30 protein-coding genes and 2 pseudogenes (2 of these 32 only partly in view) are annotated in these 57,671 nt (G+C 59.8%); 11 read left to right on the top strand and 21 right to left on the bottom strand.

All coding sequences use genetic code 11. The features are described 5' to 3' along the window. The 4 genes from AB4N80_RS01290 to AB4N80_RS01305 all read right to left on the bottom strand — a co-directional run. Positions 1–521: the 5' portion of a hypothetical protein gene (locus tag AB4N80_RS01290; protein WP_460090331.1), read on the bottom strand. It extends 157 nt beyond the left edge of the window; 521 of the gene's 678 nt are visible here — the first part of the coding sequence; the start codon lies at positions 519–521; the stop codon falls past the left edge of the window. A 217-nt stretch (positions 522–738) separates the two neighbouring features. Beyond that, on the bottom strand, positions 739–1,164 hold the full coding sequence (locus AB4N80_RS01295; protein ID WP_163006892.1) for a hypothetical protein: 426 nt from the start codon (positions 1,162–1,164) through the stop codon (positions 739–741). Between the two features lie 855 nt (positions 1,165–2,019). Further along, entirely contained in the window at positions 2,020–11,418 is a 9,399-nt protein-coding gene (locus AB4N80_RS01300; protein WP_460083194.1) for a hemagglutinin repeat-containing protein, read from the bottom strand. A 432-nt stretch (positions 11,419–11,850) separates the two neighbouring features. Then, the gene (locus AB4N80_RS01305) at positions 11,851–12,192 is read right to left on the bottom strand and encodes a DUF6124 family protein (protein WP_354337122.1); all 342 of its coding nucleotides are present in this window, start codon (positions 12,190–12,192) and stop codon (positions 11,851–11,853) included. Between the two features lie 437 nt (positions 12,193–12,629). Here AB4N80_RS01305 and AB4N80_RS01310 point away from each other — a divergent pair, with 437 nt between their 5' ends. Continuing rightward, entirely contained in the window at positions 12,630–13,067 is a 438-nt protein-coding gene (locus AB4N80_RS01310) for a hypothetical protein (RefSeq protein WP_122569095.1), read from the top strand. A 264-nt stretch (positions 13,068–13,331) separates the two neighbouring features. Here the strand turns inward: AB4N80_RS01310 and AB4N80_RS01315 are convergent, their stop codons facing one another. The 5 genes and pseudogenes from AB4N80_RS01315 to AB4N80_RS01335 all read right to left on the bottom strand — a co-directional run bounded on the left by AB4N80_RS01315 (position 13,332) and on the right by AB4N80_RS01335 (position 24,495). Beyond that, positions 13,332–13,775 (bottom strand): hypothetical protein, encoded by a 444-nt coding sequence (locus tag AB4N80_RS01315; protein ID WP_122569094.1) that lies wholly within the window; start codon positions 13,773–13,775, stop codon positions 13,332–13,334. Between the two features lie 341 nt (positions 13,776–14,116). Beyond that, entirely contained in the window at positions 14,117–14,464 is a 348-nt protein-coding gene (locus AB4N80_RS01320) for a DUF3969 family protein (RefSeq protein WP_122569093.1), read from the bottom strand. Continuing rightward, positions 14,465–21,808 carry a two-partner secretion domain-containing protein gene (locus tag AB4N80_RS01325; protein ID WP_460080317.1) on the bottom strand — a complete coding sequence of 2,448 codons (7,344 nt, stop codon included), beginning with the start codon at positions 21,806–21,808 and terminating at the stop codon, positions 14,465–14,467. Between the two features lie 24 nt (positions 21,809–21,832). Beyond that, positions 21,833–23,538 (bottom strand): annotated as a pseudogene (locus AB4N80_RS01330) (ShlB/FhaC/HecB family hemolysin secretion/activation protein). Positions 23,539–23,856: 318 nt separating this feature from the next. Next, positions 23,857–24,495, bottom strand: coding sequence for a hypothetical protein (locus AB4N80_RS01335; RefSeq protein WP_354337120.1), 639 nt, complete (start codon positions 24,493–24,495; stop codon positions 23,857–23,859). 371 nt (positions 24,496–24,866) lie between these two features. On the opposite strand from AB4N80_RS01335, the gene katG reads away from it, so the two are divergent. Continuing rightward, positions 24,867–27,131, top strand: a complete 2,265-nt coding sequence (gene katG / locus AB4N80_RS01340) for a catalase/peroxidase HPI (RefSeq protein WP_305469620.1) — start codon at positions 24,867–24,869, stop codon at positions 27,129–27,131. Positions 27,132–27,228: 97 nt separating this feature from the next. On the opposite strand, the gene AB4N80_RS01345 is transcribed toward katG, so the two are convergent. Both AB4N80_RS01345 and pmrG read right to left on the bottom strand, forming a co-directional pair. Further along, complete coding sequence (locus AB4N80_RS01345; protein WP_305469618.1) at positions 27,229–28,089, bottom strand: phosphatase PAP2 family protein; 861 nt, start codon at positions 28,087–28,089, stop codon at positions 27,229–27,231. Between the two features lie 24 nt (positions 28,090–28,113). Further along, positions 28,114–28,785, bottom strand: a complete 672-nt coding sequence (gene pmrG / locus AB4N80_RS01350; RefSeq protein ID WP_436278755.1) for a lipopolysaccharide core heptose(II)-phosphate phosphatase PmrG — start codon at positions 28,783–28,785, stop codon at positions 28,114–28,116. Between the two features lie 347 nt (positions 28,786–29,132). On the opposite strand from pmrG, the pseudogene AB4N80_RS01355 reads away from it, so the two are divergent. The 6 genes and pseudogenes from AB4N80_RS01355 to AB4N80_RS01380 all read left to right on the top strand — a co-directional run. Then, a pseudogene (locus tag AB4N80_RS01355) lies at positions 29,133–30,011 on the top strand (methyl-accepting chemotaxis protein); the annotation flags it as partial. Positions 30,012–30,212: 201 nt separating this feature from the next. Then, entirely contained in the window at positions 30,213–30,917 is a 705-nt protein-coding gene (locus AB4N80_RS01360; protein ID WP_409556042.1) for a methyl-accepting chemotaxis protein, read from the top strand. A gap of 522 nt (positions 30,918–31,439) precedes the next feature. Then, on the top strand, positions 31,440–33,977 hold the full coding sequence (locus tag AB4N80_RS01365; RefSeq protein ID WP_460080322.1) for a Tc toxin subunit A: 2,538 nt from the start codon (positions 31,440–31,442) through the stop codon (positions 33,975–33,977). Between the two features lie 35 nt (positions 33,978–34,012). After that, entirely contained in the window at positions 34,013–38,548 is a 4,536-nt protein-coding gene (locus AB4N80_RS01370) for a Tc toxin subunit A-related protein (RefSeq protein ID WP_460080325.1), read from the top strand. After that, positions 38,545–43,032, top strand: a complete 4,488-nt coding sequence (locus AB4N80_RS01375) for a SpvB/TcaC N-terminal domain-containing protein (protein ID WP_354337113.1) — start codon at positions 38,545–38,547, stop codon at positions 43,030–43,032. Before AB4N80_RS01370 ends, AB4N80_RS01375 begins: the two co-directional genes overlap by 4 nt. Then, a complete protein-coding gene (locus AB4N80_RS01380; protein WP_354337112.1) occupies positions 43,029–45,839 on the top strand; it encodes an RHS repeat-associated core domain-containing protein in 2,811 nt (936 codons plus the stop codon). Before AB4N80_RS01375 ends, AB4N80_RS01380 begins: the two co-directional genes overlap by 4 nt. A 119-nt stretch (positions 45,840–45,958) precedes the next feature. Here AB4N80_RS01380 and AB4N80_RS01385 read toward each other — a convergent pair whose 3' ends face one another. The 6 genes from AB4N80_RS01385 to AB4N80_RS01410 form a co-directional block, all read right to left on the bottom strand. Next, a complete protein-coding gene (locus AB4N80_RS01385; protein WP_354337111.1) occupies positions 45,959–46,381 on the bottom strand; it encodes a type II toxin-antitoxin system VapC family toxin in 423 nt (140 codons plus the stop codon). Continuing rightward, positions 46,378–46,623: a FitA-like ribbon-helix-helix domain-containing protein gene (locus AB4N80_RS01390; RefSeq protein ID WP_305469608.1), complete on the bottom strand. Its 246-nt coding sequence runs from the start codon at positions 46,621–46,623 to the stop codon at positions 46,378–46,380. The genes AB4N80_RS01385 and AB4N80_RS01390 overlap by 4 nt, the downstream gene beginning before the upstream one ends. An 81-nt stretch (positions 46,624–46,704) precedes the next feature. Continuing rightward, entirely contained in the window at positions 46,705–47,073 is a 369-nt protein-coding gene (locus AB4N80_RS01395) for a glyoxalase superfamily protein (protein ID WP_003197565.1), read from the bottom strand. Between the two features lie 134 nt (positions 47,074–47,207). Next, positions 47,208–48,680, bottom strand: coding sequence for an N-acyl-D-amino-acid deacylase family protein (locus tag AB4N80_RS01400; RefSeq protein ID WP_305491651.1), 1,473 nt, complete (start codon positions 48,678–48,680; stop codon positions 47,208–47,210). A 1-nt stretch (position 48,681) separates the two neighbouring features. Next, positions 48,682–49,542, bottom strand: a complete 861-nt coding sequence (locus tag AB4N80_RS01405) for a MurR/RpiR family transcriptional regulator (RefSeq protein ID WP_122569079.1) — start codon at positions 49,540–49,542, stop codon at positions 48,682–48,684. A gap of 27 nt (positions 49,543–49,569) precedes the next feature. Continuing rightward, positions 49,570–50,919 carry a GntT/GntP/DsdX family permease gene (locus tag AB4N80_RS01410; protein ID WP_460080332.1) on the bottom strand — a complete coding sequence of 450 codons (1,350 nt, stop codon included), beginning with the start codon at positions 50,917–50,919 and terminating at the stop codon, positions 49,570–49,572. Between the two features lie 312 nt (positions 50,920–51,231). On the opposite strand from AB4N80_RS01410, the gene AB4N80_RS01415 reads away from it, so the two are divergent. Next, the gene (locus AB4N80_RS01415) at positions 51,232–52,677 is read left to right on the top strand and encodes a SulP family inorganic anion transporter (protein WP_122569078.1); all 1,446 of its coding nucleotides are present in this window, start codon (positions 51,232–51,234) and stop codon (positions 52,675–52,677) included. Between the two features lie 154 nt (positions 52,678–52,831). On the opposite strand, the gene AB4N80_RS01420 is transcribed toward AB4N80_RS01415, so the two are convergent. The 3 genes from AB4N80_RS01420 to AB4N80_RS01430 all read right to left on the bottom strand — a co-directional run bounded on the left by AB4N80_RS01420 (position 52,832) and on the right by AB4N80_RS01430 (position 55,526). After that, positions 52,832–53,725: an NAD-dependent epimerase/dehydratase family protein gene (locus tag AB4N80_RS01420; RefSeq protein ID WP_122564856.1), complete on the bottom strand. Its 894-nt coding sequence runs from the start codon at positions 53,723–53,725 to the stop codon at positions 52,832–52,834. A gap of 102 nt (positions 53,726–53,827) precedes the next feature. Further along, on the bottom strand, positions 53,828–54,739 hold the full coding sequence (locus AB4N80_RS01425; protein WP_122564857.1) for a LysR family transcriptional regulator: 912 nt from the start codon (positions 54,737–54,739) through the stop codon (positions 53,828–53,830). Between the two features lie 196 nt (positions 54,740–54,935). Beyond that, complete coding sequence (locus AB4N80_RS01430) at positions 54,936–55,526, bottom strand: NADPH:quinone oxidoreductase MdaB (protein ID WP_122564858.1); 591 nt, start codon at positions 55,524–55,526, stop codon at positions 54,936–54,938. Positions 55,527–55,726: 200 nt separating this feature from the next. On the opposite strand from AB4N80_RS01430, the gene AB4N80_RS01435 reads away from it, so the two are divergent. After that, a complete protein-coding gene (locus AB4N80_RS01435; RefSeq protein ID WP_122564859.1) occupies positions 55,727–56,041 on the top strand; it encodes a putative quinol monooxygenase in 315 nt (104 codons plus the stop codon). Here the strand turns inward: AB4N80_RS01435 and AB4N80_RS01440 are convergent. Further along, entirely contained in the window at positions 56,031–56,795 is a 765-nt protein-coding gene (locus AB4N80_RS01440; protein ID WP_460080338.1) for a sulfite exporter TauE/SafE family protein, read from the bottom strand. The genes AB4N80_RS01435 and AB4N80_RS01440 overlap by 11 nt on opposite strands. Before the next feature lie 216 nt (positions 56,796–57,011). Between AB4N80_RS01440 and AB4N80_RS01445 the strand changes: the two genes are divergently transcribed. Beyond that, positions 57,012–57,671 carry the 5' portion of a LysR substrate-binding domain-containing protein gene (locus tag AB4N80_RS01445; protein WP_122564861.1) on the top strand. The gene runs 222 nt beyond the window's last position, so the window shows 660 of its 882 coding nt (coding positions 1–660); the start codon lies at positions 57,012–57,014; the stop codon falls past the right edge of the window.

Raw genomic sequence — 57,671 nt, forward strand, 5'->3', positions numbered from 1 at the left:
CCTGTATCTGTTGTATCGTCACGATAGACAAGTAGATGGCCTCTGGGCCAGTCACCCGCCCACCCACACGGCCATCCACCTTTTAGATAGGTAGAAAATATTCCCTCAAAAAAATCATTCGTCTTACCTTGAACAGCTCGACTATATAGACAGCACTTTAGATCCGAGACAATATCATCCAATAGTTCTCTATGCTTCGGGGAGAGCTGCTTTTGAACTGAGTTACTCAACTCATCCAAAAGTTCGGATAATTTAATATCCATCTCAGAATATTTTTCGCCCCCCCCGTAAACCATATCCCAAACCTCACTCATCTTCTCAGATCTTAAGTCAGACCAGGTGAAAGATTCTTCCCCATAAACCTGAACCCACGCATATTTTTTTGCCGTATCAAGATCAGCAATTTGGGCATCCTCCAAAACAACTTGCTTGACAGAACTCAAGAGCAGCCCACTATTTACAAAGTCAATAACTTCATTTACCAGATTGCTATTTTCAGCCAACTCTACTTCCCTAACCATTTCAACCAAACCTCCGTCTTAGCGCCGTCTACGTTGCGGACCGGCATGCCCGACGCAGTAATGCAAGAAAGGGGACAGATTTATTTACTAGGAAGCAGAACATCAGCCCGCTTACGCTTAAAAATAAATCTGTCCCCTTTTTCCGCTTAAAAATAAATCTGTCCCCTTTTTGCTCCTTTTTGCTCTTTCTGCTTACACCTTCCCCATTAACAACTTTTTAACTAGCTTCCTTTACATGAACATATGTAACAAGACGAGTATTAGCGTCATAATGCACGGCCACCACTCGTCCATCTGTTAAGAACTGATACCCTGGACTGGTAGGAGCCACACCAGGAATACGGATAGACGGTATATCACGCACGGGTTGGCCAAAGAAAGCAATTGCGTCCTCAACGGTCTCAACCCCAAAACATGCTTTCTTTGTTTCAGCAGCAGCGGGATGAAACTCTCCAACTGCTTGGTAATAGACTCTGTAGGCTACGACCACCCCCTCGTTACCTGCCTGAAAGTAAACGCCACACTCTGGCAGCTTTAAAAACTCATCACACTCAACTTTAGTGTACTCAACCAAAGGGAGCACATCTTTTAATTCCGCCAACAAATCAATTACCGGGCGACCTACATAATCATTTGGATTCATATCTAACACCCGCCCCATCAAATAATCTCTTATTCAAATCATGAGTTTCTTTGCGTGCCATCTCTATTTACTCGCTGACCAGCCTTTGCTCTTCCAGACAGGGACCCAAGTATTGATATCTGCCTCAGCCGCCTTATAAATATCAGAGCCATCCTTTTTTATTTCTTCTTAAAAAAGGCGACAGATTTATTACTTAGAAGCAGAACATCAGCCCCCGCTTACGCTTAAAAAATAAACCTGTCCCCTTTTTGTTTTGAGCAAAACCAACAAATCTGCCCCTCTGCGTTTCACAAAATAAATCTGTCCCCTTTTTGCACTTACCTGAACCGCACGCTCCAGAGGACCGCCCGATAGGTCATTTGCATTACGAGGGGGGGGGGACTGAGCTTGCACCGTTCGCACCAACTAAACTTTCATTTTACACAGCGAAATCCTACTATCTGAAAATTGAACAACATCATCTGTGATTGATAGACAATTATCGGACTCAATCACACTAAGCCCGCAGCTTCCAAAATCCAAATACACTCCTACGCAACCTTCGTCGATATCAATAATTCTGTACTCATATACCGACAAAACTTTTAACCCAAGATACTTATCCAACCCACTTAACGGCTTAACCGGGTACGCAAAATCATCATTTATTTCAGACAACCCCAGCAATTCCGGCTCTGAATCTAGTCTTATGAATTTTGACACACCCTCGCTAATTGTTAGTGATACCCATCCAGAATTAGACAGCTTGAAAAACAATACCAAAAATTCACAAATCAAATTTCCGCTCATAAAAAACGAACGAAATCTGACATCACATAACACCTCATTGATCAGCACAGCTTTTCGCCCTCCACATTAAAATTTAGATGATTTCTCTGGAATCAACGTATCGAACTCGTACTTTCCACCTGGCAATACTCGCAGGCTCACGGTGCTATTAGTTTTGGAGCTATACACATGAATGAGGTCGTAATTTCCTCGCACAGTTGAGCTGGGAATCAATGGGCTCACAGACGTAACGCTCTCTAAGGTTTCTTTAACCGTCGCTTTAGCCTGCTCTACACCGGCCCTGCTTCTTTCATAAGGTAGGCGCCCCTCACCAATTTTTGTTCCCAGCTTTTTGTTGAGGTTAGCCGACTGTGATGCAAAGAAGTCATCTACCTCTCCAAAACCAAGAACCTTTTGAATACCTTTTACACCATCAACTCCCTTCTCCGGCAAATCACAAGGCCCAGTGTTATGCACCCAAGTCTTGAGCGCCCCCACATAGAACGTGTGGCCGATATCAACCGTCAGGTTATACGTTTTGCCGACTGGGGCGTAAAGCTCCAGGGACTCGACTTCCGATGAGGTATTTTCCGTCTCGCCATCAGCCAGGGATTGCAGCAGATCGCCACGCTTCAGGTCGATAACGGGAATGAAGTCACGTTTGGCCGGTACGTAAAATGGATGGCTTGGCGTAACCAGCAGTGTTTCGCCTTGTGCAGTTCCATCGTTACGCACGTTTTTGAGCTTGAGACGGTAGATTGGCTGGTCGCTGCGCTGGTGAGTAGCGAGGATCGCCGCAGCAAAAGGCTTGCCGCCTTTTTCCGGTTTGCTCCATACCACGTCGCCGACTTTCAGCGTTTCGATGGCTCGGTCGCCCTGTGGCGTCGAGACCATCGTCCCGGCAGCAAAGCAGCAGGGCCCTTTATTCCCTGTAGCGGGGTTACTAACCAGAGGATCTTTTGACCCTTTCCCATCCACTATCGAAACAGACTTAGGCTCTTTCGCACCTCTGCCTTTCGAAAGAACCCCCGTCAACACCGAAGCCATGAACTGGCCACCGCCGATCAGGTATTCATCCGTTTCGAAGCCCGGATCATTTTCTATTTCATCTGCGATTTCTTTCCCGACGGCTTCGCTGAATTGTTGGGTTTTTTCAAGCAGGGCTTTGCCCGACTTGGTTTCAGAGGCGGCGTTGATGACAACCAGTTGCACCAGCCCTTTGGGGCCTTGTGCCATGGCGATGACCATCGAGATTGCTTGCTTCTCGTCCTCATGCTGGGCAACGTAATCATTAATCGCAGAGGATTTACGTAGAATGACTTGGGCTAGGCTGAGGTTCTGATCATTGGCCACGACGTCAGTGGGGGGGAGAACTAAGCCTGAGTTATTCTTGGCCTCTGTATCAGACGAAGACGCCTGAATTTTATTGCTGATGTCCTGGACCTGCTTCACATCCACACCGGCAAGCAGCCCCACCTCAGCCAACACCCGGTTCTGAAACTCCGGATCGCTCATGGTCTTCATGGCTTGGGCACGCGTAAGGCCGCCGATGATCAGCGCCTCCATGGTCTCCTCGGCGAAATCAACGCCTACCATCGCCGAGGCACTTGCATCCATTTTTCGCCCCAACCCCGCCTCGATCTTGTTGACCGCCGCGTTGAAGTCATAACCGGCTTGCTGGAAGTTCTGCTTGGCCGTTTCGTCGTAATTGCGAAGTTGTTTGGTCCACTCTTTGGCGGTCTCATACGGACTAAGGGCCGCCGTCACGGAAGACTTGGTCACGTACAAGTCTGTACGGTGTTCATCGTCCCGGGTGATTTCGTAGGCCTTGTCGACATCGCGGTTCAAGCCTTTCACCGAGTCGGCGCCAGTCCCGGCGTCATTCCGTACCACAACGTCGCCAGCACCCACGGTGGCCCGTACGATCTGCTGGCGGTCCTTCTCGTAGTTCCAGCCTTCGACACTCCAGCCGTTCTTGTCCTTTTCGCCCTTGCCGACCTGACTGCTGTCCTGGGCGCCACCACCGCCTTTGTAGTAGCTGCCACCGACATTCAGGTAATAGCCATGCTCCTTGTCCTTGCCGGCGATGTCGCTGAAGCCCAGCGTGCCGGTGTCAAGTTTTAGCTTGCCGGTGTCCGAGGCGATCAAGGCGCCGTCCAGCTGGGTATGGTTTTCGGTACGAATGTCGACCTTGTCTTGCCCGGTGATACGGGTCTGTTGCCCGACCCATTCTGTCGAGCCGGTGGTCTGACCGTAACCGACCGAACCACTCACCCCGGCACCCGGCCCCACGGTCACCGTCACACTGAGGTCGAACTCCTTGCCTTCAACCTTGCCCGTATCAGGCACCGACGAAACATTGAGGTCGCGGCCTACCCGGCCGATGACTTCATTACCGCGCAGGTCCGCACCGGCAATATTCGTGTCCTTGCCGCTGGTGAAGCCCAGGCGATTGCCCGCGTACAGATAGGCCTGTTGTTGCCGCTGGGCCTCACGCTCCAGATTGCCTCTGCCCAGGTTGACGCTGGCGTAGATACCGACGCCTTCAGAGCCGACGCTGAGGCCGACTTCCCCGCCGCCACTCTTGCGGGTGTTGTCGCTGGCGCTGTCGTTCTGAGCGGCACGGATGTTCAGGTTGTTTGCAGCGCGTAAGTCGATGTCACGCTGAGCCTTGACCTGAGTTCCAATCAGGTTCAGGTCATTGCTTGCACGCAGATTGACGTCTCGCCCCGCATCAAGGGATGTGACGGTCGAGGTTTGCTGTTCGCTGTCGCCGCTGGCAATGCCATTGCTGCCGCCGACACCCAGTTTAAAACCGCCACTGGTACCACCGTGGATTCCACCCCAACTTTGCCGTTCACGCGTTTCTTCGGCATAGCTGCCTTTAGCGGCATCGAGGGTGACATCGCGGCCTTTGATATTGATATCGCGCCCAGCGATCAACTGGCTGCCAGTCGCCCGAACATCATTGTTGGCAATCATGTTCAGATCGTTGCCCGCGTCCAGCGTCGACGCACGGCGAGTCTGTTCAACGATCTGTTCGCTGGTGCTCTGTTTGCTGTTGCCGATCTTCGCGTCGAAGGTGGGGCCTGAAACGAATTGGGAAACGCTGTCCACTGCCCTTAGCGTGCTGGAAGCCTTGCTGACATTGTCTTCACCTTGACCGGCCCCCTTGACGGCATCACGAGTCCGACCGTAGTTGTGGTTCATGCTCAGGCTGGCGCCGTTTCGCTCGCTCTCGCGCTCATGCTCGACCAGCAGCCTTTCACGGGCGGCGTCGATCTTGATGTCCCGACCTGCCGTCAAGTCGATATCGTTGAATGCCTCAAGGTCCGAGCCAGTCTGGCTGATATCTCGCTTGGCATTGACGGCCAGGTTTTGACCGGCACTGATATGACTGGCGGCGGCGGTTTGCTGTTCAAGCCGGTTTTTCTCTTTGGTGCGATCCACGCCAGCAAAGAAATTAATCCCATTAGCATCCGAAGAAACACCGATCCCAGCTTGCTTGTTTTTCTCCCAATCCCGCTCGGAACGACTGTTCTGCGCAGCCAGAACATTCACATCACGCCCGGCATTCAAACTGACATTGCGCCCGGCATCGATGCCACTACCCACCAGGTTGATATCGCGCTCAGCCTGTAGAGTCGCATCACGATCAGCCGTCACCTGGCTACCAACGCTGGTACTGCTTTGCGCAATCCGGCCCGACTCTTTGGCTGAGGAGAACGACAAGAAACCACCCGAGACCGAGAGCCCGGTTTTTTTCTTGTATTGCTCGCTATGGCTGTAAGCGGTGTCGTTGGCCGCGACGAGGTTGATGTCGCCGCTGTCCTTGACCAGGCCCGCACGCAGTTCCACGTCATTACCGGCAGTGGTCTCGCTGGCGCGCAAACGCAAGTCATTGCCCGCGACCAGCACCACATCGTTGCCCGCCTCCAGCTCGCTGGCCACTTGGGAGGCCGTGGTTTTCAACTCGCTTTTGCCGCTCTTGGACAAGCCGAGGAAACCCGATTTGGTTTTCTTGCTGTAGGAGCCGTGCTCTTCGATACCCGAGAGCACCGCCACATCACCGGTGGCCCCAACCACCAGATCATTGCCGGCGCTCAACTGACTGCCGATCACCGTGACGTTGCGGCCGCCGTCCAGCGTGACACCGCCACTGGCGGCTTGGCTGGTATTGACGGTCAGGTCTTGCCCGGCCTCCACCACCGACGCAACGTTGGTGCTGTCATAGCTTTCCCGTTGTTCGCTTTTACTGCGGCCAAAAGAACCTTTGCTTTTCTTCGAGTAGAACTCTGCGGCTTCGTCCTTCGCGGACAACAGACTGATGTCGCGATTGGCGTCGAGGGCAACGTCCTTGGCCCCTTTCAGCTGACTGGCCACAAGGCTCAGGTCTTGCCCGGCCTTGGCGCTTAGATCCCCACCTGACTGGATAACCGAAGACTGCTGGCGAACAAGGTCGCTGCTGCTTTTGACTTTTTTACTTTGGGAGAAACGATGGCTTTCGTTGGCCGCAGACGTGATAGCGATATCGCGCCCGGCGGTCAGTGCCAGGGCGCTCTGGGCGATAACGTTGCTGGCGACGACCCTCAGGTCCTGCCCGGCGGTCACCTTCAACTCGCGGCCCGCGGTAGCGCTGGAACCATTTTGGGTGATGGTTTGATCCCGGTGCCTGCTACCCATCGTGTTGCTGTCCACCTGCTCGGCAGAGGCGATGTTTACATCACGCACCGCCTGCAAGCGTAGGTCGTTACCGCTCTTGAGCACGCCCCCGTTATTGGCAACATCCCGCCCAGCCCCCAACGTCAGATCATTACCCGCCTCAATCCGAGCCGCGTTGTCAGCAAAGTCGCGTTGCTCAGTCTTGTAGCCAGTGCTGCTGGCATGCCGGGTAATGGTTCGCTCATTGGTCACATCACCGGCCACGGCAACAACACTGACATCCCGCCCAGCAATAACCCCGCCGGCCCGGTTAGTAAGATCATTCCCCGCCAACGCCTCAAGACGATTCCCCGTCTCCAACAACCCGCTGTTCACCAAACTATCGCCAGCCGTCGCCCGCAGGTTGCTGGCCGCCCGCAAGGTCCCCGCATTGCTCAGGTTCTTACCCGCGATCAGGCTGACATCCGCACCCTGGATCAACGCCCCATTGGCCGCCAGACGATGGTTGGCCTGGGCCAGATAAAGCACCGGCACCAATACCTGTTCGTTGTTCACCGTCCGGTTTTCCATCCAGACGATGTCGTGGGTCAGGGCCGCGACTTGTTCGGCGCTGAGGCTGACGCCCAGGGACAGGTTGAGGGCGTCCTTGCTGGCGATGGCGTTGTTCATCAGGTACTTGAACATGCCGTCGTCGGAGGTCTGGCCGTCGAGGAAGCGTTGGCCGGTGCGGGCGATCACTGCCTGTTGGATCAGGCGTTGTTCGTAGAAGCCGTCGCCCAAGCGCTTGGCCGCGACGTCGGGGTCGTAGCCCAGATTCGTCAGCAGGTAGTCCGAGCTCATGAACTGGCGCATGTCGGTCAGCGCCGGGTTGGTCTCGATCAGGTATTTTTGCGGGTTGGCCTGGAACGAGCGGTCCGGCAGGCCACGCACTTGCGTCAGCCCCGTGCTCTGGGTCGGCGTGGTGGAGCCGTCACCGCTCATGCGGAACAGCCCGTTTTGCCCGGTCGGCAGATCAAAACCCGGCAACGCCAGCAGATCGACCTGTTGCTGAGTCAGGTTCGGCGGTAGCTGCCGATTGACGTTGATACGGGTCGAGAAGGCGTTGTCAGCCTGGGTATCGGTGCGCGGGCCGGCGCCGACGTAGTTGTAGCCGCCACGCACGACGCTGTTGTAGGCGTTGCCCGAGGTGCGGACATCGACTGCGCCGCCGGCCTGGATAATCGCGGCGTAGGTCTGGTTATCGGTAGTACTTGTCTGGGTGCGGAACTGTGGGAGCTCACGTTCGGTCATGCCGATGAAGCGGCTCATCGCTGCCTCAAGGCCACCCAGGTCATTGGCGTTGTAGCCTGGGCTCTGCAGCCAGTATTTGTTGGTGAAGTCATTCGCGGCGGCGCGCCAGCCACCTGGGCTGCGCGTGCGCTCGGACATGAAGGTGCGCGAGGTTTCGATCTCGCCGGTCTCGATGCCGATGTTGTTCAGGCTGACGAGGTTGGCGGTCAATGCGCCGCCGACGCCGATGCTGCTGCTCCGGTTGGTCAGGGTGTCGCCCTGGATATTCAGGTTGCCGCCGGTGGTGATGCTGGAGGCGGCGCTGGCGGCGGTGACTTCGAACTTGTCGCGCTGGATGATCTGCCAGACGTGGTTTTCCTTGCCGCCGCTGCAATCACCGGCATTGACCCCTTCGATGCAGGCCACTTCCCTGATCGAGGCGGTGTAGATGCCGGCGTCGTGGGTGGTCAAGACCTCGCGGACGTTGTCGATAGTGCTGGCCGCCAGGCGCATGTTGCCGTCGCTCTGCAGCGTGCCGGAGCTGTTGAGGATGCGGCTGGCACGGGTGCCGAGGCCGTCGCGATCGATGCTCAGATCACCTAGGCTGTAGATATCGGCGTAGCGGTTGGTCAGGCTATTGACGCGCAGGCTGGTATTGGCGCCGCTGAAGATCAAACCGTGCTCGTTGAGCAGGTCGCCGGTCGATACGCCGAGCGCCCCGGCACTGCCCAGCGTGCCGTAGTTGTTGATCGTGGCGGCAGTGATGCTCAGGTCTGCCGCCGAGGTCAGGCGACCGTAGCTGTTAAGGACACCATCGACCACGACGGTTGTGTTGCCGCCGCCCGCGATGCTGCCGTTTTGCTCCAGATTGATCAGCGCGGCCTTGAGGCCCAAGGTGCCGAGACTGCTCAAGCGGCCGTTGCCTGTATAGGCGCCGGTCAGTTGCAGGTCGATCGCCCCATCGCTGCCGATCAGGCCGTCAACCCGCCAGTGGCTGCCACGGCCCACCAGGCTGTCGGTACTGAGCAACTGGCCGGTGGCGGTCTGGGTCAACTGGTCGACATTCACGACCAGGTGCCCGGCCTGGATCGCCGTGTTGTTGGTCCAGCGATCAGCCGTCACCGTCAGGTTGCCGTAGGTCACCAGCTGACCGCCGGCCTGCCCCAGGTTGGCCTGGCTGATGCCGAACACGCCCAGGCCGGTGTGCAACAGCTTGCCACCCACGTTCTGGAGGCTGTTGGTGTCCAGGCCCACATTTTGGCTGGCGGTTTCCAGGGTGCCGTCGTTGTTATCGAACAGGCCGCCGATGTCGAACACCGTGGTGCTGTTCTGGCCCAGGGTGCGCAGTTGGCCTTTCTGGTTGCTCAGGCTGGCGGCCAGAATATCCAGGCTGTCCTGGCTTTCGATGATGCCCGCGTTGTTGTTCAGCGCACCCGAAAGGTCGAAGTCGATGCGATTGGCACTGACCTGCCCGCCGCCGCTGTTGTCCATGTCCCGGCCAATGACCTGGACCTTGCCTGTGGCGTATATCCCGCCGTTGCGATTGTTGATATCCGCAGCCGCGTTAGTGATCACCACATCTCCGGCTTGTGCAGCGATGCGACCGCCGTCGTTGAACAGCCCAGCCAAGGCTTGGATGCTGAGTCCTTGGGCCTGGATCGTGCCGCCCTGACGGTTCACGTCATAGCCGTTTTTCAGCACACCCGTAGCCCGCGCCTCCAACGCGGCCTTGACGCTGGACAGCACGCCGCCACGGTTGTCCAGGTTGGTGGCAAAGACACTCAACTTGGCGTCCTGGGCGATGATGCTGCCGCCCTGGTTATCGATATCGCCCGCTACATCTACGGTCACCAGGCCCTTGCCTTGCAGCGTGCCCTTGGCGTTCTCCAGGCTGGCGGCCTTGAGCTCGACGCCGGCACTGCGGCTGGCGATCAGGCCTTGGTCGGTGTTGTTGACCTTGCCGGTCGCCGTGACCAGCAGCTTGCCATTGGCGGCAACGGTGCCTTTGTTGCCGTTGTCCAGGCTGGCGGTGCGCACGGTCACGCTGCCTTGGCTGGACAACTCGCCGCCCTGGTTGTTGATCGCGCCCGCGTTGGTGATGTCGAGGTTTTTGCCGGCCATGACCAGGCCGGTCAGGTTGTCCAGGCTGCCGAGGACCAGGGTCGCGCTGTTCAGGCTCGAGAGTTCACCTGCGTTGTTGTCCAGATGGCCCAGGTTGGCCGTCAGAAGGCCCTGGCTATTGATCAGGCCGCCCTGGCTGTTGAGGACCTGATCGGCGCTCAGGTGCAGTTCGGTGTTACCCAGGATCCGGCCTTTATTGCGGTTATCCACAACGTTGCCAGTGACGGTGGTCTTACGCTGTCCACTGAGCGTACCGCCCTGGTTGTTCAGCGCTGCGGTGGTCGTGACAGTCAGGTCACGACTAGCGATGACGGTTTTGCCGCCGTTGTTCAGTTGCTTGGCGGTGAGGGTGACATCGCCCGTGGTATTGCGGCTGTTATCGGCGTTGACCCCGGCTTCGATAATGCCGTTGTTGCTCAGCGTGCCACCGCTGTCGAGGTGAATGCTGTCACGCGCCACCAGGTTGTTCTGGCTAGTCAGGTCGCCCTGGGTCTTCACGTCCAGGCGGCTACCGGCGTACACCTGGCCGCGGGTTTCCAGGCTTTTGGCTTCGATGTCGATGGCGCCGGCAGCAGCCGTCTGTGCCAGGCTCAAATGACCGTTGGCGTCGAGTTGGATGTCGCCACCACTGGCAACCATCTTGCCGTCCAGCTTCACGCCAACCCCGGCCTCGGTGCCCACCAGCTTGATCGCGCCGGCGTACATGCCGCCCAGGGCCGAGGAGTCGATGGCCAGCTCGGGTTTGGCGCTGCCGTCATCGGCACGGGCGGTGGCGTTGAGGGTATTGGCGTTGACGTCATTGCGCCCGGCCACGATGGTCAAGTTCTTGGCCTGGATCTCGGCGTTGATCTTGGCGCTGCGGGTGATGATTTCGAAGCGGTCGACGTTGTTCGCATTCAGGCCCGCACCTTCAATGGCGACGCTGCCCTGGTCCACCTGATAGCGACCCACCTGGCCGTTTTCAATGATCGGCTTGCCCGTGGTCAGGGTCGCCTTGGGCGTGTTGATGAACCCGCAGCCATTACAGCTGATGCCATAGGGGTTGGCGACGATGACGTGGGCCGACTGCCCCGCCACTTCGGTGTAACCACGTAACTGGCTGGGGTTGCCGCCGTTGACCTCGTTGAGGATGGTCGTGGCGGCCTTGCCTTGGAGGTTCGGGTTGCCGAGGATGATCCCGCCCAATTGCGTGGTCTGGGCCGTGTTGGTGGCGTTGTTGAGGATCACGCCGTTGCTGCCGACGTTGTAGTCCTTGAACTGGTTATGGGACAGGCCGCTGCTGTTGGGCTTGGCGATGTTGACCACCGGCACGCCGTTGCCGGCCTGGCCGAGGCTGGTGCCCGGGGCACTGACCACGATGCCGCCCGCCTGGGCCCACATCGGCTGCCAGAACATGACGTTGGCCAGCAGGAACGCGAGGCCACGCTTGGGCATGCCCCAGAAGGCGTCGCGGTTTTGCAGGGCAGCAGAGGGCTGGCGGGCCAGGAAGGCGTAAGCGAGTGTTAGCGGAGAACGGCACAGCAGCGCCAGGCATAACCTCGCCCAATGGGCGGGTAAGAACATGTTCGATCCCTCGATATGCAAATGACAGCAAGCTCGTGGGCGGACGAACAACCAAAAACCGGCTTCCCTCCTAAAACACTCACGTTGCTGATGCGCAAACCACGCGCACACAAGACTCTGCATATCGCTTTCGGTTCAAGAGAGCGGGGATTTTCCATGCAAAAAAGAGATGCGTCTCACAGGACGTGTCGAAAAACACAACAAAAACGACGTCTCAGATCCCTCAGGAACAGACCACGGCTCGAAGGAGCGCTGTCACCTCCTCTCGGACAAACGTGGCCTATCCCTGTCAGTTTCAAGCGCTTATCTAGGGTCGATGACATCCAGTGCACGGTTTGCCAATAGCTGACTCAGCTCGATCAACTGTTGCAGCCCTAATGCAAAATTCCGTCGAGAATCCTCCAGGTCGAACGCCAGATCGCCGGCCATAGCATTGGCGGAGGCCAAGGTTTCGCTGAGATTGGCCAACAGGCTTTCAGCATCGACGCCCTCCACGACGGCGAACAACTGGTCCGGAGGCGGCTTCTTGTCAGGCTGGGTGGGTTTGGGGTTCAGATAGGAATCGATGACACGTTCGGCATTGGCGTCGGCAGCGATGTCCAGATGCAGCGGTGGAACGGGCGGGTCGGGGATGAGTTTGTCCATATGGACCTCCTAACGTCAGTCGGATCCGCCACTATTCGCGACTAAACGAAGTGGGGTGGCGGCTGTGCGCAGGTTAGTCGACCGGGACGTTAGGAAACCGGCGCACCCGAAAGTGCCCTGCGCACAGCCACCATAAAATCGGCGAGAAAACGCAGCCTGACTTCAAGGAGACCTTGCGCCTAACGAGATACCGAGCGACTAAACCCGACCGCTGAATTGGCAGCGGTGGACAAAGACTAGGCACCGAAATCAGCAGGCGCAAGAGGCTGGAATTTTCTAGGAAATGTCCTGCAAGTCAATGGGGAATATTCGTTCCGTCGATTCCTACGACAAGCCTGTTTAACGATTCCATAACGGAACAAATTGCGTATAGTCCCGCCCGCCGCCCTTGCGGCAATCAGTTTTGGCAGCCCACAACCTCTGATGGAGCATGAGTTTTGTACAAGAAATTTACAGGGATCGTTTTTCTGCTATTGAGCGGCTGCTCACTGCATCCGTATACCAAGGACGAGCTGCTGAACACTGGCGTAACCAGCCCCGAGTACTGCCTGACGCAAGAGCGGGCAGTGGTCGAAGAGCGGGTGCAAGGCTACCTGAACCACTGCTTTCACCCGCAAGTGACCGAGCTCACGACGGGTGGGAGACTCGTCAATACCATCCAATTGAAAGTCGACAGCAATGCCGACAGAAGCGACATGGTGCTATGGGCGCCGACAATCTACGGCAGCCAGTTCTATATGAACGTGATCGTCTCGGAAAAGAACCCCGCCTGCAAAACCACCATGACTGCCGTGGCCTCAGGCTGGGCCTTTGAGCGAAACTTTCCGAAGATCCTGGAAAGCGCGAAGGGGGAAGACCCGTGGTGCCCGCTGTAAACTCGTTGTGGCTTTTGTGGCGAGGGGATTTATCCCCGTTGGGCTGCGCAGCAGCCCCAAGCCAGGCAACTCGGTGTGCCAGGAAGATTGAGTTCACTGCTTTAAGGCTGCTGCGCAGCCCAGCGGGGATAAATCCCCTCGCCACAAAGGGAGGCGTTCGACTAACTCAGACACATCACCGAACTGTTTTTAGTAGTTCTTATTTTTAAAAATCAGCAGCCTGTAATTTGTTTGATGAGCGCTTGCTCCCTCGCCACAATGAAATTATTGGACCGCCTGCCCGGCTGATTCAGAAGGCGTCGTTGTGACCGCCGGCTCTATAACTTTCGCGGAACGCCCTGTATCGACATCACGAACTTCGTAATACCACCATTTCATTGAAGAAATGCCATACAGCCCATAGGTACGGCCACCGACCAAATCCACGGTCATTTCAATTGGACGTGAGTATCCGGTTCCAATAGCGTACTTAACGGAAAGTTTATGCCTTCCTGCGCCGAGTCGATACTCGGTTTGGCGGGCTAGCCAATATAGCGACGTATTGTCATCGATTTTGTCTATCGACAAATGCTTGTCGAACTGCCGAATTGTCGCGACCTCGTCCCAGGGTTTTCCTTCTGCGCTTTTATGTTCGTAATGAATGCACCCGGTCAGCGTGAAGCAGAATAAAGTCATCACTACAAAGCGTAAAACAACATCGTGTCGCATCAATGGCCCTCCAAGGCACGCTTTTATCTCGACTCAGAGAAAAGAAGGAGAGAGAAGGAAAGGGGACAGATCTATTTATAAACCAAGAAAAGCAATGAGCCGACGCCCTGCGCCTCACAAAATAAATCTGTCCCCTTTTCACTCCGGACTTTGACGAGAGCATTTAGAAAAACTCGAGCAGGCCCTGCGCGACGAGGTGCATTATCAGGCGCAGAGCCTCGAGTAGATTTGGGGATCCCTCAGGGACAGACCACGTTTTTAGCTAAAATCATGACCGATTTGAAGAAGCCTCCGTCGGTCTCATAGAAAACATAGCCTGCCCCCGCGGCCCCCTCTTCAGTCTACTTTAGCTCAACAAAATTCAAGTCAGTGTCGCGACATTTGGACGCTTTCAAAAAGCCTACAAACTTATCCAAAAGAATTTGCACATTGATATCGAATTTGGACGGCACCAGATCGAGCACATCCTCCAACTCACAACAATCCATTATCAAATCACCAACCTCGGGAGGAATACCTTTCTCTTTCAAAATTCTCGAACTTCTTGGCGAAAAAAGAAGCCGCTCAGCCTCCTCTAATGTCATTGCACCGCGCTGAACAGACACTAACAAGCCTATCGATAAAGCAGACAAAAACCTAGCAGACTCTTCGCCTTCAAAAACCTCTAACACCAAAGACATATCTTTCATTTAGTTATTGCTCCAGCCCGACTTGGTTTTTACGTTGAAAACCTTACCACTTTCACTTTGAAAATAATGTACAGACACTCTAGATCCATTTGCGTCGTAGCCATCCTTGTAAATCTTTGTCCATTTTCCAGGTTCAACTTGCCGCAGGTCAGCTAGCGCGTCGGTGTTCTTCACGGCGTTCTTTGTCGTTCCACCGTTTTTTTCCCTAAAACCTTCCGGGTACAGAGGAGCCTTCTTTATCGATTCATAGACATTTTTTATTCCAGAACCATTACCACTTCCTGAGACAACCCCAACCTTAACCCCGGTTGTACCACCCTTCCCCCCAGCCGTCGACGAGAACAGCCCCCGGTCCTGACTCAATCCATCCGCCGCAAGCTCCACCAGTAATGCCGCACCATCGCCTTTATCGGTACGCGTCTTCTCGATGATGCCGGTATTGATGGCCCGCTCGTTACTTCGAGTAATTTCCCAAAGCGCTGCCGAACGATCGAGCCCGGCGCTCCTGCCGTCATGCAGCATCTTCTCATTAGCCGGAATCTCATCCACCAACTGCTTTGTCACTTGCAAACAGCTCGCCGGGTTATTCCGGCAGTACTGTCCGAACTCTTTATTCCGAGTCGTATCAAGGTTGTTGTAATAGTCCCTGACGGATTGGCAATCCGCCGGGGAGACGCACGTATTGAGCTTCTGTTCTCTTTCGACCAGTTCGGCATGGAACAGATAGTTGAATTCCGTCGCTTTCTTGGCGATCGTCGAACCTGTATTCAGGTCGCCATCGACCGCAGCCGCTGCCAGAAGCCCCGTCAGTTGCGACAGCATCAGTTGCAGATCTTTGTTTTCACCCGCCACCTTGGCCATGCCGGGAATCAGCGCTTCATTCAAACCGGCGGCAACCGCACCGGTCTTGAAGTCGCTGCCCGTCAGCTCAGCCAGCAGGCCACCCATGATCGCGTGGGCAACAATTTTCTGTGGGCCTCCATCCGGGAACTTGATGGTATCGCCCACCCAGTTGAAGCCGGTCGCCATCGCCACATTTCCGGCCTCTCCCAGCAGGGCAGCATTGAAATTGCTGCCAAAGCTGCCACCACCGATCGCGGTGGAGATACTGCTGGAGATCACTGCTTGCCCGGTTGTGCGGATTGCAGTGTCAGTCGCGGTGTTCCAACGGAAGATATCCTTGGAGGAATTACTCGCGCTCGATGCCGAACCTGCCGACCCCGCCGAACCCGTCGACGGCTCGACGCCTTGAGTGGTCGTGCTGGAGCTCTCCGCACTGCTAAACCATTCTTTGTCCGCGTATGCGGATGCATAGGCGGTAAAACCGGCAATCGCCGCACTCTTCAGGCTATCGGCGCTGACTGTTTCCTTCAGCGCACGCCCCAGATTGCCTTTGTTCTCAATGGTGCTGGTGACCGCCGTGGTGCTCAGGCTGGTGGCGACCGCAAGATTGGTGCCCGACAGTCCGAAACCTGCCGGCCCCATGATGAACGACATCAAAATCGCGATGGCGATCTTGGCCCCGGCCCCCAGACCGGAGTTGTCATACTTGAAGCTGTCGTGGATTTCCTTCACCTGGCGCCAGTCAATGTCGCCACGCGCCTGGGCCTCTTTCATCCAGGCCAGGTCCGGTTCAGCCTTCACCATCGCATCGATGGTTTGGTTGACGCTCTGCTGATCCACTTGCTTGACATCGATGCGCAGCCCATCGACGGCCTTGATCACCAACTTTCCTTGGGCAACCAGAGCGCTCTGGCGCAAGGTTTCGTCGGTTCGCCCCTCGCCTTTCATCTTGTACCAGGCCAGGTCGCTTTTACTCTTGGTATGGCTCTCGTCGTGGAAGTCCTTGACCCCTTCGAAGGTGATGCGCCCGCCGCTGTCGATGATCAGGTCGTTGCCGCTTTGCAGCTTCGCCACTTGATAGGTCTGATCGCCACCGCTGACCAACATCAGGTCGCCCCCGGTGTTGATCTCGCTTCCGATATGGGTGAGTTGCGTCACCTCATCCCGTCGTGCGGCTTTACTGCCCCAGCTGCCCTTTTTCTTCATGTCATACAGCGAGTAATCACGATTCTGCTCAGCCAGCAGACTCAGCTGCTTACCCGCCACCAGATACGCCTCGTTACCCGCCGCAATCTTGCTCGCGACCATCAACAGATCATTGCGCGCCGCAACCCTTACATCCCCTCCGGCATCGAGGGTGGTCGCCTGTTGCGAGACATGGTCTTCTTCCTTGTTGATCTTCTTGCCGCTGCGCTTGTAGCGGTATTCGCTGGAGTCCTCGTTCGCCGCCGAGATCAGCGCGACATCGTTACCGCTCAGGTTGATATCGCCTTTGGCTTGGAGATGGCTGGCGACTACGGTCAGGTTGTTGCCGGCGGTGACGTTCAGGTTGCCGCCCGCCTTGACTTCACTGGCGTGCTGAACGGTCTGGCTCTGCTCCCAGAAGTGGCGTTTGTCCTGACGCATCGAGCCGCTTTCTTCGCGAGCCGCGGAGATGACAACGTCTTTGCCCGCACTCAAGTCTGCGTTGTTGCCCGCAGTGATCGCGCCGCCCACGTTGAGCAAATCGCCCGCTGCACGCATGGTGAGGTTGTTACCGGCCTCGATGCGCGCGGCGTTGTCGACAACGGAGGTTTTCGAACTGAAGCCCTTGCCGCTGCTCTCGAGGGTGGTGATGGTCCGGTCGTTGCGGATGTCGCCGGTCAAGGTCGAGAGTTCGACGTCCTTGCCCTTGAGGATGCCGCCTTGCATGTTGACCAGGTCTTTGCCCGCGACCAACTTGAGCCGCTCGCCAGCCTCGGCCAGGCGCGTGTTTATCAGGTTGTTCCCCGCTGCCGCCGAGAGGTTCTCGCTGGCACGCAGCGTCCCGGCGTTCTTCAGGTCGGTGCCCGCGATCAGGGTGAGGTTCTTGCCCTGGATCAACGCACCATGGGCCATCAGCCGGTTGTTGGCCTGTGCCAGGTAAAGCACCGGCACCAGGACATGTTGGCCATTGACGACCTGGTCTTCCATCCAGACGATGTCGTGGGTCAGCGCGGCGACTTGTTGCGAAGTCAGGGTCACGCCAACGGCCAGGTTCAGTTGTTCCTTGCTGGCGATGGCATTGTTCATCAGGTACTTGAACATGCCCTCGTCGGAGGTCTGGCCATCGAGGAAGCGTTGGCCGGTGCGGGCGATCACGGCTTGTTGAATCAGGCGTTGTTCATACAAACCATCGCCCAGACGCTTCCAACTGGTATCGGGGTCATAACCCAGGTTGCCCAACAGGTAGTCCGAGCTCATGAACTTCCTGAGGTCGGTCAGCGCGGGGTTGGTTTCAATCAGGTATTTGGGCCCCGTGATGACCCGGCTGGCGTTCGAGCCCAGGACAGTCGCCCGGCTCTGGTCGCGACTGTCTTGCGCTGCGGCCGCGCTGTCGACGACACGGAACAAACCATTCTCGCCAGTCGGCAAGGTGAACCCGGGCATGGTGGTCGGGTTGACTTGTTGTTGGGCCAGATCCGGCGGCAACTGCGGGTTGAGCACCACGACCGCCGGCTGTGCGGCGTTGGCCACATCGGTGGCCGCTGACTTCGCGGCACCCGCCAGCGGTGCCTGGAACTTCACGACACTGTTGTTCTCCAGGCGCTGCGTAGCTTGGATGCTGATGTTGCCGCCCGATTGGACGACCGACGGCGCCAGCGACTCCCCTGGTGTCACAGTGGTGATGTCACTCACTTGACGGAAGTTGTTGAGCGCATCGACGGGCACTTGTTTCGGATTGGCCTGGGCGTTGTAAGGGACGATGATCCTGGCGCGGAAACGCTCGTCGGTCCCATCGGTGACCCGGCCGGTGTTCCAGGTCCGCGTTCTGACGCTAGTGCCGGAAGCAGCGCCAACGTTGGCGAAGTTGTCTGCGGTAATCAGCAGGTCGGCGGCCGAGGCCATCACGCTGTATTGGTTGGTCACCGCAGAGCCATCAACGGTCAGCTTCGCCCCACTCATCAGGGTGGCACTGGCTGAGTCTTCAAGCACTGCGCTTTGGTAGGTCTCCCTGGCCACATAGTCGACGTTGTGGTGGTCACCACTGCAGTCATAGCATTTGACACTGATGGAGCCCGACACCAGCTCATCGGTGGTGGAAAAAACGTCCTTGCGATTGATCAGGGTGTCGCTGCGCAGCGACATGTCCTTGGCCGACTCAAGGGTGCCGGAGATGTTCTCCAGCAGCGTGCTGCGAGCGACGCCATCTCGTGCCGCGACATTCAGTGCCCCCAGGCTGTAGACGTCTGCGCGATAGTTGGTGAAGCGGTTGAAACGCAGGGCCATGTCCGCGCCGCTGAAGATCAGGCCGCGATCGTTGCGGGCCTCGTTGGCAACCAGTTCGACAGTGTCGGCGCCACCCAGCGTGCCCGTATTGACCAGGCTCTTGGCGACCAGGGAGAACTTGCCACCGCCGGTGATCCGTCCGGCATTATATAGCGCGCCAAGACTGGTGACGCTGGTCAGGCCACCGCCAGCCAGGCGCGAGCCGCTGGAAAGGTCGAGGCTGGCGGCGCTCAGATCGAATTGATCGACACTGCTGAGGCGGCTGTTTTCGGTGCCGACATAAGCGCCGGTCAGCTTCAGATCCAAATCAACGTCGCTGCTGATGGTGCCCGCGTTGTTCCAGATGCCGCCCGTGGCCAGCAGGCTTTGCACCGCGATCAACTTGCCGCTGCTGGTCTGATTGAGCTGGCCCACCTTCAAGTTCAGGACATTGGCTTGGATATCCGAGCTGTTGTCCCAACGCGCCGCGTCGACGGTCAGGGTGCCTGAGGTCATCAGGCTGCCGCCGATGTTGCTGAACCTGGCGAGGTCCACGCCTAACGTGCCGGTGCCCACATGACGAACATTGCCGTCAGCGTTCTTGAAGTCTGCCATCTGCAAGGACAGGTCCTGGGTGGCCGCTTCAATGACGCCGCCCTGGTTGTCCAGCAGTTGATCAACCGTTAGCGTCGCGGTCCCCAGCTTGCCCACCGAGCGCAACTTGCCGCCCTGGTTATCAACTGACGCAGCACGGATCAGCAGGCCGTTGGAACCCTCCACCAGACCGCGCTGGTTGTTAAGTGCCCCGGTCAAACCAAAATCTATGGTGTTTGCCGCTGCGCGTCCGTCGCGGTTGTCCAAGTCCTGTGCGCGTACTGTCAGTGTCTGTTTGGCGAGCACTGCACCGTCGCGGTTTTCCAGCGTGGCGGTGGTGAGCTCAACGACCCCGGCCAAGGCCGAGACCTGTCCACCATTGTTGAGCAGCGCCTGTTTCGCATCGAGATCGACGGACTGCGCCTGGATCAACCCAGCTGCGTCGGCCGAGGTGAGTGACTCGCCATTATCCAACACCGTGTCCAGCGTGGCTTTCAGCCAACCGCCGACACTGGCCAGGACACCGCCACGGTTATCGAGACTGCTCGCCTCGACATCCACGTTCCCAGCCTGGGTGATGGCGCTGCCATCCTGGTTGAGAAAATCCCCGGTGATATCGACCTTCAGGTCACCCTGGCTGAGCAGGCTGCCTTTGGTGTTATCGAGACCACCGCCGCTGATCGTCAGCCCCTGCTCAGTGCTGATGATCGCCTCACCGTTATTGAGCAGTTGCTGGTGAGCGGTCAGGCTCATCGCCTTGACCGAGGCGATATAGCCGTTGTCGCTGTTGTTGATGCGGTCTGCGGTCAGGGTCAATTTTCCCTGGCTGACCAATTTGCCGTCCTGCTGGTTGAAGCTTTTCAATGTGGCAACGAGATCACCCTGGCTGGTGATTTGTCCTGCGCTATTTTCAACGCTGCCGCTCCCGAGGGTCAGTGCGGCGTCGGACGCAATCTTGCCGCCGCGGTTATCCAGGGTTTTCGCTTGGAGCTTCAGGAGGTCGTTGCTGCTGATGACGCCTGCGCTGTTCTTCAGCGTCCCGGCGACCAGGGTCTGCGCGCCGTCGCTGACGATGATCCCTTTATCACGGTTATCCAACGCCCCTGTGGCCAGTGCTTGAATGTTGCCTTGGCTGACGAGCGTGCCGACGCGATTGTCGATGTCCTTGCTGTCGAGCGTCAGGGTCTTGCCAGCGGATAAAGTGCCGCCGCGATTGTCTAGGGTCTGCGTGGTCGTGGCTTTCAGGTCGCGACTGGCGATGACGCTCTGCCCGCGGTTGTCGATATTCGCCGCGGTCAGCACGACATCGCCAATCTGGTTGCGGGTGTTATCGACGTTGACGCCCGCTTCGATGATGCCGAGGTTGTTGAGCTGGCCGTCGGTGGTCAGCGTGACCTTCTCGCGCGCCGCGATGGCGCGCTGGTTGTTGAGAGCGCCCTTGGTCGTCGCCTGAACATGGCTGCCGGCATAGATCGTCCCTTGGGCGTCCAGGCTTTGAGCCTTGATATCGACGGCGCCTGCTGCCGTGGTCTGTGCCAGGCTCAAATGACCGTTGGCGTCGAGTTGGATGTCGCCACCACTGGCAACCATCTTGCCGTCCAGCTTCACCCCAACCCCGGCCTCGGTGCCTACCAGTTTGATCGCGCCTGCGTACATGCCGCCCAGGGCCGAGGAGTCGATGGCCAGCTCGGGTTTGGCGCTGCCGTCATCGGCACGGGCGGTGGCGTTGAGGGTATTGGCGTTGACGTCATTGCGCCCGGCCACAATGGTCAAGTTCTTGGCCTGGATCTCGGCGTTGATCTTGGCGCTGCGGGTGATGATTTCGAAGCGGTCGACGTTGTTCGCATTCAGGCCCGCACCTTCAATGGCGACGCTGCCCTGGTCCACCTGATAGCGACCCACCTGGCCGTTTTCGATGATCGGCTTGCCCGTGGTCAGGGTCGCCTTGGGCGTGTTGATGAACCCGCAGCCATTACAGCTGATGCCATAGGGGTTGGCGACGATGACGTGGGCCGACTGCCCCGCCACTTCGGTGTAACCACGTAACTGGCTGGGGTTGTCGCCGTTGACCTCGTTGAGGATGGTCGTGGCGGCCTTGCCTTGGAGGTTCGGGTTGCCGAGGATGATCCCGCCCAATTGCGTGGTCTGGGCCGTGTTGGTGGCGTTGTTGAGGATCACGCCGTTGCTGCCGACGTTGTAGTCCTTGAACTGGTTATGGGACAGGCCGCTGCTGTTGGGCTTGGCGATGTTGACCACCGGCACGCCGTTGCCGGCCTGGCCGAGGCTGGTGCCCGGGGCACTGACCACGATGCCGCCCGCCTGGGCCCACATCGGCTGCCAGAACATGACGTTGGCCAGCAGGAACGCGAGGCCACGCTTGGGCATGCCCCAGAACTGCTCGCGGGGTTGCAGGGCAGCAGAAGGCTGGCGGGCCAGGAAGGCGTATTGGCGGTCGTCCATGATCAGGTCTCGTTGCAGCAAAAATTAGATAGATACATCCACGCGGAAGTAGATCGGCGCTTCGCGCTCGGTCAGGGCATCCGGACGTTCCAGGGAATGGGCGAAGGTGACGCTGGCGTTCAGGTGTTCACCACGAGCAAACAACTCCAGCGAGTTGCTCGACATGCGCCCGTGCTGGTCGCCGTTGTAGCGATCGCCGCGAATCACGCCCTGGTCATAACCGAGGCTGGTGCCGTATTCGGCGAACACCGGGCGCAGCCATTCCAGTGTCACCGGGCGGCTCCAGCGCAGGTCGTTGCGCCAGTAGCCGCCGCTGTCGCCGGACAATGTCTGGTCCTTGTAGCCACGAATCGACGACAGGCCGCCCAGGCTCATGCGCTGCGGGCTGAACAGCACGTCCTCGCTGCGCTGACCGGTCATCAGGCTGCTGAAGCTGAAAGATTCGCCACCCAGCTCAAAGGGTTGCAGGTAGCTGAGGGTGGCGGTGTACTTGCGATAGCGCGCATCCGGCAGCCCAGGTCCCGGCTCATGATCGCCCTGGGCGTCAAGGGCACCGATACCCTGTTGCAGGCCCAGGTCGAGGTTGACGAAGGCATTGCCGACCCGTCGTCCATGGTTGACGCCGAACTGCGCCTCGCTGATGCGATTGCTGCTTTCGGCGAGCTTGCTGTCTTCGATGAAGTTGTTCGTGCGCAGGTACGCCAGGCCCGTATTGAGGGAGGTCTTGCTCACCGCATCGCGATGGACCACCCGCTCCAGGCGCACCTGATGGTTCTGGCTGTCGCCGCTCTGCTTGAAATTGAAGCCGTTGGCCTGTCCCAGCGCGCGGTACTCGCTTTCGCTGTAGGTGTAGCTCAGGTTCCACCAGCCAAATGGCAGGTTGTAATAGAGCATGCCATTGCGCGAGGTTTTCTGATGGTCGCTGACGGCATCGTGGCCGCCGCGCAAGGCCAATTGGTCAGCCAGGCCCAAGGGGCTGTCCCAATCCAGGGAGGCGCCCCATTGCTGCTCGCCGGTGCTTTTCTGCCCATCGTTATGCCGTGACAGGCCGCGCGCCAGGGTTTCTGCGGGGTGTTATTGACCCGCACTTCGCTGCCGCCGATGTTCTGTCCCGGCGTCAGCTCCATTTGCGCGCGGTTGGACGGCAAGCGGTTCAGTTGATCGACCATCTGCTCCATCTCACGCAGGTTGAGCAGTTCGCCGGTTTTGCCGGGAAACGCCATCGCCAACTCGCGATCCGACAGCTTACTGTTCTCGGCACCTTTCAAGCCTTCCAGGCGGCCCTCGACGACCAGCACTTGCAGGTGACCGCTGGACAGGTCCTGTTGCGGCAAATAGGCGCGACTGGTGACCAGGCCTTTTTCCAGGTAGTGGTCGGTGATGACCTTGAGCAACTGATTAAGCTGCGGCACGCCCAGGCATTGGTTGAGGAAGGGCTTGAGCAGGCGCTGGCGCTCGCTTTCGGACAGGGCGTCGGCGCCCTTGAGCTCGATGGTCTTGATCGGGAAACAACGGGTATCGACAGGTGCAGTGGGCTGGGCCGGCTTCGCTTCTTTGCCGGGCAGGTCCTTGAGTTCTTCAAGGCGCCGACGCTGCTCTTCGAGCAGACGGTCCTGGCGCTCACGGATCAGGTCCGTATCGCCTGGGGTTGGCGCAGCGACGGCAATGTTCATCGCTAGAAAACACAGCGACGCGACGACTAGCCTCGTCCCTAAGGCAAATACGGACATGTTCGATCCCTCGATACAGAAATGACAGCAGGCATACACAGCAATGCGCGGATACCAGACCCGGCAGATCGCCTTCGGTTCAAGGGAGCGGAGATTTTCTACGTAAAAAAGAGACATGTCTCACAGACAGCGTCGACAAACACAATGAAAAGGCATCGCTGGAAGGTCCGAGCAGGTCAGCAACGCAGCTCACTTAGGCAGTCGGAAATCCGTGGCGAGGGAGCTTGCTCCCGCTCGGTTGCGCAGCGACCGCAAAATCGTAGGGCCGCTTCGCAGCCCAGCGGGAGCAAGCTCCCTCGCCACGGGTTCATCGTTTTCTTAGATAAGTGGCCCTGCGAGCAGGCCGGCGCCTTCGCGGCTTCCCGCTCGCGAATCAAGGCTTCCAACTCTATTGCCAAGCCAAGTGGGCGACTCCCCGGTGATCTCGCACAACAGCGCCGTCACGAGGTTGCCTTCGACCTTGCCGTGCGCTTGCAGAAGGTCCGCCACCGCGCACACAGCAGGCCAGTAACGATGCATCAACCGGCTGCAACGCGCGATGGCCTGGGATTGGGCGTCGAGCAGCTTGCGCGGTGGCAGCAAGCTGATCAATTCGTACCCCCGATCCAGGTCTCCCCGGCCGCTGCCCCTGATCAGCCGGTCGGACCTGCGGTGCCGGTAGACCGCTTCGGCCACTGGCCCCGCGAAGCAATGGAGCAAGTCACGCTCAATGGCATCGATCATCGAAGGCAGGTATTCAGCGATTCCCGGGGCGTCGAAGGCCGGGCGCGAGACAAGGTAGTCCGCTTCGACCAACCCTTCTGCGTATTGCGGGTTACCGCGCAGGTCGAACAGAGGCCCCGCGCAGGCTTCGACCTTGGTACGCACGGTGATGCGTTTTATCGGTTGGCCGTTCCACCAGAACGCCAGGGCATGCCCCGCTTCGTGGAAGGCCGTGCTGCGCGGGCATTTGTTCATGATGGGGTCCGTCACGGCAGGCGCCGTTCATATCATCTGCCTCGCCGCTTGGCCTCGATAAAAGATTATCCCTATCGAGCGTTAATACTGCGCCTATTAGCTATCTGGCAAAGGGGGACTAGCCTGAATTCAGGCTGGTGCAATCCGGCCCGTGAAACCTGACAAGAGATAGGAAGCGTTCAGAACCGTACTGGGCTTGCCGTGGGCCACCGTACTGGCAACCAGACCGCCGTCGCGCGTTGCCGTGTGACCATACACGATCAGTTGAGCGAACTGTGAGCCCTGCGCCCTGTGTCATTTATTTCGCCTGTCGCTATTCGAAGCCCCGCCGGGCTGGATAGCTGGATGAATACGACCGAAGGTAGCTTCTCATGGCAAACGAATCGAAATGCCCGTTCAATCACGCCGCGGGTGGTGGCACGACGAACCGCGACTGGTGGCCGAACCAGCTGAATCTGAAGATCCTGCACCAGCACTCCTCGCTGTCCGACCCCATGGGCGAGGATTTCAACTATGCGCAAGCGTTCAAGCGCCTGGACTTCCAGGCCTTGAAACAAGACCTGAACGCGCTGATGACCGACTCGCAAGACTGGTGGCCGGCGGATTTCGGCCACTACGGGCCGCTCTTTGTCCGCATGGCCTGGCACAGTGCAGGCACCTACCGCACCGGTGACGGACGCGGTGGCGCGGGTTCCGGCCAGCAGCGGTTTGCACCGCTCAACAGCTGGCCCGACAACGTCAGCCTCGACAAGGCGCGTCGGCTGCTGTGGCCGATCAAGCAGAAGTATGGCCGCAACATTTCCTGGGCCGACCTGATCGTCCTCACCGGTAACGTTGCGCTGGAGTCCATGGGCTTCAAGACCTTCGGTTTTTCCGGTGGTCGCGCCGACGTCTGGGAGCCGGATGAAGACGTCTACTGGGGTTCCGAAAACAAATGGCTGGGGGGCGATGTTCGCTACGGCAAGCCCGACAAAGCCGCCATGCAGGAGCCCGGCGAAGGCCAATTGGTGGCCGAACCTGGCAACGAAGAAAGCCGCACTGACGAGGGACGCAACCTGGAGAACCCGCTGGCCGCCGTGCAGATGGGGCTGATCTACGTCAACCCGGAAGGCCCCGAGGGCCAGCCGGACCCGGTCGCCGCCGGGCTGGACATCCGCGAAACCTTCGCCCGCATGGCGATGAACGACGAAGAAACCGTGGCACTGATTGCCGGTGGCCACGCCTTCGGCAAAACCCACGGCGCCGGGCCTGCGGACAATGTCGGTGCCGAGCCCGAAGCCGCTGGCCTGGAGCTGCAAGGCCTGGGCTGGAAGAGCACCTTCGGCACCGGCAAGGGCGCCGACACCATCACCAGTGGCCTGGAGGTCACCTGGACCACCACGCCCACCCGCTGGAGCAACAACTACCTGGAGAACCTGTTCGGCTTCGAGTGGGAACTGACCAAGAGCCCGGCCGGCGCGCACCAATGGACGCCGAAAAACGGCGCAGGCGCGGGCATCATCCCCGATGCCCATGACCCGGCCAAACGGCGCAATCCAACGATGCTGACCACCGACCTGGCGCTGCGCTTCGACCCGATCTACGAGAAAATCTCGCGGCGTTTCCTGGAGAACCCGGAGCAATTGTCCGACGCCTTTGCCCGCGCCTGGTTCAAGCTGATCCATCGCGACATGGGCCCGCTCTCACGCTACCTCGGCCCGGAGCTGCCCAACGAAGAACTGCTGTGGCAAGACCCTATCCCGGCGGTCGACCATCCGCTGGTCAACGACAGCGACGTCGCCGCCCTCAAAGGCAAGTTGCAGGCCTCGGGCCTTACGGTTTCACAGCTGGTGTCGACGGCGTGGGCCGCGGCTTCCACTTTCCGTGGTTCCGACAAACGCGGCGGAGCCAACGGCGGCCGCCTGCGCCTGGCCCCGCAGAAGGATTGGCCGGCCAACCAGCCCGAGCAACTGGCCCAGGTGCTGGCGACCCTCGACAAGGTTCGGAACGAGTTCAACGCCGCCCAAGCCGATGGCAAGAAAATCTCCCTGGCGGACCTGATCGTGCTGGCCGGCAGCGCCGGCATTGAACAGGCCGCGAAAAATGCCGGGCTCAGCGTGACGGTACCCTTCGCACCAGGACGCATGGACGCCAGCCAGGAGCAGACGGACGTCGAGTCGTTCGGTTTCCTCGAGCCCATCGCCGATGGTTTTCGCAACTACCTCAAGGGCCGATACCGCGTGTCCGCCGAGGCGCTGCTGATCGACAAGGCCCAACTGCTGACCCTCAGCGCCCCGCAAATGACGGCACTGCTCGGTGGTCTGCGGGTACTGGACATCAACGTCGGCCACACTGCGCACGGTGTCTTTACCCAACGGCCCGGGACATTGAGTAACGACTTTTTCGTCAACCTGCTCGACATGGGCGTGGAATGGAAAGCCCTTTCCGACACCCAGGAAACCTTCGAAGCCCGCGACCGCAAGACCGGCCAGGTCAAATGGACCGGCACTCGCGTTGACCTGGTCTTCGGCTCCAACGCGCAACTACGGGCCCTGGCCGAAGTCTATGCCAGCCCGGATGCGCAGGAGCAGTTCGTCAAGGACTTCATCGCGGCCTGGGTCAAGGTGATGAACCTGGATCGGTTTGATCTCAGGTGAGAAGAACCCGCGAGCATGAGGTCGTGCAAGGAGCCGGCCTCATGAACTTTTCTTCACCCCACGCCCCCGCGTGATTGGGTAAAGTCCCCTCGCTCATTCAAGAAACTAAGGTTTTAGCCCGCGCTCCCAGCGGGCTTTTTTTTGCCTGGCGTTCAGACTGACGAAGTGCGCTGCCCAACACAGGCTGTTCCAAATCCGCTCGCCCATAAAACAGCAACGCCATCAGCCAACAGCTCAACCAGACGAAAATCCCCGCCCAGAACGTGTGGGACATGTAGTGCCAGCCCTGCAGGACCCGCGTCGTCCCGTAGACAAACCCCAAGGCCAGCGCCCCATACATCAACGCTTTCGAATGACGCCAGCGGTAGCGGCGGGCGACGAAATACAGCGCCAGCATGGTGAAGCCGCCGGACGCATGACCGCCGGGCCAGCAGCGACCGTCACCGGCAACCTTCAGTAGATCGAAATTCTGGAACCATTCCTTGTGCTCGATCTTGCCGGCGTATTGGGTGGTTTCCACCGGGCAATACACGCTGGTGTGGCCCTTGAGGTAATGGATCACCCCGGTACTGAGGGAAAAGGCGAAGACCACGTAGAGGAAATCACGACGGTGCTTGTGGGCAAACCGTAGCGGCTTGCTCAGTCGGGCTTTATCCAGCAGGCGAAGCAGTCCAGGGCGTTTTTCCGGTTTGAAGATCGGCCAGAAAAACGACAACAGCGCCCCGATAATGGCCGCCTCGCCGGTCCAGTTCGGGATGATCCTCGCCCATTTGTGGGTGATTTGCTCGAACAGCCGAACGTGCTCCAACGGAAAGACCTGGTGCAACGGGTCGTAAAAAAGATTGCTGATGGCGATGTCGATGCGGGTCATGTCGAACAGCAAGAACACCACGGCAGCACAGACCAGCGGAATTCCGAGGTTGAGCCCGTAGAAACGGGCGCGAGCAGACGTCAGCATGAGCGGTCCTAATCGTGAGGAAAATTACTGAAACATCACCGAGCGCCAGTCAGAGGCTTCGATAAAACCGAGCAACCGTGGCGCTTGTGGTTGGGCGGTGGAAACGAACAACGAAGCGCCATAGCCAAACGCCGAGGTCGGACGCTGGAGCGCGGTTTCCATGGCCTGCATACATTCGCTATGGGTGACCAGAATCAAGTTGCGCCCCGCCACCTTGTGGGCCAGGGCATTGCGCAGCAGGTCATGTCGGCAATTGAACAGCCAATCGTCACCAGTGCTCACCTTGCTGAACATGTACCCCGCCGTCTGGGTCGCACGCACCAGCGGGCTGTTGTAGAGGTCGACGTTGTCCAGGCCCAGTTGTTCGAAACGGGCACCGAGGCCCACCGCAACGGCACGGGCGCGGTCGGTGATGCCTTCGCGATCATTCAAGCACGCGGCCTTGGAGTGATCGCAGCGCTCGACATGGCGCACCAGCACGATCATCTCGCCCTTGGCCCAGCCAGCGGCCAAGGCACGGGCGCCGGCGACGTTGCCATGGGCCAGGTCCGGCACCGCCGTCGGGCTGAGCAGCCAGAGGGTCAACGGGATCACCAGCAGCGCTGAAGCCAGCACGACCACGGCGTTTTGATAACGGGCAAATCGGCGCGTATCGATCGAGCGCGTCAGGCCGAAAAGGCTCAGTCTCAGTTCCACATCAAGCCGCCCCGACGGCATCCACCCAGTCATTCGATGGCGCGACAGTAGAGAGGCCGACGTAGGTAGGCAGTGAAACCGATGTGAAAAAAAGCTTCAGATCCATGGCTCACCGCCGATACCCCCCTGTTACATGCTCTTGCTGGCTCTTAACAACAACAATCTTCCAGCGTACCGACGATTAAGCAGCACAACGTTCCTGGAGGAATTTGATGAACAGCTGGTTTGGCAACATTAGCGTCAACATGAAATTGGGCCTGGGCTTCGGCCTGGTGCTGGTACTGACCTGCCTGCTGGCCCTGACCAGTTGGACCAGCCTGGGTGGGCTGATCGACCGCAGCAACTGGATGAGCGACATTACCCAGCTCAACGCCAGCCTGACCAAACTGCGCGTCACGCGCCTGCAATACATGCTGACCAACGGTGACGAGACCGCCGCACAAAACGTGCAGACCACCCTCGATGGTTTCGTGGCGCAACAGAACGCCCTGCTCAGCAGCTTCAAGAGCCCGGCCAACGTCAAGCTGCTCAAGGAGCAGAGCGCGGTCATCAGTGCCTATCAAGTGTCCTTGAACAAAATGCGCAGCGCCTACCGCACGGGCAACAGCGCCCGCGATGTCATGGGCACGAACGCCGAGATCGCCTACAAACTGATCGAGGCCCTCGACGCCGATGTGCGGCAAATGGCCCTCAGCGATGAGCGTTTCGCCCAGTTCCAGGTCATCACCCAGGCCAAGCAGGCCTTTATGCTGGCCCGCTATGAAGTGCGCGGCTACACCGCCAACAGCAACGCCGACACCGAGCGCAAGGCCATCGACCAACTGGACGCCGCCATCGCTGCGCTCAAACCGCTGAATGAACATTTCTCCAGCACCCGCCAGGATGAACTGCGCCAGCTGGAAAATGCCCTGGCCCAATACCGCAGCGCCGTGCAGGCCTTCAAAGTGGCCACCGCCGATGTGGTCCAGGCCCGCAAGGAAATGACCGACCAGGGCGCAACCATCGTGGCCTTGAGCGAACAGCTGTACCAGATCCAACTCGACCGCCGCGACGCTGAAAGCGCCCAGGCACGCACCCTGCAACTGGTCAGCACCCTGTTGGCGCTGCTGGTCGGCGTCATCGCGGCCGTGATCATCACTCGCCAGATCACCGGCCCGCTGCGCGAAACCCTGGCCGTGGTCGAACGCATTGCCGGTGGCGACCTGTCGCAGAACGTCATCGTCACCCGCCGTGACGAACTGGGCGTGCTGCAACAAGGCATCGCCCGCATGGGCGTGACCCTGCGTGACCTGATCAGCGGCATCCGCGATGGCGTGACTCAGATCGCCAGCGCCGCCGAAGAACTGTCCGCCGTGACCGAGCAAACCAGCGCCGGGGTCAACAGCCAGAAAGTCGAGACCGATCAGGTCGCGACCGCCATGCACGAGATGACCGCCACCGTTCAGGAGGTCGCGCGCAACGCCGAAGAAGCCTCCCAGGCCGCGGCCGCCGCCGACGGCGAAGCCCGTGCCGGCGACAAGGTAGTCAGCGAAGCCATTGCCCAGATCGAGCGCCTGGCCAGCGAAGTGGTGCGCTCCACCGACGCCATGACCGTGCTGCAACAGGAAAGCGACAAGATCGGCAGCGTCATGGACGTGATCAAAGCCGTGGCCGAGCAGACCAACCTGCTGGCGCTCAACGCCGCGATCGAGGCGGCACGGGCCGGTGAAGCCGGGCGTGGTTTCGCCGTGGTGGCCGACGAAGTCCGTGGCCTGGCCCAGCGCACGCAGAAATCCACCGAAGAAATCGAAGGCCTGGTGGCTGGCCTGCAGAATGGTACCCAGCAAGTGGCCGCCGTGATGAACAACAGCCGCAACCTTACCGACAGCAGCGTGGCCCTGACCCGCAAGGCCGGCGCGTCACTGGAAAACATCACCCGCACGGTGTCGAACATCCAGTCGATGAACCAGCAGATCGCGGCCGCCGCCGAGCAGCAAAGCGCCGTGGCCGAGGAGATCAGCCGCAGCATCATCAACGTGCGCGACGTGTCCGAACAGACCGCCGCTGCCAGCGAAGAAACCGCCGCCTCCAGCGTCGAACTGGCGCGGCTGGGGAATCAGTTGCAGATGATGGTCAGCCACTTCCGCGTCTAACACCCGACCCGATGTTGCACAACCCACTGTGGGAGCGAGCTTGCTCGCGATGACGGCGGCACATCCAACATCGATGCCAGCAGACCCACCGCTATCGCGAGCAAGCTCGCTCCCACCCTGGGTCTGCTGTGTCCTGCAACTCCGCGCCAGGCACAAACCACTGTGGGAGCGGGCTTGCTCGCGAAGGCGGCAGCCCATCCAACATCGATGCCAGCAGACCCACCGCTATCGCGAGCAAGCTCGCTCCCACCCCGGGTCTGCTGTGTCCCGCAACTCCGCGCCAGGCACAAACCACTGTGGGAGCGGGCTTGCTCGCGAAGGCGGTGGGTCAGTCAACTTCAATGCTGGCTGATCCGACGCCTTCGCGAGCAAGCCCGCTCCCACAGGATTTGCATCGACGCCACCCACGAATCGCTCTTTCGTACAAATCCCCCTCCCCCTGTCCTACCGCCTTTCTTTGCCCGCTCCTGTACGGTTTTCGCTTGAACAAGCACATTCCGTTCGCACAGGAGATGGCAACACATGGACGTAAACAACGACTCGCTGCTGCACAGGCTCGTTGGCTCCTCAGACGGTAAGGACGCCACAAAAGCCGATCTGAAAACCGCCCTGCAACGCATGGGCGTGACGTCGGTATTCGACATCGCGCGCATGAGCAAGGCGCAGTTCACCCAGGCACTCGCCAGGCATACCGACGCGGACGGTGAGCAGGCCTACGACAACGCTTTGAGCCATGCCCGGCAAATCAGCCGCCTGTATCAGGAGCATCGAGTATCGTCCGGCGCCAACAAGCCACGCAGCAAGCGCAGCCTGGCGATAGGCTCAACGCCAGAGCCCACCGGCTATCAGGCGCTGTTCGAAGAAAATTGGGAGCAGTTCTGCAACGAGGGTGATATCGCGGCAATCGACTCGCCCGTGGCGTATCTGCGGGCGTTGTATCTGTTTGCCGGGGAGCTGGAAAACCGGTCGTCCCACGCCGGTAGAATCACCTTGGCGCAACGGCGCCCGGACCTCAAGGCACTGATGCTCGATCGACAGAGTACCTTCCTGACCCGTCCGATGCTCGACATCATCAACGACACCCTGCGCAATAATATCGAGTCGCACCTGGCCGAAACCGGCGATAACAGGAGCGTTCACCAGATACTCGCCAGCGCACACTACCCTTTCTCGCTGCCCTACGACCTGCACCATCACCAATGTGTCCTCGGGCTGGGCACGGGCAAGCCGACGCTGGGCGAACTGAATTATCGGGTTAGCCTGAACCTGCCTTTTTCAAAGGACCGGGATCTTTACGGGGGAGTAGTCGTCAATTCTGCAGAAGCGCAAAAACTGCTGTCCGGGTTGAGCCCCGCACAACAGGCGCTGCTCATCGCACCGACCGCCTCGCAGGCCAACCTCAGCACACTGAAAACAAACTACGGCACTGAGAACCTCCTACGCTTGGATGAGCTTGAGTTCTTCAAGGAGCGCACCGGGCTCACGACGGAACAGGTGGAGGAGCTACTGGCGCAAGGCAAATGCAGGCCGCGAACGTCAATCAACAGCCCCCTTTCCACCCGGACACATTACGGCGCCAGCTACATCAATGGCGGCGGGGCTATCCCTGCCCTGGCGATCGAGACCCAAGCGCAGCAGAGGGTCTTCACCAACAACTCTCCTGAACGTTTCGACCGTTTGCAACGCATGATCCGCCTGCATCGCTGGACCGGTATTCCCGTTGCCGAACTGGACACGTTGATCTTCAATGCCCAACGCTCGGAAAGGGTCGAAACGCTTAGCGCCAACACCTTGCGCACGCTGGGCGTCTATCGGTACCTGAACCGGCGCCATGGCATCGCCTCTGAAGAATTCGCTGCGTTCCTGCACGACATGCCCACCCACGGTTGCGCAGATCGGGTGTCGCTGTTCGATCAGGTGTTCAATCGCACCCAACTGCTCAAAAGCCCTGTGTGGGACGCCCCCAAGCGGAGCCTGACCGCCAAGGACGAGCAGACCTTCAGTTACCTCAGCGCCGGCCTTGGCCTTCCCGTTGCGCCAGATTCGCTGTTGCTGCTGGTGGAACAGGCCAGTCGATACTCATCACAGGAATATGATTTGCCCACGGTTTCGGCCCTGTATCGCCAGGCCCGTATCGCCCGGATGTTCGGGCTCTCCCCTCTTGAATGCACCGAGTTGGCCCGGTTACTCGGCGGGGAGGATTTCTGCAAGGCATTGGTGAAAGGGGAGCTGAAAACCGTCGACTCCACAGAGTCGGACATTCTTGATGTCCTGATGGCCATGGATTGGGCCGTTGACTGGCTCAGGCAAAACAATCGGGACGTGTTGCAATGGTGTCGCCTGTTCAACGTCAGCAACAATGACTGGCCGCTGAATCAAAACCTGGAAAAACGCTTGGCGAAATTCCAGGCAGACACCAACGCCTCCCAAGATCATCCGCATCAGGTGGAGCTCCTGCTGCATGACATGGCGGACCTGCCAGCCGAATACGTCCCTGGCGTATTACAAATGGCTGGTACCGACGCAAGGGCGATCGTCACGGCCATCCAGCACACCCCGGGTGCAATGCCCCCGTTGCTGGCGACGGTACTGCGCACGGCCGAGGCTTGCCAGCGCTTGCACCTGAGCAGCAGCACGCTGAAGGTCCTGATGGAAAACCCTACATGGCTGGCCCCGCGCCTATCGGCCACCCTGACGCCCCACACACTGTATCTGCTCGAATGCTTCAGTCATTGCGCCCGTCATCAGGCCCAGTCGGAAGACAACCTGTTGCATTACCTGCAGGTGGCCAACCAGGAACAGTCGGAAAAAGCAACCAATGGCCTGCTGGCCAAGCTGTTGAATTGGAGCGTCGAAGAGGTGAGTTCCCTGACGGCGTCACTGGACACAAGACGCGCAGACTCAATGGAAGCAGTGGATTGGATCATGCGCTGTCAGGCGTGCTGCCAGCAAACGGGACTGTCGGCAAACCTGCTGATCAAGGCGATCAAACTGGAAACCGCCAGCTCTGCATCGGCTTGGAAAATAGTCGGTGAAGCGCTGATCGCCGCCTGCCATTGACGGCTGCCCCCATTTCAAATTCAAGGATTGAATACATGACCGATGCCATAAAAAAGCAGCTCGATGAACGCCTGCGCGACGCACTGTTGGCGCTCTACTTGAACGACGTCGCCCCCGCCAATGCCACGCCCCTCAAGAACGCCCATGACCTCTATGAGTACTGGCTGCTCGATGTGCTGGTCAGCCAGGATGTGCCCACCACACCGGTCGCCTGTGCGATTGCCAGTCTGCAGCAATACATCAACCGTATCCTGATGAACCTGGAGCCCGGCTACGACCCGGAGGATTTCACCGCCGAACACCGGCAGACGTGGCGCAACGAAATGCATCAGTACCCCACCTGGGCCGCCCACCAAAAGCTGCTTTATTTCCCCGCGACTTACCTGGACCCGGTGCTGAGGGCCAACAGCAGCGATAACTTCCAGCAACTGGAAAACACCCTCACCCAGAACCGGATTCAACCCGACGCGGTGCAATCGGCGGTCCTGGCCTACCTGGCCCGATTCGAAGAAGTGGCCAACCTGACGATTCTCAACGGCTATATCGATGGCGAGGACTTTGCCAACAGCACCTACTACCTCATCGCTAAATCCCGCACCGAAAACACTTACTTCTGGCGCTCGCTGAACATGGCGCAACGTCCGCTGGACAGTGCCTTACCGCCCCCCTCCAAGCAGGATCAGCCGGATCCATACGCCTGGTCGGACTGGGAAAAAGCCGATGTGCCCATCCCCGAAAGCGCGGTCGAACACTCGATTCGTCCCGTCTGGTTCAACAATCGCCTGTTCGTTGTCTGGGCAGAATGCATCCATCAGGATCAGTCGGCCTCCAGCGCGCCTTCGAAGGCCGACGCCATGGCACCCCGTGTGAATCATCCGCTACTGCGCTTGAGCTATTGCTTCAAAAAACAGGATGGCATGTGGAGTACGCCACGAGTGGGCCTGCAAGGGTATTGCGAGGACAAAACGCTTGCCAGCCAGAGCCTGGAGGCGATCAGGCCGTTGATAGGTTCCGTTGCGATGCAGCACCGCAAGGGCTCGCAAGACTCACTGTATCTGGCCTTATGTGCACGAAAGCCCAGAGCCGGCTCGGCGTCCGCGCCGGCCAGTGCCTTCAGTTTTATTAGAACAACCTACATCGACAAAAATCTTTCCCATGAGCCTGACCGTTCAACGACGATCAAACAGGCGGAAGACGAAAAACCAAAAGAACTGGAACACGCTCTCCTTGATACGACGCTCATCGAACCTTACACCCAGCGTTTTCAAAGCAGATTGGCGTTCCAGGAAATTGAGGGTTCTCCAATTCCACGCCCCAAAAAGATCATCAATACACTTTCGAATTTCGATGATTATCTGGCTGGGACTGTTCTCAAACCCATCGACTCGCCACACACGCTAGTCGTTCATGCCGACGATACGTTTCTACCCCCTGCCGTGAGTGCAATTCGCATCTCGTTTTCAGGTCGACTTAAGCTGGTTCTGCCACCGCTCGACGAAACCCTGCCCTCCTCTTCCTATCTAAAACTGCGCGACGAGTCCGAAATTTTCTATCTGGATGTCGCAGATCCCGCCGGTCTAGTTTTCCAGTACTCCATCGATAACCTGAACAACGTGATCCGGGACAGTCAGGATTCACCTGGTTTCACGACGTCAGCCACGGCAAGTCTGGCTGGAAAACTGATCTCAGTGGCGGCAGTACGCCACTTGATCAACACCTACAATGAGCGCGACTCCAGCACCTCTCGTGGAAAGGTTACTTTGGCGCTTCAGACCCCTTTCCAACGCAGCGGGTCCCGGACTGCCTTTTTCTACAAAGAAGCATTGCTCTATCGAAAATATGTAATTTTTCGCCAACCCGCCGGAATAGAAGACAACTCGTTAACCTATGACAAACTGGAGGCTGTAGCCGAGTCTTCCTTGGTAAAACAGTTGCCCAGTCGCTATGAGTACCTCTTGCGGGTTGAAGACAATGAGGACGGCGAGGCTTTGTTGTATGGCGTCGCGCTGGTCAACCCTGACAGACCGTATCAAACAATTTCCTTCGCGCTCAAAGCGATCAAACTGAGCCTGGCACCTACGGTCCTCCAACCACCGAAGATCACCGCCGCACCGACCCCCAACCTGGGCACGACCCAATTCATCGACTTCGCCCATTCCACCATCAAGCACAGCGACGGCAAAAGCCAAGAACGCCAACCCATCAGGCTGAACACCGTATTCGCCGCCGAACTGATCCGGCGCACCGAAAACAGCCTGGATGAATTGTTTGACTGGACCACTCAACACCTGCCGGAACCTGCCCTGCCCGGTGATCCAAGCAACCGGATGGACTTTCATGGCCCCTACGGCCGTTACTTCACCGAACTGTTTCTCTACGTGCCCTGGCTGGTCGCCCATCGCTTGAACGCCGAGCATCGCTACGAGGAAGCAGAACACTGGCTGCGCTATGTCTTCGACCCGGGCCGCAGGAAAGCCGAATGTTGGCGAAGCGTCCCGCTGCTCGACGGTGACACGCTGTCGTATTCCCACCAGGCGCCCCATGACCCCTATCAGATTGCCCGCAGTCATCCCGTGCACTTTCGCAAGGCGCTGTACTTCCTGTACCTCGACATCCTGACCAACCGAGGCGACGCCGCGTACCGCGCGCTGACGCCTGACAGCCTCAGCGAAGCCAAGCTTTGGTACGTCCGGACCCTGGACTTGCTAGGGCCACGCCCGGTCGTTCAACCGGCCGATCACTGGACGGCCGTCAGCCTTCATGGATTGAGCACCACCAACAATGACGACCTGCGCCGCTTTGAAAACCGGCTGCCCCTGCCCACCGTCAGCTCGCCGTCGCTTGCGCAGGAAGGCCGATCGCAAGCGGCCCTGACGGCAATCGATAACCCGTATCTGCGCGTGCCATTCAATCCGCAATTGCTCAAGTGCTGGGACGTCGCCGAAAGTCGCCTGCACAACCTGCGGCATAACCTCGATATCGCCGGAAAGCCTCTGCATTTGCCTGTCTTCGCTGCGCCGCTGGACCCTCGCGCCTTGACCAGCGCCAGTGCCCCGAACACCCCGGCCGGCGCCACGGCCCACTTGTCGGCGGTTCAAATCCCCCACTATCGCTTCACCGTCATGCACAGCCAGGCTCAGAACGCCGTCGAAAGCATCATTCAGTTCGGTGCCACGTTGCTGTCACTGATCGAGCGCAAGGAACAGGCGCAGTTGCAGGAGCTGCAACAACAGCAAGCCTGGGACCTGGCGAAAATCGCGCTGGACCTGCAACGTCAGGCCTTGAACATCGACCGTCAGAACCGCCAGGCGCTGCTGGCCAGCCAGGCCACTGTTCAAAACCGCATCACCCATTACAAAAAACTGCTGGACGATGATCTTAGTCACGCCGAAACAGAGGTCAGTTATTTATACGTGGCCAGCGGCACCGCGGAGGCCGGAGCGATGGCCTTCCAAGTCGCGGCAGCGGGGCTGATGATGGCTCCGAACGTTGCGGGGTTCTGCATAGGCGGCAGCCGTTGGGAGGGGCCGGCGCTCGCAGCCTCTGCGGCCGCCCATAGCGCCGCGATCATAAGCCGCACGGTAGCGGCCCAACTCGACCGTCAGGCCGCATTCGATCGCCGCCGGGACGAATGGCATCACGCATGGGATCAGGCACAACTCGAACTGGCCCAGATCGACGCACAGCTGGCGCAGTTCACCGAACAGGAAACCGCCACTCGCCTGCAACTGCGCCTGGCCGAATCCACCCTGAGCCAAGCCAAGGCCAATTACGACTTTCTCAGCAAGCGCTTCACCAAGGCACAGCTGTACCAATGGCTGAACAGCCAATTTGCCGCGCTCTATCGTCAGGCCTACGACGCCACACTGGCGCTGTGCCTGGCGGCCGAAGCCTGTTGGCAGTATGAAGTCGCCAACTTCGACACGCGCTTCATCCACCCCGGCGCCTGGCATGCGACCTATCGTGGGCTGGGCGCCGGCGAGCTGCTGAAGATGAACCTGTTGAAGATGCACGCCGAATACCTGCGGCGCCACGAGCGGGAGCTGGAGATACGCAAAACAGTGTCGCTGCGTGAGCTCAAGCGCCAAATCCCGACCAGCATCAACAAAGAGTGGCCGCACATCCACGCCGACTTGAAGAAAGGCACCTACGAATTCGAACTGACCCAGCAATTGTTCGAAGACGACTATAAGGATCAGCAGCACTACCTGCGACGGATCAAGACCATCAGCGTATCTTTGCCGGCGGTCATCGGCCCTTATGAAAACATTCGAGCCACACTGACCCAGACCGCCAGCAAGGTGTTTCTCTCGCCCGGTGACGGTGGCAGAGCCCTGGAGAGCCGACGCGCCAACCAGCAGATTGCTCTGTCGACGGGCGTCGACGACAACGGCCTGTTCACGCTGAATTTCAACGATGACCGCTACCTGCCGTTCGAATACACCGGCGCCATTTCCAAGTGGCAACTGACCTTCCCGAACCCCGAAGCACAAAAAGACCTGCTTGACTCACTGACCGACGTCATCGTCCATGTGAGCTATACGGCCAGGGTCGGCGGAGGTGCGCAATGACCGAGCAACCGCTCTTGCCCGTCACCGCGCCGTCATTACCCAAGGGCGGTGGCGCCATTCAAAGTATCGGCAAAGGCTGGGCCGCCATCGGCGCCCACGGTACGGCGTCCTACGAAATTGCCCTGCCGATTTCACCGGGGCGCGGCTTTGCTCCGCCCTTGTCCCTGAACTATGCCAGCTCCCTCGGCAACGGTGTGTTCGGCATCGGTTGGGGGTTGTCGCTGCCCAGCGTGGCGCGCCGCACCAGCAAGGGCGTGCCGGCCTATACCGAGGCTGACGAAATCATCGGTCCCAGCGGGGTGGTCTGGTTGCCCGAGCGTGATCGGCAAGGCGTCATCGCCGCAACCCGCATCGATCAATACAACGATCTGGACCTGGAAACGACCTACAACGTCACGCGGTATTTTCCTCGAATCGAAAGCAGCTTCGACCGCATCGAACATTGGTCCCCTCCCGACTACAAACCGGGCTTCTGGCTGGTGCACGGCGCCGATGGCAGCCTGCACCTGTTCGGAAAGAACCCCGCCTCCCGCCGAGCTGATCCTCTGGACAAAAACCGTGTCGGCGAATGGCTGCTGGAAGAAAGCCTGAACGCTTACGGCGAACACATCCTCTACCAGTACAAGGCCGACACAACGGCCCAGCGCTATTTGAGCCAAGTGAGCTATGGCAATTTCAAGGCCGATCCGCACTTGTACTCATGGAAAACAGACCGGCTCGCCTCTGTGCAATGGCACTTCGAATTGGTCTTCGACTATGGCGAACGGACCACGGCCTACGAACAGAAACCGCCGTACGAAGGTCAGCAGTGGGCAACCCGCAGCGATGGTTTTTCCAGCTTCGCCTACGGTTTTGAACTGCGCACCGAACGCCTGTGCCGCCAGGTCCTGATGTTTCACCGTTTTCCCGAGGAACTGGGAGCCGCCCCCGTCCTGGTGCGCCGCCTGTTGCTCGATTATCGCCAGGCATCCCTGGGTTATCACCAACTGAGCGCCGCCCATGATCAAGCTTTTGGCGACTCGGCTACCGTCGATAGCCGGCCGCCCATCGAATTCAGCTACAGCGAATTCAAACTCCGGTTGGAGCCCCACGCCTGGCAACGTTTTGCAGACATGCCGGGGCTCGACGATGGTCAACGTTATCAACTGGTGGACTTGTACGGTGAGGGCCTGCCGGGCGTGCTCTATCAAGGTGACGGGGGTTGGCATTATCGCGAACCCGTGCGGGCCAAGGCCAAAGGCGACAACGTGGCTTACGCGCCGTGGCGAACACTGCCCGCCATCCCGGTTGCCGACCTTACAAAACCGGTGCGCCAGTCATTGAGCGACCTCACCGGAGACGGCCGCTTGGACTGGCTCGTGGCCCAACCGGGGCTGAGCGGTTTTTTCTCCCTTGGCGCCGATCGAAGCTGGTCGGATTTCGCCACATTCAACGCGTTTCCGGCAGAATTTTTCAGCCCACACGGGCAATTGGCCGACCTGTCGGGAGAAGGGCTTACTGACCTGGTATTGATCGGCCCGCGCAGCGTTCGCCTGTATATCAACCAGCGAGAGCACGGTTTTGCCACCCCACTGCAAGTCGCCCGCGACGAGCATGAAGATGCCCTGGCGGTGTTCAGCGCCGAGCCCGGCGAACTGGTGGCGTTCAGCGATGTGCTGGGCAGCGGCCAGCAACACTTGGTGCGCATTCGTCACAACGAAGTGCGGTGCTGGCCAAACCTGGGCCACGGGCGGTTTGGCAAGGGCATCGTGTTGGACTTTCCCGGGCTGGCCTACGAAACCTTCGATGCCTCGCGCATCCGCCTGGCGGATCTGGATGGCTCCGGCGCCGTCGACCTGATCTATCTGCAAGCCGACCAGGCACTGATCTTCATGAACCGCTGCGGCCAGGGTTTCCGCCCTGCGCTCAACCTGCCCTGGCCCCCCGGACTGCGTTACGACAATTTATGCCAGGTGAGCGTCGCCGACCTGCAAGGGCTCGGCTGCTCCAGCCTGATCCTGAGCATGCCGCACATCACACCGCAACACTGGCGCTACGATTTCGTCGAGGCGAAACCGTATCTGCTCACCGGCACCCACAACAACATGGGCGCCAGCGAAACCATCCGCTACCGCAGCTCGGCGCAGGAATGGCTGGATGAAAAAGCCGCCCATAACAAGGCTGGCACGCCTGCGATCTGTCATGTCCCCATGGCGCTGCATCTGGTTTCGAACCAGACCCGGGTGGATGACATCACCGGCAATCGATTAACCCGCAAGTTTGCCTATCGCCAAGGCTACTACGACGGTGCCGAGCGCGAGTTTCGCGGCTTCGGCCTGTTGCTGGAAACCGACAATGAAACCACCCCCGACGATGCCGATTCCCAGGGTTTCACGATGCCTAGCCTGAAGAAGACCTGGTTTCACACCGGGCAAACGGTGGACATGCCCCGTATCGGCTACAACCACGACGACCCGCAAGCCGTGGCGCTGGGCAAGGCACTGCTTTGCCAATACCAAGAGGAGACCGGGCGCGACATCCCCGTGTCCGTGCCAACCGCAGCCACCCACATTGAAATGGCCCGCGCGTTGAGTGGGCAGGTGCTGCGAAGCGAGACATTCGGGGTCGATAGGCGCCGGAAAACCCGGACCCTGTACTCGGTCCAGGAACACCGCTATCGCGTACGCCTGCTGCAAGTGTCCGACGGTAATCAGTCCTACGCCCGGATGCTACCGCTGCCGCTGGAGTCCATCACGTATCAATACGAAGGCACCGCCGATGACCCGCAGTGCCAGCACACCTTGAACCTGCAACACGACCTGTACGGCGCCCTCGTTCACCGCCTGGACATCCATTACGCCCGCAGGAAAACCGCCGACGATACGCCACCGTTCAGCGACGTTGACTCACAACGATGGTGGCGCGATGCACATGATCCGGCGCAGCAGTTTTATTACCTGAACGAAACCCGGGCCGAGTTCATCCACCTGCAAACGCCCCAAGGGTGGCGATTGGGCCTGCCTTATCGCCAGCGCACCCAGGCGTTGCGCTGCCCCAAGGCTCCCGAAGCCGACGGGCTGGCGCCGCAAGAGATAACGTTCGAAACCCTCAGCGAACGTGCGGAGCAAACGACCTGGACGGACCAGAGCGTGCTCACCGGCCTGACCGTGCAACGCTACAAAGGCGCTTCGAGCGCAGCCACCCTGGCGGATGGCGTCGCAGACTTCCAGGCCCTGACCGACCATCTGGAAACCGCTGAGCTGGACGAAACCGCCCTCAAGGCCTTCCGGCTGCTGCCCCAGGAAACGCGCCCCAAGGGAAAAATGCTCGAACGCAATCACTATCACCGCATGGCCGATTTTCTTCCCGAGAGCAGCCGCCCCGTACGACTCTGGTCCGTCAAAAGCGGCTTCGCCACTTATGCCCCACGGGACGGGTTCTACAAAATCCGCACCCTACAACCGAGCGAAAGCCACGGCGTAATCGAGATCAGCCACGACCTTCATCACTGTGTGATCACCCGGTTCCAACAGCCTGATGGCTGTGCCACCGCGGCGACCTACGATTACCGCTCGCTCCAGCCCCGACGCATCACCGACCCCAACGGCAATGTGCAGGAAGGCCTGTTCGATGCTTTTGGCCAAGTATTGGCCACCTCTTTTTATGGCGACGAGCAACATACGCGCAGGGGTTTCAAACCGCTCGCGCAGTTCAAACAGCCAGCATTCAACAGCCCGACAGCGGCCATCAGCCAAAGCCGGGACGCGTTGCAGGACGCGGCCACGGCGCTTTATTACGCGCCCTTCAGCTGGATGGGTTGCGTATCGAAGGCAGCCCTGGCGGACACCGACTGGCTGGCGCGCTGCGTGAGCAATGGCGACCTGCTCCCCACCGGGCATATCTGCGCGTCGGCTCGAGTCCGGCTAGCGGAGCTTCAGACACTCTCGGCCGATGACCTCAAGCTGAAGAACGAACTCGAGGCCGCGCCGCGTGAGCCCGTGCACATCGCCACACTGGTCGCCGACCGCGACCCCGATGACGACCAAAAACAAATCCGCATCGCCGTCACCTGCTTCGATGGCTTCGGGCGAACTCTGCAAAGCAAGCAACTCGTCGAACCGGGCCTGGCTTACGTCGTCGATGCAAAGGGTGATCTGACGTTGACGGATGGAGCGCCCAAGGAGCAGGTCGCCGCAAGGCGCTGGCGGGTCAGCGAACGGGTGGAATACAACAGCAAGGGTTTGGCGGTGCGCATCTACCGTCCTTATTTCGCCGATCAGCATCGCCGTATCAACGATGTGTCCTTGCGGCAATTCGGCCATTACGACCGGCAGTTCTACGACGCCCTCGGGCGCCCCACCCTCACGCGTCTGGCCCGGCAAGCCGGCCTCTGCTACATGCGTCGCCACACCCGCCATCCCTGGTACAGCGTGGACGAGGACGAAAATGACACGCTGCAAGAAGTCATGTCCGAACACGCCGCCACGGCCGGAGGTGGCGCATGAACCCACGCCTTCATCACAAGACCCCCTCGATCAACGCCGTCGACGGCCGAGGCCTGCCCGTGCGGCAAATCGCTTACTACCGGCGCGACGCCCAGGAACCCGTCCAGGCGCGCATTGCCCAGCAAGACTACGATGTGGCGGGACGACAAGTGGCGCAGCGCGACCCTCGGCTGTTCGCCAAGGCGACGGGCGGGGCGAACCTGCAGACGGTCTACAGTTTGTCCGGCAAGACGCTGTTGCTCGACAGCATCGATGCCGGGTGGCGCCTGTACCTGCCTGGCGATGCCGGTCAGGTATTGCACTGCTGGGATCAGCGAGGCACCTATTGGCGGACCACCTACGACACGCAACTGCGCATGACCGCCGTCCATGAGCAAGGGGCAGGCGACGTGCCACGCAGGGTCGAATGCCTGCACTACGGCGACAGTTCGCCGGAATCCGCAGTGCACAACCGGTGCGGCGCGCTGATCCGCCACGACGACAGCGCCGGCACTCTGCTGGTCCATGACTATGGGCTTTGCGCCAAGCCTCTGAGCCAGACCCGGCATCTGCTGGCCGCCACCGAACGACCCGACTGGCCAGCGCAAGAGAAAGACCGCGACCGCTTGCTGGAACCGGGCGACGGCTACACCACGAGCTGGCGCTACGATGCCCTCGCCGAGCTTATCCAGCAGACCGATGCCGCCCAGCACCAGCAGCGCTACTCGTTCGATGTCGCGGGTCAGCTCAAGTCCATGGGCCTGCAGATAAGAAACACGGCGACCGAAAAAGTCATCGTGAGCGATCTCGTCTACAACGCGTCCGGCCAGATCGAGTCCCAGACGGCCGGCAACGGTGTCGTCAGTCGCGCCGTGTACGATCCGGCCAACGGTAGATTGACCGCCCTGCGCACATCGCGGTCGGCCAAGACCTTGCAGGATCTGCACTACACCTGCGACCCGGTGGGTAACGTGACGCACATTGAGGACAAGGCCCAACCGGTGCAGTTCGGCAGCAACCAACGGGTCGAAGCGTCCAGCACATTCACCTACGACAGCCTTTATCAATTGATCAGCGCGACGGGCCGCGAGGCTGCCGGATTGACCAGCCCCCCGGACCTTCCAGCCCTCGGCAAACTACCCATCGACCCCGGCCAGTTGTTCAATTTCACCGAACACTACGAATACGATGCTGGCGGCAACCTGATCGAACTGCGTCATCGTCGCGACGGCAATCACTACACCCGGACATTGGACGTGGCCGCCGTGAGCAATCGCTTGCGCGCCTGGAACAAAGGCCACTCGACGCCCGACCAAACAGTGGACTTCGATGCCAACGGCAACCAGCAGGCGCTAGCCCCGGGCCAGGCGCTGACCTGGAACCTGCGTAATCAGCTCGACAGCGTGGTGTTGGTACGGCGTGAAAACGCGTCCGATGACATCGAGCGCTATCGCTACGACAGCAGCGGCCAACGCGTGCGCAAGCTCCAGACCACTCAGGGCGCAACGCGGGTGCACACTCGGGAGGTCCGCTATCTGCCAGGCCTTGAAATTCGCACGCGAGATAACGAACGCCTGGAAGTCATTACCCTGCAAGCGGGGCGCTGCACTGTACGTTATCTGCACTGGACGCAAGGCCGACCGTCCGCCATCGCGGCCAATCCATTGCGCTACAGCTTCAGCGACCACCTGGGCTCAAGCGCACTGGAACTGGACGATCAGGGCGACCTGATCAGCCAGGAAAGCTACCTGCCTTATGGGGCCACCGCGTGGGCGGCGTCGCGTTCGGTCGTGGAGGCTGACTACCGAACCCTTCGCTACTCCGGCAAGGAACGTGATGCCAGCGGCTTGTATTATTACGGGCAGCGCTATTACGCACCGTGGTTGCAGCGCTGGATCAGCCCCGACCCGGCGGGAACGATCGATGGGTTGAACCTGTATGGCATGGTGGGGAACAACCCCCTCAGGTTCGTCGACCACCAGGGCTGGGTGAAGGACGATGTCATCCAATGGATGAGCGCTGATGGCCACGCCCGTTCCCAGGCGATGCTGCAGGAGCCTGCGAAAGAACCGGCCAACAGACGTGCCAGGGCTCATCGAGAAGCCCCTTCCGAGCCCGGCGCCAGCCCCAACTTCAGCAAAACCCAACGCAAGGGACTGGTCGTTCACTCCTATGGTGTAGTCCTGGATCGCAAGGGGGACAACGATGTGGGCCTCAACGAGTACTACAATCTCACTGGCCCCAAATCCGGTCCGAAGAATTACCGCGGCGTGGACAAGAATTATGACGGCTCCGCCAAAAGCGAGAGGTTCTACCTGACTTTCGGCAGCTACAAAATCGGCAATACCGCTGAATACCTGGCCGACCTGGCCGAACGATACAGCGCTACGAAAGCCAGTGAGACCCATCAACTCGACATAGATCCTGATGTGTTGAAGCTCGAACCGACGCTGAGCAGGACGGTCGAGACCCTGTACGAACTCCAGCAACCCACCCAGCACCTCATCGCCACGCACATCGAGAAATCCAACAGCATCATTCCCGTGCATGCCGGAGGACCTGGGGCTCATGGCGAAGTCCGCCTACTCAACTCAATCGTGGCGCTTTATCCGGGTCAAGCTGAAAGGGTGCTGTCGGATACGCATCTGTTCACTGAAAAACTGGCCGGCGTGGACCAACCGGAGCCTTTCATCGCCTGCTTCAACTGCAGCGGCATTATCCCCGAAGAAGTCAACATCCCGACTGGTCGCAACCCTCGAGACTATGGGTCGTACAACCGTCACATCTCGGAAATAAATCGAGCTCTGCGTTCTGGTAGTACGTCTTGACCGGGCGTCTTGATCCAGAACTTGATCGGTTCATATTGGGTATATGAACCGAGCATTGACGGCCATGCCCTGGGTTCCAGGGTATGGCCTGAAACGCGTGAACGGTCAGATAAAACCCATTATTCGGACTGCCAGGGATTGATTACCTCGATCCCGGAGAACTCAAAATCCCGAACATTTCGAGTCGCGATCGAAGTGCCATGGGCTCGGCAAATAGCGGCAATCTGCGCGTCGGCCATCGACACCGCCCTCCCCCTTGCTTCGCAGTTCGCCACGAGCGTCGCGTACTCAACGGCGGCATGAGCGTCAAACGGAAATATTCGCCCGACGAAGTCTTCTTCGAACATCGCCATCGCATGGGCTTCAAGTTTTTGTTTGCGCTTACCGGATGGGAGTCGAGCAATGCCATGGAGAATTTCTGCCACGGTCACCGCAGTAATCGCAAGATCCATCGCGGGTAGCATGTCGACCCAAGCCAACACTCTAACATCGGGCTCAGACCGCATAAACTCTGACAGAACATTGGTATCGAGCACGATCATTCGGAAAGATCCACCGCCTTCGCCTTCTCCTGTCGCGAAGGCAAATCGAGCTCAACCCCACCGCTTGCGCTGAACCTGTTACGAATCCGGCTGCCAAGCCCTCCTGCTTGATTAACAGAGGCCAATGCCTTCCCCAAGATCAACCGGGCCTCTTCTTCCATCGAATGCCCATTATGGGCAGCGGCTATCCGCAGTTGTTCTTTGATCTGGTCGTCAAGGTTTCGAATCGTGATGCTGGCCATGATGCCCCCTGCAATCAATGAAATCATTGATTGAGGCTAACACACCTTGCGTTAGCAGGATCCAGGGAGATGCCCAACGGCTCACACGTTAATCGCATTGGTAAACACCAACCGATTCCCGAACGGATCACTGATCGCCATGTCCTGGCTACCCCAGGGCATGGCCTGGATCTGTGGGTGGGCGTAACGGTATTGCTTGGCGAGCAATTGCTGCTGGAAGGCTTCCAGCTCATCGGTCTCGATCCTCAACGCCGAGCCCGGCGTGCAATCGCCATGGTGCTCGGACAGGTGCAGCACGCAGTCGCCGCGGGAGACTTGCAGGTACAGCGGAAAATCGTCACCGAAGCGATGTTGCCAGTCGACGGTAAAGCCCAGAAAGTCGACGTAGAACGCCAACGCCTTGGCTTCATCGAAGATCCGCAGGATCGGGGTGGTTTTACCGAAGCTCATGGGTTGCTCCCTGGCTGAAAAGACCCAGTGTAGATGGGTTGACTCCAATGCTTCGGCTTTAAACCTGGCTTCTTTAGTGTCGCAGTGCCATTATTGTGACGCCAATTAATCCAATATCAGCCGCAAACGCGCCATCAAACGCTATTCGATGGCCTGAATCCCTGGCGCAGATCGCCCTCGCGCGCCAGGAACCGCCCTTCCCGGCGCCCGTTTGCCTGCCCTTCGCGATAGCTCAAGACACCATTGACCCACACGCCATCAATCCCTTCGGCAGCCCGTTGAGGTTCGTTGAAATCGGCCACGTCGCGGATGGTGTGTGGATTGAACAACACCAGGTCCGCCCAATGGCCTTCACGGATTTCCCCCCGCTGCTTGAGGCCAAAGCGCGCTGCCGACAGGCCGGTCATTTTGTATACGGCGGTGTGCAACGGAAAAAGCCCGACGTCACGACTGAAATGTCCCAGTACCCGTGGGAAAGCGCCCCACAAGCGTGGATGGGGAAACGGGTCTTCGGGCAAACCGTCGGAGCCGACCATGGACAACGGATGGGCGAGGATCCGTCGTACGTCGCCCTCATCCATACCGTAGTACACCGCGCCAGCCGGTTGCAGGCGTTGCGCCGCGTCCAACAGCGACACCTCCCATTCGCGGGCGATGTCGGTCAGGTCACGTCCGCCCATTGACGGGTGCGGTGTCGACCAGGTGATGGTGATGCGATGGGCATCGGTCACCTGCTTGAGATCCAGGGTCGAGGAGCTGGCCGCATAGGGATAGCAATCACAGCCGACCGGATGGGTCTGCGCCGCGCGCTCCAACGCCGCGAGCACCTGCGGACTACGCCCCCAATTACCGGCGCCTGCACATTTGAGGTGGGAAATGATCACCGGACTTTGCGCGTGTCGACCGATCTGGAACGCCTCGTCCATGGCCTCGAGCACCGGTTCGAATTCGCTGCGCAGGTGAGTGGTGTAGACGGCGCCGAATGCGCTCAACTCTTCGGTCAGTTGCATGACTTCGTCGGTGGAGGCTGAAAACGCGTTGGCGTAGGCCAGGCCGGTGGACAAACCCAGCGCACCGGCCTCCAGGCTTTCGCGCAATTGCCGGCGCATGGCAGCGATTTCTCCCACCGAGGCGGTGCGTAACAAATCGTCCATGTGATTGCTGCGCAACGCCGTGTGCCCGACCAGTGCGGCCACGTTGACCGAAGGCTGAGCCGCTTCTACCGCCCCGCGATAATCGGCAAAACGTGGGTAGACGAACGCCTGGGCCGTGCCGAGCAGGTTCATCGGGTCCGGCGGATCGCCCCGCAGGCTCACCGGCGCAGCGCTGATGCCGCAGTTGCCGACGATCACGGTGGTCACACCCTGGCTGAGCTTGGGCAGCATCTGCGGTTGGCGAATGACCACCGTGTCGTCGTGGGTGTGCACATCGATGAAGCCTGGCGCCAGCACACGGCCGGCGGCGTCGATGTCTTCCACGGCCCGGGCATCGCCTAGCTCGCCGATGCGTTCGATGCGACCCGCGCGAATGGCAACGTCGGCGTGGTAGCCGGGGGTGTCGCGGCCATCGATGACCAGCGCATTGCGGATAAGCGTGTCGTACAGCATGTCAGTCTCCCAGCGGCAAGTGATCGTCGCCGCCGCGGTAATCGTCCAGGGCGAGTTTGACCCGCCGCAGGCGCTCTTGATTGTCTTCGGGATGGGCCAGCGCCAGCTCGGTGGCGAGTACATCGATGGCCAACAGCATGCCGTAGCGTGCCGCCGTGGGTTTGTAGATGAACGAGGTTTCGGCGCCTTGCAGGGGCAGCACGCAGTCGGCCAGTTGGGCCAGTGGCGAGTCGGCACGAGTGATAGCCAGGATCGCCGCACCGTAGCTGCGGGCCAATTCAACGGCGCTCAACAGCTCCGGCGTGATACCGGTGAGTGAACAGGCGATGACCAGATGCTGGTCGCTCAGCGAAGTGGCGGTGATGCGCATCATCACCGGGTCGCGGCAGGCGGCGATCGGGTAGCCGAAGCGCACCAGCCGCACTTGCAACTCCTCGCCGCACAGCGCTGACCAGCCACCGAGGCCGAACGCATGGATCATTCGGGCCTTGCCGATCATCCGCACGGCATCGCCGAACCGCGACTCTTCGAACGCCGACAGATGCTGGCGCAGGGTCGCCTCGATATCGCCGACGATCTGTCCATAAAACGCCGATTGCTCCGGCGCGCCGGCCGGGTCGAGGAAACGGCTGCCGACACCGCTGGCCTGGGCCAGTTGCAGGCGCAAGTCCCGCAGGTCGCGACAGCCGACGGTACGGGCGAAGCGCGACAGCGTGGCACTGCTGACTTCCGCCCGCTGGGCCAGTTCATCGAGGCTGGCGGAGGCGGCAAAGCCGACGTCTTCGAGCATCAGCCGAGCGATTCTTCCTTCGCCGGCGCTGAAGGAATCCTGGCGGGAGCGGATCTGGTAGAGGATGTCCATGACGACTCCTGTTGGGGTGCGTTGCGCTCAAAGCAAGCGCGAAAGCCCGAGGGTCAAGGCGAACGCGACCACGGAAATCAGCGTTTCGAGCACGGTCCAGGTCTTGAAGGTTTGCGTGACGGTCATATTGAAGTATTCCTTGATCAGCCAGAAGCCGCCGTCGTTAACGTGGGAAAAGATAACCGACCCGGCGCCGGTCGCTAGCACCAGCAGTTCGGGGTGGGGATAACTCAGGCCAATCGCCACGGGCGCGACGATGCCCGAGGCTGTGGTCATCGCCACCGTGGCCGACCCCGTGGCAACACGCATCAGTGCGGCGAACAGCCAGCCCATGACCAGCGGCGACAGCTGGAATTCCTGGGCCAGGCCGACAATCTGTTGCGTGACCCCGGCATCCACCAAGATCCGGTTCAAACCGCCACCGGCGCCTACCAGCAAGGTGATGCTGGCAGTCGGTGCCAGGCATTCGTTGGTGAACTTGAGGATCGACTCGCGATTGAAACCCTGGGCCAGGCCGAGAGTCCAGAAGCTGAGGATGGTCGCCAGCAGCAAGGCAATCACCGAGTTGCCGATGAACAACAGGAACTGGTTGAAACCGCTGCCCGGCGTGGAGATCAGGTTGGCCCAGCCGCCGATCAGCATCAGGATCACCGGCAGCAGAATGGTCCCCAGGGTCACGCCGAAACCCGGCAGGTTGGCGCGCGGTTCACGGTCGAGGAATTGTCGCTCCAGCGGGTTCTCGGCCGGTAGCTGGATGCGTGGCACGATGAATTTAGCGTACAGCGGGCCGGCGATGATCGCGGTGGGAATGCCAATCAGGATCGCGTACAGCAAGGTCTGCCCCACCGAGGCCTGGAACGCCTGCACCGCCAGCATCGCCGCCGGGTGCGGCGGCACCAGCGCATGGACCACCGAAAGCCCGGCGACCATCGGCAGCCCCACCATCAGGATCGACACCCCCACACGCCGGGCGATGGTGAAGGCAATGGGCACCAACAGCACGAAGCCGACTTCGAAGAACAATGGCAAGCCCACCAGGAAGGCAATGCACACCATCGCCCAGTGGGCGTTACGCTCGCCGAAGCGTTCGATCAGTGTCTGGGCCATTCGCTCCGCCCCGCCGGACTCGGCCATCATCTTGCCGAGCATCGTGCCCAAGGCCACCACCAGCGCAATGTGGCCCAGCGTCTTGCCGACACCCGCCTCGTACGCCCCGACCACGCCCGAGGGCGGCATCCCGGCCAGCAGCGCCAGGCCAATGGAGACCAGGGTAATCACGATGAATGGATTGAGCCGATAACGGGCGATCAGAACGATCAGCGCGATGATGGCGATGGCCGCGTAGACCAATAGCCAATAACCGAAAGCAGGTGCCATGCGTTACTCCTCGGATGGGGTCACGTCGATGTGTTGTGAAACTCATAAATCATTTCGACGAAGAATCTTCAAACCCACTGAAAGTAATTTTCGCGCACAGGTAACACTTGTCGCTGACGGACATCGCGAAGCAGCGGCTATGAAAATTCACCCCTGGACTTTCATCCCGCAATTGACCTCCTGTGGCGAGGGGATTTATCCCCTCGCCACAATGGCTGGCCGCGCAGCCCTCAATTCCGTACCATCGCCCCCTGTTTTTTTTGCACCACTCCCCGGCAGTCGACGCTCCACCGGCGCCCAGTCAGGTAAATCATGAAATCAGCACGTCTTCGCGCCGACACCCTCGCCGGCCTCACCACCTCTTTCGCCTTGCTCCCGGAGTGCATCGCCTTCGCCCTGGTGGCCCACCTCAATCCGCTGATGGGGCTGTACGGCGCGTTCATCCTCTGCACGCTGACCGCATTGTTCGGCGGTCGGCCCGGGATGGTGTCAGGCGCGGCGGGGTCGATGGCCGTGGTGATCGTCGCGCTGGTGGTGCAGCACGGTGTGCAGTACCTGTTGGCGACCGTGCTGCTGGGCGGACTGATCATGATGGCGTTCGGGTTGTTGCGACTGGGCAAGCTGGTGCGCATGGTGCCGCACCCAGTGATGCTCGGCTTCGTCAACGGCCTGGCGATCGTCATTGCCCTGGCCCAGTTGGAACACTTCAAGAATGGCGAGGCCTGGCTGAGCGGCCCGCCGCTGTACCTGATGGCCGGCCTGGTGGCATTGACCATGGCCATCGTCTACCTGCTGCCGCGCCTGACCCGCAGCGTGCCGCCGGCCTTGGTGGCCATCCTCGGTGTGGGCCTGGCGGTCGAGCTGCTCGGCCTGCCGACCCGAACGCTGGGCGACATGGCCCACATCGCCGGCGGCTTGCCGACCTTTGCCCTGCCGGACATTTCCTGGAACCTGGAGACCTTGCAGATCATCGCACCCTACGCGGTGATCATGGCGATGGTCGGTCTGCTGGAAACCTTGCTGACCCTGAACCTGACCGATGAAATCACCGAGAGCCGCGGTTATCCGGACCGTGAATGCGTGGCATTGGGCGCGGCCAACATGGCTTCCGGGCTGCTGGGCGGCATGGGTGGTTGCGCCATGATCGGCCAGACGATGATCAACCTCAGCTCGGGCGGACGCGGACGGTTATCGGGCGTCGTGGCCGGGGTGATGGTGTTGCTGTTCGTGTTGTTCCTGTCGCCGCTGATCGAGCGCATCCCGCTGGCGGCGCTGGTGGGCGTGATGTTCGTGGTGTCCCAGCAGACCTTCGCCTGGGCATCGTTGCGGGTGGTCAACAAAGTGCCGGCCAACGATGTGCTGGTCATCATCGCGGTGACGGTGATCACGGTGTTTACCGACCTGGCTGTCGCCGTGCTCTGCGGGATCATCATCGCGGCGCTCAACTTCGCCTGGCAACAGGCCCGCGAGCTGTACGCCGACACCCACCAAGAAGCCGACGGCAGCAAGCTCTATCGCCTGCACGGCACGCTGTTCTTCGCCTCGTCGACGCCGTTTCTCAACCAGTTCGACCCGGCCAACGACCCGGCCCTGGTGACCCTCGACTGCCGTCACTTGCGCTTCGTCGACTACTCGGCCGTCGCCGCGCTCAAGACCCTGCGTGAACGCTACAGCAAGGCCGGCAAGCACCTGCGGGTGTTTCACCTGTCCGAGCGTTGCAAACAAATGCTCAAGCGCGCGGGTGTGCAGCACGACTGAAGCAACACCAAACAAAAACCTGTGGGAGCGAGCTTGCTCGCGATAGCGGTGGGTCAGCCAACTTCACTACTGACTGACCCGGCGCCATCGCGAGCAAGCTCGCTCCCACAGGTCCTATGTTTTTACTGATGGATATCCTCAGCTTGGAGGGTACTCACACCATCTCATCAAGAATCCACTCCACCACCGACGTCCGCTTCGGCGTCCACCCCAGCAACTCACGGGCGTTCTTGCCTCGCACACGGCTGTTGGAACCCAGGCCATAGTTGGCCATTTCGTAACCCCATTCGGCCTCGGCTTCGGCCAGTGGCCAATCTTGCGGCTTGCCCAGTTTCAGCGCACCGGCCATGGCGGTGGTCATGTCGATGAACGAGGCCTCGCCGCTTTCGACGAAATAGAACGTGCCGGGTACGTTGCGGGTCAGGGCCACTTTGTACAGCTCGACCACGTCTTCGATGTGCACGTTGGACCAGATGTTCTGCCCCGGCCCCACATGCCGCACCACGCCACTCTTGCGCGCCTGCTTGAGCAGACGTGGCAGCTGCACACTGTCACGCTTGACCCCCAGGCTGTGACCGTAGATCAAGGTGTTGCAGATCACCGCCGAGTTCACGCCTTGCCGGGCGGCATCCAGGACCAGATTGTCGATGGCGACACGGGCCGCTTTGTCGGCAGTGGGTGGCGGCAGATGGCCTTCCTGGTAAATGACATCGCTGTGACGACCACCGGAAGCATCGCCGACGATGCTCGAACCGCTGGTGTGCAACAGCACCTTGTTCGAGCCTTTGAGGCCTTCGATCAAGGCTTCGACCGCACCACGATGATCGCTGCTGGCGGCGTTGATCACGGCGTCGGCGGCACGGGCCTGTTCGGTGAGCAACGCGCTGTCTTCGAGGGTGCCAATGACCGGCTCGATGCCCAGCACAGTGAGTTCGCTCGCCTGTTCGGCGCTGCGCACCAGACCGCGAACTTGATGCCCGGCGCGTGCCAGGCCGGTGGCAATGGAACCGCCGATAAAACCGGCAGCGCCGGTGATGAATACGTTCATGAATAACTCCTTGGCAACATCAGTGATGGGACGAGTATCGAGGACGGGTCCTTGCCGAAACAGTCCACATTGCCCAAATCACTCTTGCCTTGAAGTCACGAATCAGCCTTTGAAATCCCGCGAGGCGTAGTCGGCGAGCTTGCCCTGGATGAAGTCCAGGAAGCACTGGATCCGCAGGGCCAGTTGCGAGTTGCGGTAGTACACCGCATTGATTGGCTGGCGGTATCCGCTGTTGGCATCGGCCAGCAGCACCTTCAGTCGGCCGGTGTGGATGTCTTCGCGGGTCATGAAATCCGACAGGCAGGCAATGCCCTGCCCTTGCAGCGCCAAGTGACGCACGGTCTCGCCGCTGGACGCGCTGATGGCGGGCTGGATCGGCCAGCGGTCGCCATGTTGGTGGCGCAGCGGCCACTGGTTGAGGCCGTCGTTCTGGGCAAACCCCAGCAGCGCATGCTCCGCCAGCTCGGCGACGCTTGCGGGTGTACCGTGCCGCTTCAAATAGGCCGGGCTGGCCAGGATGTGCAACGGGCTGCAACCCAGGGAACGGGCGTGAAGCGTCGAGTCGCTGAGGGTGCCGATGCGGATGGCGATGTCGGTGCTTTGCTCCAGCAAGTCGATGATCAGGTCGTTGCTGTTGAGTTCGAGCTGGATGTCTGGGTAAAGCCGGCGAAATTCTTCGATGTGCGGGACGATGGCGTGCAGCATGAACGGCGAGGCCGCGTTGATCCGCAAGCGTCCTGCGGGATTCTTCTGGCGGGACGACAGGCGCTCCTCCAGCTCATCCATCTGGTCGAGAATGCCTTTGGCCTGTTCGAAGAAATACTTGCCCTCCTCGGTCAGGTCCATGCGCCGCGTGGTGCGGTTGATCAGCGTGGTGTCGAGCTTGGCCTCCAGCCGCGACAATGTGCGACTGACCGCCGACGGCGTCTGCCCGACCTGCTCGGCAGCGGCGGAGATCGATCCGCACTCGATCACGCAGACGAAAATCTGCAACTCGTCGGATCTGGCTTTCACGTATCCCCTCCTGATTGACTGCTCTTGTGGCGAGGGGATTTATCCCCACCCCCAAGTGGGAGCAAAGCTTGCTCGCGATGAAAACGCTGCGGTCTTTCGGGAACCGAGGCGTCTGTTTCGCGAGCAAGCTTTGCTCCCACAGCACAGGTTTACCACCCGCCACAGGATAGTATCGGGATGTGAGGTAAAAGACAGGTCACGCCTTCAGGCCGAACACCTCGATCAAATGCCGCTCATACCGCGCCACATCCTCTTCAATGTTCGGGCGCTTCATCACGTCCACGCACAGGAAGGTCGGCAAACCGGTCATGCCGAGGAACTGATTGGCCTTGTGGAACGGGAAGTACACCGCGTCCACGCCCTTGGCTTCGAAGAAGTCGGTCGGGTCGTCAAAGGCTTGCTGCGGGGCGTTCCAGGTCAGGGACAACATGTATTGCTTGCCCTGGATCAGGCCGCCGCTGCCGTACTTCTGCGAGGCATCGGAACGGGTCCGACCGTCGCTGGCATAGAGGCTGCCGTGGCCTTCGGTGAAGACTTCGTCGATGTATTTCTTCACGGTCCACGGCGCGCCCATCCACCAACCGGGCATCTGGTAAATGATCACATCGGCCCAGAGGAACTTGGCAACTTCCTCCTTGAGGTCGTAGCCGCCGTCGATGAAGGTGGTTTTCACGTCAAAACCGCCACGGTCCAGCACGCTGAGCGCCGTGTCGTGGAGGGTGGCGTTGTAGCGGCCGTCGGAGTGGGCGAATTGTTTGCCGCCGTTGAGCAACAGGACTTTTTTCATGGGGAGCCTCATCGGGTTCCACAGCGTGGGCCGTTGGCTGACCGCAGCATGGAAGGTTGAAAATGATGGCGGCAGAGTACCGATGAGCCTCGCGTGGAATAAGCACCGTAACGGCAAAATTGTTTTGACCAAAACGCACGAATCGACGCTCAATTATTGCCGTAAGCTCCGACACCTCTTTTATTTCAGGAGCCATCTCGATGAGCGAACTGCACGGTTTCATCCTGCACGCCAAGACCCGCCCGGAAAAAGCCGAGGCCTTCGAAGCGCTGTTCCGCGCCTACGTCGAGCCAAGCCGCGCCGAGCCCGGCTGCATCGAATATCACATGCTGCGGGACCAGCAGGATCCAACGCTGTTTATCTTTTATGAGATCTGGGCCTCCCAGGCGCACCTGGACGTGCACTCGAATCTGCCGCATATGCGGCAATTCTTCGAGCAACGCATGGACTATCTGGAGCGCGACTTCGACATCCGCCGCGTCGATATGCTCAGCCCGTCCTCGGCTAACCGCTGATCAGCAAATGGCCGCCAAGCACGCCGAGGCCGATGAAAAATACCCGTTTGAACAACACGGCGCTGATCCGCTGGCGCAACCATTGCCCCAGCCACATCCCCAGCAGCGCCGGTGCCAGCGCCAGTAACGAAGCGCTCAATTCGCCCCCACCCAGCTCGCCGCGCCATAACAGGCCGGCGGCCAGGGCCAGGGTAGAAACGGTGAATGACAGGCCCAGGGCCTGCACCAGTTCATCCTTGCTCAAACCCAGCGCTTGCAGATAGGGCACCGCCGGAATGACGAACACACCGGTGGCGGACGTGATGAGGCCGGTCAACAGCCCACAAAGCGGAGCGATCCACGGCTCGGCATCGGGACCGACCCGCAACGTTGGCAGCAACAGCCCGCTCAGCGCATACAGCAACAACGCCCCGCCCAAGGCCCGCACCACCCAAGCCCCGCCCGTCATGCCGAGCCACAGCGTACCGAGCCCGGTGCCAATGAAAATCGCCAACAGCAACGGCCACAGGCGTCGGATCAGCGCTTGAAGATGGCCGCCGAACGCCAATTGCCAGAGATTGGTCAGGGTTGCCGGGATGATGAGCAGCGCCGCAGCCTGCGCCGGCGCCATAGCCAGCCCGAGCAAGCCCATGGAGATGGTCGGCAGGCCGAGGCCGATCACGCCCTTGATGGTACCGGCCAGCAAGAAGGTGCCGATGACCAATAGGGACAGGACCAGGCCGAGGTTTTGATAGAAAGCGATGAGTGTGTTCATGGGGGTATCGTGCGCCCCGGGGCTTGGCTTGAAAATCTGCCATATACTGAGGATGCCTCTCTTGTAGCAAGAGGCTAATAATTTTGTTGGTTCTACCGCCGCCTTCGCGAGCAAGCCCGCTCCCACATTTGAAATGCAATCCCCCTGTGGGAGCGGGCTTGCTCGCGAAGGCGCCAGATCAGCCATCACAGAACCCGGCACAGGATCACATCGCCCATGCACTTCGACCTCACCGACCTGCGCCTCTACCTGAACATCCTCGACACAGGCAACATCACCGCCGGCGCAGCCCGCAGCCATTTGTCCCTGGCCGCGGCCAGTGCGCGGGTCCGGGCCATGGAAGCCTCCCTGGGCATCGACCTGCTTGAACGCGGCCGGCGCGGCGTATCACCCACGCCGCCTGGCAGGGCCCTGGCCGAGCACGCCCGGACCCTGTTGCAACAGGCCGAACGCCTGCAACAGGACCTGGCCGAATACGCCAAAGGCGTCAAAGGCCGGGTGCGATTGTTGTGCAACACCAGCGCCATGACCGAATACCTGCCCGAACTGCTGGCCGGCTTCCTCAAGGCCCATCCCAACCTCGACATCGACCTGCAGGAATTGCCCAGCTCACGGATCACCCATGCGCTGCGCCAGGGCGCGGCGGACCTGGGGATCGTTTCCGACGCGGTGGACACCAATGGCCTTCAGGCCTGGCCGTTTCGCGACGATCCGCTGGTATTGATCCTACCGACCGGACATCCCCTGGCTGACGGTCGAACCGTGCGTTTCAGCGAGACCCTCAGCCACGACTACGTCGGTCTGAACGCTTCCAGCGCCCTGGCGATTCATCTGGAAGAACAGGCCCTGCACATCGGCTCACGCATGCAAATCCGC

The organism is Pseudomonas sp. H3_A02 (assembly GCF_054671965.1).

Bases quoted from the DNA above. Each gene is read 5' to 3' on its own strand.
- AB4N80_RS01395 (WP_003197565.1), bottom strand. From the start codon at position 47,073: ATGAGCTTCGGTAAAACCACCCCGATCCTGCGGATCTTCGATGAAGCC.
- AB4N80_RS01410 (WP_460080332.1), bottom strand. From the start codon at position 50,919: ATGGCACCTGCTTTCGGTTATTGGCTATTGGTCTACGCGGCCATCGCC.
- AB4N80_RS01305 (WP_354337122.1), bottom strand. From the start codon at position 12,192: ATGGACAAACTCATCCCCGACCCGCCCGTTCCACCGCTGCATCTGGAC.
- AB4N80_RS01375 (WP_354337113.1), top strand. From the start codon at position 38,545: ATGACCGAGCAACCGCTCTTGCCCGTCACCGCGCCGTCATTACCCAAG.
- AB4N80_RS01365 (WP_460080322.1), top strand. From the start codon at position 31,440: ATGGACGTAAACAACGACTCGCTGCTGCACAGGCTCGTTGGCTCCTCA.
- AB4N80_RS01335 (WP_354337120.1), bottom strand. From the start codon at position 24,495: ATGAACAAATGCCCGCGCAGCACGGCCTTCCACGAAGCGGGGCATGCC.
- AB4N80_RS01420 (WP_122564856.1), bottom strand. From the start codon at position 53,725: ATGAACGTATTCATCACCGGCGCTGCCGGTTTTATCGGCGGTTCCATT.
- AB4N80_RS01325 (WP_460080317.1), bottom strand. From the start codon at position 21,808: ATGGACGACCGCCAATACGCCTTCCTGGCCCGCCAGCCTTCTGCTGCC.
- AB4N80_RS01380 (WP_354337112.1), top strand. From the start codon at position 43,029: ATGAACCCACGCCTTCATCACAAGACCCCCTCGATCAACGCCGTCGAC.
- AB4N80_RS01415 (WP_122569078.1), top strand. From the start codon at position 51,232: ATGAAATCAGCACGTCTTCGCGCCGACACCCTCGCCGGCCTCACCACC.
- AB4N80_RS01390 (WP_305469608.1), bottom strand. From the start codon at position 46,623: ATGGCCAGCATCACGATTCGAAACCTTGACGACCAGATCAAAGAACAA.
- AB4N80_RS01385 (WP_354337111.1), bottom strand. From the start codon at position 46,381: ATGATCGTGCTCGATACCAATGTTCTGTCAGAGTTTATGCGGTCTGAG.
- AB4N80_RS01320 (WP_122569093.1), bottom strand. From the start codon at position 14,464: ATGAAAGATATGTCTTTGGTGTTAGAGGTTTTTGAAGGCGAAGAGTCT.
- AB4N80_RS01400 (WP_305491651.1), bottom strand. From the start codon at position 48,680: ATGCTGTACGACACGCTTATCCGCAATGCGCTGGTCATCGATGGCCGC.
- AB4N80_RS01315 (WP_122569094.1), bottom strand. From the start codon at position 13,775: ATGCGACACGATGTTGTTTTACGCTTTGTAGTGATGACTTTATTCTGC.
- AB4N80_RS01295 (WP_163006892.1), bottom strand. From the start codon at position 1,164: ATGAATCCAAATGATTATGTAGGTCGCCCGGTAATTGATTTGTTGGCG.
- AB4N80_RS01405 (WP_122569079.1), bottom strand. From the start codon at position 49,542: ATGGACATCCTCTACCAGATCCGCTCCCGCCAGGATTCCTTCAGCGCC.
- AB4N80_RS01440 (WP_460080338.1), bottom strand. From the start codon at position 56,795: ATGAACACACTCATCGCTTTCTATCAAAACCTCGGCCTGGTCCTGTCC.
- AB4N80_RS01435 (WP_122564859.1), top strand. From the start codon at position 55,727: ATGAGCGAACTGCACGGTTTCATCCTGCACGCCAAGACCCGCCCGGAA.
- AB4N80_RS01345 (WP_305469618.1), bottom strand. From the start codon at position 28,089: ATGCTGACGTCTGCTCGCGCCCGTTTCTACGGGCTCAACCTCGGAATT.
- AB4N80_RS01370 (WP_460080325.1), top strand. From the start codon at position 34,013: ATGACCGATGCCATAAAAAAGCAGCTCGATGAACGCCTGCGCGACGCA.
- AB4N80_RS01430 (WP_122564858.1), bottom strand. From the start codon at position 55,526: ATGAAAAAAGTCCTGTTGCTCAACGGCGGCAAACAATTCGCCCACTCC.
- katG (WP_305469620.1), top strand. From the start codon at position 24,867: ATGGCAAACGAATCGAAATGCCCGTTCAATCACGCCGCGGGTGGTGGC.
- AB4N80_RS01360 (WP_409556042.1), top strand. From the start codon at position 30,213: ATGACCGCCACCGTTCAGGAGGTCGCGCGCAACGCCGAAGAAGCCTCC.
- AB4N80_RS01300 (WP_460083194.1), bottom strand. From the start codon at position 11,418: ATGCCCAAGCGTGGCCTCGCGTTCCTGCTGGCCAACGTCATGTTCTGG.